Annotated in this window: 54 protein-coding genes, 1 tRNA gene and 2 pseudogenes (1 of these 57 running past the window's edge); 34 read left to right on the forward strand and 23 right to left on the reverse strand. The window is 67.8% G+C overall.

Annotated elements, in window-relative coordinates:
- The 3 genes and pseudogenes from C447_RS18550 to C447_RS09175 form a co-directional block, all read left to right on the forward strand.
- Window positions 1–94, forward strand: a pseudogene (locus C447_RS18550) (universal stress protein); the annotation flags it as partial.
- 186 nt (window positions 95–280) lie between these two features.
- Window positions 281–1,678: a cytochrome ubiquinol oxidase subunit I gene (locus C447_RS09170; protein WP_007693185.1), complete on the forward strand. Its 1,398-nt coding sequence runs from the start codon at window positions 281–283 to the stop codon at window positions 1,676–1,678.
- Complete coding sequence (locus C447_RS09175) at window positions 1,671–2,675, forward strand: cytochrome d ubiquinol oxidase subunit II (protein WP_007693189.1); 1,005 nt, start codon at window positions 1,671–1,673, stop codon at window positions 2,673–2,675. The genes C447_RS09170 and C447_RS09175 overlap by 8 nt, the downstream gene beginning before the upstream one ends.
- An 83-nt stretch (window positions 2,676–2,758) precedes the next feature.
- Here the strand turns inward: C447_RS09175 and C447_RS09180 are convergent, their stop codons facing one another.
- The 6 genes from C447_RS09180 to C447_RS09205 form a co-directional block, all read right to left on the reverse strand.
- Window positions 2,759–3,091 carry an SMR family transporter gene (locus C447_RS09180; protein ID WP_007693196.1) on the reverse strand — a complete coding sequence of 111 codons (333 nt, stop codon included), beginning with the start codon at window positions 3,089–3,091 and terminating at the stop codon, window positions 2,759–2,761.
- A 79-nt stretch (window positions 3,092–3,170) separates the two neighbouring features.
- Window positions 3,171–5,789 (reverse strand): heavy metal translocating P-type ATPase, encoded by a 2,619-nt coding sequence (locus tag C447_RS09185; RefSeq protein WP_007693199.1) that lies wholly within the window; start codon window positions 5,787–5,789, stop codon window positions 3,171–3,173.
- A 159-nt stretch (window positions 5,790–5,948) separates the two neighbouring features.
- Complete coding sequence (locus tag C447_RS09190) at window positions 5,949–6,548, reverse strand: AsnC family transcriptional regulator (protein WP_007693200.1); 600 nt, start codon at window positions 6,546–6,548, stop codon at window positions 5,949–5,951.
- A gap of 171 nt (window positions 6,549–6,719) precedes the next feature.
- Window positions 6,720–7,997: a DUF7405 family protein gene (locus C447_RS09195; protein ID WP_007693202.1), complete on the reverse strand. Its 1,278-nt coding sequence runs from the start codon at window positions 7,995–7,997 to the stop codon at window positions 6,720–6,722.
- Between the two features lie 92 nt (window positions 7,998–8,089).
- On the reverse strand, window positions 8,090–8,818 hold the full coding sequence (locus C447_RS09200; RefSeq protein ID WP_237713463.1) for a hypothetical protein: 729 nt from the start codon (window positions 8,816–8,818) through the stop codon (window positions 8,090–8,092).
- Window positions 8,819–8,882: 64 nt separating this feature from the next.
- Entirely contained in the window at window positions 8,883–10,169 is a 1,287-nt protein-coding gene (locus C447_RS09205) for a hypothetical protein (RefSeq protein WP_007693205.1), read from the reverse strand.
- A 235-nt stretch (window positions 10,170–10,404) separates the two neighbouring features.
- Here C447_RS09205 and C447_RS09210 point away from each other — a divergent pair, with 235 nt between their 5' ends.
- The 12 genes and pseudogenes from C447_RS09210 (at window position 10,405) to C447_RS09265 (ending at window position 21,611) form a co-directional block, all read left to right on the forward strand.
- Entirely contained in the window at window positions 10,405–10,839 is a 435-nt protein-coding gene (locus C447_RS09210; protein ID WP_007693206.1) for a hypothetical protein, read from the forward strand.
- Between the two features lie 31 nt (window positions 10,840–10,870).
- Window positions 10,871–11,092 (forward strand): hypothetical protein, encoded by a 222-nt coding sequence (locus C447_RS09215; protein ID WP_007693207.1) that lies wholly within the window; start codon window positions 10,871–10,873, stop codon window positions 11,090–11,092.
- An 84-nt stretch (window positions 11,093–11,176) separates the two neighbouring features.
- Window positions 11,177–11,929 (forward strand): pirin family protein, encoded by a 753-nt coding sequence (locus C447_RS09220; protein WP_007693208.1) that lies wholly within the window; start codon window positions 11,177–11,179, stop codon window positions 11,927–11,929.
- 129 nt (window positions 11,930–12,058) lie between these two features.
- Window positions 12,059–12,718: a TetR/AcrR family transcriptional regulator gene (locus C447_RS09225; protein ID WP_237713464.1), complete on the forward strand. Its 660-nt coding sequence runs from the start codon at window positions 12,059–12,061 to the stop codon at window positions 12,716–12,718.
- 259 nt (window positions 12,719–12,977) lie between these two features.
- Window positions 12,978–13,865: a fumarylacetoacetate hydrolase family protein gene (locus C447_RS09230; RefSeq protein WP_007693210.1), complete on the forward strand. Its 888-nt coding sequence runs from the start codon at window positions 12,978–12,980 to the stop codon at window positions 13,863–13,865.
- 94 nt (window positions 13,866–13,959) lie between these two features.
- On the forward strand, window positions 13,960–14,907 hold the full coding sequence (locus C447_RS09235) for a VOC family protein (RefSeq protein WP_007693211.1): 948 nt from the start codon (window positions 13,960–13,962) through the stop codon (window positions 14,905–14,907).
- A gap of 106 nt (window positions 14,908–15,013) precedes the next feature.
- A complete protein-coding gene (locus tag C447_RS09240; RefSeq protein ID WP_007693212.1) occupies window positions 15,014–16,015 on the forward strand; it encodes a TatD family hydrolase in 1,002 nt (333 codons plus the stop codon).
- Between the two features lie 162 nt (window positions 16,016–16,177).
- A pseudogene (locus tag C447_RS09245) lies at window positions 16,178–16,711 on the forward strand (FAD-dependent oxidoreductase); the annotation flags it as partial.
- A gap of 411 nt (window positions 16,712–17,122) precedes the next feature.
- Window positions 17,123–17,875, forward strand: coding sequence for an ABC transporter ATP-binding protein (locus tag C447_RS09250; protein ID WP_007693213.1), 753 nt, complete (start codon window positions 17,123–17,125; stop codon window positions 17,873–17,875).
- A complete protein-coding gene (locus C447_RS09255; protein WP_007693214.1) occupies window positions 17,868–19,634 on the forward strand; it encodes a hypothetical protein in 1,767 nt (588 codons plus the stop codon). Before C447_RS09250 ends, C447_RS09255 begins: the two co-directional genes overlap by 8 nt.
- A 233-nt stretch (window positions 19,635–19,867) precedes the next feature.
- On the forward strand, window positions 19,868–21,097 hold the full coding sequence (locus C447_RS09260; RefSeq protein ID WP_007693215.1) for a putative manganese transporter: 1,230 nt from the start codon (window positions 19,868–19,870) through the stop codon (window positions 21,095–21,097).
- 55 nt (window positions 21,098–21,152) lie between these two features.
- The gene (locus C447_RS09265) at window positions 21,153–21,611 is read left to right on the forward strand and encodes a universal stress protein (RefSeq protein ID WP_007693216.1); all 459 of its coding nucleotides are present in this window, start codon (window positions 21,153–21,155) and stop codon (window positions 21,609–21,611) included.
- A gap of 175 nt (window positions 21,612–21,786) precedes the next feature.
- Here the strand turns inward: C447_RS09265 and C447_RS09270 are convergent, their stop codons facing one another.
- The 6 genes from C447_RS09270 to C447_RS09295 form a co-directional block, all read right to left on the reverse strand.
- Window positions 21,787–22,257, reverse strand: coding sequence for a DUF6653 family protein (locus C447_RS09270; protein ID WP_007693217.1), 471 nt, complete (start codon window positions 22,255–22,257; stop codon window positions 21,787–21,789).
- Window positions 22,258–22,326: 69 nt separating this feature from the next.
- Window positions 22,327–22,965 (reverse strand): NAD(P)-dependent oxidoreductase, encoded by a 639-nt coding sequence (locus C447_RS09275; protein WP_029601994.1) that lies wholly within the window; start codon window positions 22,963–22,965, stop codon window positions 22,327–22,329.
- 95 nt (window positions 22,966–23,060) lie between these two features.
- A complete protein-coding gene (locus C447_RS09280) occupies window positions 23,061–24,212 on the reverse strand; it encodes an MBL fold metallo-hydrolase (protein ID WP_007693219.1) in 1,152 nt (383 codons plus the stop codon).
- A 113-nt stretch (window positions 24,213–24,325) separates the two neighbouring features.
- Window positions 24,326–24,763, reverse strand: a complete 438-nt coding sequence (locus C447_RS09285; RefSeq protein WP_007693220.1) for a DUF302 domain-containing protein — start codon at window positions 24,761–24,763, stop codon at window positions 24,326–24,328.
- Between the two features lie 82 nt (window positions 24,764–24,845).
- Window positions 24,846–25,415: a DsrE/DsrF/DrsH-like family protein gene (locus C447_RS09290; RefSeq protein WP_007693221.1), complete on the reverse strand. Its 570-nt coding sequence runs from the start codon at window positions 25,413–25,415 to the stop codon at window positions 24,846–24,848.
- Window positions 25,416–25,476: 61 nt separating this feature from the next.
- On the reverse strand, window positions 25,477–25,722 hold the full coding sequence (locus tag C447_RS09295; RefSeq protein WP_007693222.1) for a sulfurtransferase TusA family protein: 246 nt from the start codon (window positions 25,720–25,722) through the stop codon (window positions 25,477–25,479).
- 205 nt (window positions 25,723–25,927) lie between these two features.
- On the opposite strand from C447_RS09295, the gene C447_RS09300 reads away from it, so the two are divergent.
- The 7 genes from C447_RS09300 (at window position 25,928) to C447_RS09330 (ending at window position 31,134) form a co-directional block, all read left to right on the forward strand.
- Window positions 25,928–27,115 (forward strand): MBL fold metallo-hydrolase, encoded by a 1,188-nt coding sequence (locus tag C447_RS09300; RefSeq protein WP_007693223.1) that lies wholly within the window; start codon window positions 25,928–25,930, stop codon window positions 27,113–27,115.
- Window positions 27,116–27,118: 3 nt separating this feature from the next.
- The gene (locus tag C447_RS09305; RefSeq protein ID WP_007693224.1) at window positions 27,119–27,631 is read left to right on the forward strand and encodes a YeeE/YedE family protein; all 513 of its coding nucleotides are present in this window, start codon (window positions 27,119–27,121) and stop codon (window positions 27,629–27,631) included.
- Window positions 27,628–28,095, forward strand: a complete 468-nt coding sequence (locus C447_RS09310) for a DUF6691 family protein (RefSeq protein WP_007693225.1) — start codon at window positions 27,628–27,630, stop codon at window positions 28,093–28,095. The genes C447_RS09305 and C447_RS09310 overlap by 4 nt, the downstream gene beginning before the upstream one ends.
- An 87-nt stretch (window positions 28,096–28,182) precedes the next feature.
- Window positions 28,183–28,890, forward strand: coding sequence for a DUF2270 domain-containing protein (locus C447_RS09315; protein ID WP_007693226.1), 708 nt, complete (start codon window positions 28,183–28,185; stop codon window positions 28,888–28,890).
- A gap of 98 nt (window positions 28,891–28,988) precedes the next feature.
- Window positions 28,989–29,393: a helix-turn-helix domain-containing protein gene (locus C447_RS09320; protein WP_007693227.1), complete on the forward strand. Its 405-nt coding sequence runs from the start codon at window positions 28,989–28,991 to the stop codon at window positions 29,391–29,393.
- A gap of 58 nt (window positions 29,394–29,451) precedes the next feature.
- The gene (locus C447_RS09325) at window positions 29,452–29,976 is read left to right on the forward strand and encodes a hypothetical protein (protein ID WP_007693228.1); all 525 of its coding nucleotides are present in this window, start codon (window positions 29,452–29,454) and stop codon (window positions 29,974–29,976) included.
- Window positions 29,977–30,162: 186 nt separating this feature from the next.
- A complete protein-coding gene (locus tag C447_RS09330) occupies window positions 30,163–31,134 on the forward strand; it encodes a hydroxyacid dehydrogenase (protein ID WP_007693229.1) in 972 nt (323 codons plus the stop codon).
- 54 nt (window positions 31,135–31,188) lie between these two features.
- Here the strand turns inward: C447_RS09330 and hutH are convergent, their stop codons facing one another.
- Genes hutH through hutU form a run of 4 tightly spaced genes read right to left on the reverse strand, consistent with a single transcriptional unit; the run spans window position 31,189 to window position 36,645 of the window.
- Entirely contained in the window at window positions 31,189–32,769 is a 1,581-nt protein-coding gene (gene hutH / locus C447_RS09335) for a histidine ammonia-lyase (RefSeq protein ID WP_007693230.1), read from the reverse strand.
- Window positions 32,766–33,998, reverse strand: a complete 1,233-nt coding sequence (hutI, locus tag C447_RS09340) for an imidazolonepropionase (protein WP_007693231.1) — start codon at window positions 33,996–33,998, stop codon at window positions 32,766–32,768. The genes hutH and hutI overlap by 4 nt, the downstream gene beginning before the upstream one ends.
- Window positions 33,995–34,915 carry a formimidoylglutamase gene (hutG, locus tag C447_RS09345; RefSeq protein ID WP_007693232.1) on the reverse strand — a complete coding sequence of 307 codons (921 nt, stop codon included), beginning with the start codon at window positions 34,913–34,915 and terminating at the stop codon, window positions 33,995–33,997. Before hutG ends, hutI begins: the two co-directional genes overlap by 4 nt.
- Window positions 34,912–36,645, reverse strand: a complete 1,734-nt coding sequence (hutU, locus tag C447_RS09350; protein ID WP_007693233.1) for a urocanate hydratase — start codon at window positions 36,643–36,645, stop codon at window positions 34,912–34,914. The genes hutG and hutU overlap by 4 nt, the downstream gene beginning before the upstream one ends.
- 111 nt (window positions 36,646–36,756) lie before the next feature.
- On the opposite strand from hutU, the gene C447_RS09355 reads away from it, so the two are divergent.
- The 6 genes from C447_RS09355 to C447_RS09375 all read left to right on the forward strand — a co-directional run bounded on the left by C447_RS09355 (window position 36,757) and on the right by C447_RS09375 (window position 42,343).
- The gene (locus C447_RS09355; RefSeq protein WP_007693235.1) at window positions 36,757–37,410 is read left to right on the forward strand and encodes a helix-turn-helix domain-containing protein; all 654 of its coding nucleotides are present in this window, start codon (window positions 36,757–36,759) and stop codon (window positions 37,408–37,410) included.
- A gap of 222 nt (window positions 37,411–37,632) precedes the next feature.
- A complete protein-coding gene (locus C447_RS09360; RefSeq protein WP_007693237.1) occupies window positions 37,633–37,920 on the forward strand; it encodes a hypothetical protein in 288 nt (95 codons plus the stop codon).
- Window positions 37,921–38,019: 99 nt separating this feature from the next.
- Window positions 38,020–39,393, forward strand: a complete 1,374-nt coding sequence (locus C447_RS09365; protein WP_007693239.1) for a bifunctional metallophosphatase/5'-nucleotidase — start codon at window positions 38,020–38,022, stop codon at window positions 39,391–39,393.
- A gap of 133 nt (window positions 39,394–39,526) precedes the next feature.
- Window positions 39,527–40,822, forward strand: coding sequence for an O-acetylhomoserine aminocarboxypropyltransferase/cysteine synthase family protein (locus C447_RS09370; protein WP_007693241.1), 1,296 nt, complete (start codon window positions 39,527–39,529; stop codon window positions 40,820–40,822).
- 273 nt (window positions 40,823–41,095) lie between these two features.
- Entirely contained in the window at window positions 41,096–41,266 is a 171-nt protein-coding gene (locus C447_RS17930) for a hypothetical protein (protein ID WP_153300721.1), read from the forward strand.
- Window positions 41,267–41,467: 201 nt separating this feature from the next.
- A complete protein-coding gene (locus C447_RS09375) occupies window positions 41,468–42,343 on the forward strand; it encodes a universal stress protein (RefSeq protein ID WP_007693242.1) in 876 nt (291 codons plus the stop codon).
- A gap of 132 nt (window positions 42,344–42,475) precedes the next feature.
- Here the strand turns inward: C447_RS09375 and C447_RS09380 are convergent, their stop codons facing one another.
- Window positions 42,476–42,802: a hypothetical protein gene (locus C447_RS09380; RefSeq protein WP_007693244.1), complete on the reverse strand. Its 327-nt coding sequence runs from the start codon at window positions 42,800–42,802 to the stop codon at window positions 42,476–42,478.
- An 87-nt stretch (window positions 42,803–42,889) separates the two neighbouring features.
- Here C447_RS09380 and C447_RS09385 point away from each other — a divergent pair, with 87 nt between their 5' ends.
- The 3 genes from C447_RS09385 to C447_RS09395 are packed head-to-tail and all read left to right on the forward strand — an operon-like array spanning window position 42,890 to window position 47,336.
- Window positions 42,890–43,465: a metal-dependent hydrolase gene (locus C447_RS09385; RefSeq protein ID WP_007693251.1), complete on the forward strand. Its 576-nt coding sequence runs from the start codon at window positions 42,890–42,892 to the stop codon at window positions 43,463–43,465.
- 54 nt (window positions 43,466–43,519) lie between these two features.
- Window positions 43,520–46,573, forward strand: coding sequence for an FtsX-like permease family protein (locus C447_RS09390; protein ID WP_007693252.1), 3,054 nt, complete (start codon window positions 43,520–43,522; stop codon window positions 46,571–46,573).
- A gap of 55 nt (window positions 46,574–46,628) precedes the next feature.
- A complete protein-coding gene (locus C447_RS09395; RefSeq protein WP_007693255.1) occupies window positions 46,629–47,336 on the forward strand; it encodes an ABC transporter ATP-binding protein in 708 nt (235 codons plus the stop codon).
- Here C447_RS09395 and C447_RS09400 read toward each other — a convergent pair.
- Complete coding sequence (locus C447_RS09400; RefSeq protein WP_007693258.1) at window positions 47,323–48,033, reverse strand: hypothetical protein; 711 nt, start codon at window positions 48,031–48,033, stop codon at window positions 47,323–47,325. The two genes, C447_RS09395 and C447_RS09400, sit on opposite strands and share 14 nt — an antisense overlap.
- 161 nt (window positions 48,034–48,194) lie before the next feature.
- Between C447_RS09400 and C447_RS09405 the strand changes: the two genes are divergently transcribed.
- Window positions 48,195–49,223: a DUF1616 domain-containing protein gene (locus C447_RS09405; RefSeq protein WP_007693259.1), complete on the forward strand. Its 1,029-nt coding sequence runs from the start codon at window positions 48,195–48,197 to the stop codon at window positions 49,221–49,223.
- A 480-nt stretch (window positions 49,224–49,703) separates the two neighbouring features.
- On the opposite strand, the gene C447_RS09410 is transcribed toward C447_RS09405, so the two are convergent.
- From C447_RS09410 to C447_RS09435, 5 genes are all read right to left on the reverse strand, one after another.
- Complete coding sequence (locus C447_RS09410; RefSeq protein WP_029601958.1) at window positions 49,704–50,504, reverse strand: DUF7847 domain-containing protein; 801 nt, start codon at window positions 50,502–50,504, stop codon at window positions 49,704–49,706.
- Window positions 50,505–51,527: 1,023 nt separating this feature from the next.
- A complete protein-coding gene (locus tag C447_RS09420; RefSeq protein ID WP_237713432.1) occupies window positions 51,528–52,226 on the reverse strand; it encodes an FxLYD domain-containing protein in 699 nt (232 codons plus the stop codon).
- Between the two features lie 132 nt (window positions 52,227–52,358).
- Window positions 52,359–52,432 (reverse strand) — tRNA-Thr (locus C447_RS09425).
- Between the two features lie 11 nt (window positions 52,433–52,443).
- On the reverse strand, window positions 52,444–52,929 hold the full coding sequence (locus C447_RS09430; protein WP_007693267.1) for a GNAT family N-acetyltransferase: 486 nt from the start codon (window positions 52,927–52,929) through the stop codon (window positions 52,444–52,446).
- Entirely contained in the window at window positions 52,926–54,122 is a 1,197-nt protein-coding gene (locus C447_RS09435; protein ID WP_007693268.1) for a phosphoglycerate kinase, read from the reverse strand. The genes C447_RS09430 and C447_RS09435 overlap by 4 nt, the downstream gene beginning before the upstream one ends.
- 142 nt (window positions 54,123–54,264) lie before the next feature.
- Between C447_RS09435 and C447_RS09440 the strand changes: the two genes are divergently transcribed.
- Window positions 54,265–55,368 (forward strand): branched-chain amino acid ABC transporter permease, encoded by a 1,104-nt coding sequence (locus tag C447_RS09440; protein WP_007693269.1) that lies wholly within the window; start codon window positions 54,265–54,267, stop codon window positions 55,366–55,368.
- Window positions 55,365–56,690, forward strand: partial view of a branched-chain amino acid ABC transporter permease gene (locus C447_RS09445; RefSeq protein ID WP_007693270.1) — the 5' portion only. It continues 12 nt past the right edge of the window; 1,326 of the gene's 1,338 nt are visible here — the first part of the coding sequence; it begins with the start codon at window positions 55,365–55,367; its stop codon lies beyond the right edge, outside the window. The genes C447_RS09440 and C447_RS09445 overlap by 4 nt, the downstream gene beginning before the upstream one ends.

Raw genomic sequence — 56,690 nt, forward strand, 5'->3', positions numbered from 1 at the left:
CCGCGCGCTCCTCGGCAGCGTCACCGACCGCGTGCTCAGGTTGACGGCTCGACCGGCGCTCGTCATGAAAACCGAGACCGGGAGCGAGCGCTGAGACACGACGCCGCGTTTCGAAGGGCCGTATCGGCGAGCGGAGTGCTGTAACCGGCGATCGGGGGCCTGTAACCGGCGATCGGAGGGCCTACAGTCGACCGACGCTCGTTCGTCCGTTGGGGAACGGATAAAGGACCCCCGATACTGGGGTTCGAAACTCAATCCCGTCCCGGTCGGACGATAGCGTATGGTTGATCCGGTCGTCCTGAGTCGGGCCCAGTTCGCGCTGACGATCATCGTCCACATCGTGTTTCCCGTGTTGAGCATGGGGCTCGCGCCGTTTCTGGTCTACTTCACGTGGAAGGAGATACGGACCCACGAACCGGTGTACGAACAGCTCCGTCGGTTCTGGGCCCGGGTCTTCGCGATCAGTTTCGTGACCGGGACCGTGACCGGGATCGTCCTCGAGTTCGAGTTCGGCACCAACTGGTCGGAGTTCTCACGGGCCGCCGGGGCCGTCATCGCGGGACCGCTCGCCACCGAGGGGATGATGGCGTTCTTCCTCGAAGCCGTCTTCCTCGGGGTGTTCCTGTTCGGTCGCGACCGGGTCTCCGACCGCACCTACTTCGCGTCGGCCTTCCTGACCGGGCTCGGGTCGTGGCTCTCGGCGACGTGGATCCTCATCGTCAACTCGTGGATGCAGCATCCACGGGGGTATCAGCTGGTCACGCGAAACGGCGAGACGGTCATCACGCTCACCGACCCGATCGCCGCGTACGCGAACCCCCGGTTCTTCTGGGAGTTCGTCCACATGCAGAACTCGGCGGTGCTCTCGGTGGCGCTGTTGATCGCGGGGATCGCGGCATACTACGTCTGGACGGGTCGGGCGACGGCGTTCTGGGAGCGCTCGCTGAAGTCCGCGCTCGCGGTGATGGTGGTCTCGGCCCCCTTCCAGGTCATCCACGGCGACGCCTACGCGCGCCACATCGCGAACACCCAGCCCGAGAAGTTCGCCGCGATGGAGGCGGTCTGGGAGACCGCCCGCTACGTCCCGGAGTACATCATCGCGTTCCCGACGACGTTCAGCCAGATCCTCGACCCGCGGGCCAAGGAACTCGTGGGGATCGGGATCCCCGGCATGGCGAGCTGGCTGGCGAGCGGCGGGAACCCGAACGCCCCGATCACCGGACTCAGCGAGTTCGCGAACGTCGGTACGCCACCGATCGCGGTCGTCTTCTGGTCGTTTCGGATCATGGTGGCGCTCGGCTTCTGGTTCATCGTCCTGGCGTTCTGGGGCGGCTACCGCTGGCGGACCGGCGAGCTCCTCGAAGACCGGCTGCTCCACAAGGCGCTGATGGCTTCCTCGGTGCTCGGGTTCGTCGCGGTGGAGTTCGGCTGGATGGTGGCCGAGATCGGCCGCCAGCCGTGGATCATCCAGGGTGTGATGAAGACTTCCGAGGCGGTCTCGCCGGACCTCTCGGGTTCGGACGCCCTCCTCACATTCGCGGGGTTCGCCGTCGGCTACCTCGGACTGCTCGTCCTCGTCGTCTACGTTCTCGTCAGACTCATCCGCCGCGGCCCGCCGACGGTCCGGGACGGGCCCGACCGGAACCCGGGCGACCAGGGGGTGCCGACGGATGATTGAGTCGGTGCTCTCGCTCGATTCGGCCCCGCTGTTCGGCCTCCCGCTCGAAGCGGTCTGGTTCGTCGTCCTCTTCTTCTTCCTCGCGATGTTCCTCTTCCTTGATGGGTTCGATTTCGGTATCGGCGCGCTGTTCGCCACCCGGAACGACGACGAGGACCGGAACCAGTTGCTCGCCGCGGTCGGCCCGTTCTGGGACGGCAACGAGGTCTGGCTGGTGGTGTTCGGCGGGGCGATGTTCGCGGCGTTCCCGGCGGTCTACGCCAACCTGTTCAGCCGCAACTACCTCCTGCTGTTCGCGTTACTGTTCGCGCTGGGGCTCCGGGGACTCGCCCCCGAGTTCTACGAGCAGCGCGAGGACCGCGGGTGGCGACGGGCGTGGGGCTGGGCGTTCGTCGTCGGCAGCGTCGCCGCGCCGTTCACGCTCGGGATGTTCGCCGCGAACTGGCTTCTCGGCTCGACACGGCTGGTGACGATCCCCGGTGTCGTGGTCGGCCTCGCCGTCGTCGCCCTCACCATCGTCGAGGGCAGCGGCTTCCTCGTGCTCAAGACCCGAGGTGAGCTTCGAACGGAGATGCGCCGGTACGGAACGCGTGCCGCCGTCGCGTATCTGGCGCTGGTCGTGGTCACGCTGGGCTGGCTCCTCGTGATGACGCCACGCCTCCGCGATGCCCTGCTCGCCCCGCTCCCGCTCGCGCTGGTGGTGCTCACGGTCCTCCTCGTCGTGGGCGTGATCGCCGCCCATCGACGGGAGGCCGACGTGGCGGCGTTCTGTGCGTCCGGCGGGCTGGCGTTCGGCCTGGTCGCGCTCGTCGCGACCCTCCTCTATCCAACGATCGACCCGGCGGCCGACCTGACCGTCGGGGCGGCGGTCGTCCCGCTCCTCTCGCTCAACCTGATGACGATCATGGCGGGCGTCCTGCTCCCCATCATCCTCGGCTACTTCGTGGTGCTGTACTCGGTCTTCAGCGGCCCGATAGAGCCGGAGGAGACCTACTAGCCGACGACGAACGGTTCACCCGCCGAACGAAACGAGGGCCCACGACGGTTTCGCCCCGCTCGGTGAAACCCAAAGGACCGGCGCTAGTGAACGGCGATGTCGGAGACCACGTTGAGCAGGTAGACGCCCGTGACGATGAGGCCGATACCGACGACACCGGCGAGGTCGAGCCGCTGTCCGAGAAACGCGGTGCCGATGGCCGCGATGAGTACGATCGCACCCGCCGACCACGTCGCGTAGACGAGTCCGATGGGTAGCTGACCGAGAATCAGACTCAGGAGGTAGAACGACGCGAGATAGCCGACGACGACGACGGCGGTCGGGACCGGGTTCGTGAACCCCGCCGAGTACTGGAGCGCGGTCGTCGCGATGACCTCGATGACGATCGCCAGGCCGAGGAGGGGATAGGGGTTCATCGTTCGATCCGCCGAGGGCGATCGTATACTTCGTTCGATATTTCCTCCGGGTCGTCGCGGTCGCACGCGACGATGCTCGTCAGCGGAGGAACCCGAGGAGCTCGTAGTCGTGGTCGGGAGTGTACCGGCGGAACAGCAGGCTGTTCGAGAGCACCGAGACCGACGAGAACGCCATCGCGGCCGCGGCCAGCGCGGGCTGGAGCAGGCCCAGCGAGGCCAGCGGGATCATCGCGGTGTTGTAACCGAGCGCCCAGAAGAGGTTCTGTCGGATCTTCCGGAGCGTGCCGTCGCTGATGCGGATCGCCTTCACCACGTCGAGCGGGTCGTCGCGCAACAGGGTGATGTCGGCGGCCTCGATGGCGACGTCGGTCCCGGAGCCGATCGCGGTCCCGACGACGGCGGTCGCGAGCGCCGGCGCGTCGTTGACCCCGTCGCCGACCATCATCGCCGTCCGCCCGTCCCGCTGGATGTCGTCGATGGCGGCCGATTTGTCCTCGGGGAGGACCCCCGCGCGGACGTTCGCGGGGTCGATGCCGACCGCCTCGGCGACCGCCGCGGCCGTCCGCTCGTTGTCGCCGGTGATCATGTGGACCGAAACATCCCGGTCGTGGAGCGCCGCGACGGCCTCCTCGGCGCTCCCCTTGACCGTATCGGCGGTGGCGACGAGCCCGAGCAACGCGTCCCCCCGTGCGACCAGCATCGCGGTCTTGCCCTCGCCTTCGAGCCGGTCGAGCTCCTCGGCGGCGACCGAGGGATCGATACCGTTGTGGCGTACGAACGTGCGGTTGCCGACGAGTACCGCCTCTCCGCCGACCGTCGCGCGCACGCCTTGCCCCGGCACGTTCTCGAAGTCTTCGGGGTCGGTGAGATGGATACCGCGCTCTTCGGCCCCGTCGACTATCGCCCGCGCGAGCGGGTGTTCGCTCCCGGACTCGGCGCTCGCGGCGGCGTGGAGCACCGTCGCCTCGTCGGTTCGGTTCGTCGTGGCTTCCGTGCCGCCGCTGACCGTTCGCGTACCGCCGTCGGCCGCCGTCTCGGAATCGTCCGTGGCGGAAGTGGCATTGAGGGGAACGACGTCGGTCAGTTCCATCGCGCCCTCGGTGAGCGTCCCCGTCTTGTCGAACACGACCGTGTCGACGTCCTTGGCGCGTTCGAGGACGTCACCGCCCTTGAACAGGATGCCGTTTCCCGCGCCGATCGAGGTGCCGACCATCGTCGCCGCCGGGGTCGCGAGCCCGAGCGCACAGGGACAGGCGATCAGGACGGCCGAGGCGAACACCACGACCGCGAACTCGAAGACCGAGACCGTACCGCCGGCGGCCGCCGGGCCGCCCGCGACGAGGCCCCACAGCGGCAGCCAGCCGACGAAACCGGCCAACGCTTCGGGGAACAGATACCAGACGACCCCCCACAGCAGCGCGTTCGCGATCACGACCGGCACGAAGTACGCCGAGATACGGTCGGCGAGGTTCTGGATGTCCGGCTGGCGCGACTGGGCCTCCTTCACGGTGTGAACGATCTGCTGGAGCGCCGTGTCCGAGCCGACCTTGGTCGCCTCGACCGTGAGGACGCCGTTCTCGTTGATGGTCGAGCCGACCACTTCGTCGCCCGCTTCCTTCTCGACGGGCACCGACTCGCCGGTGACCATCGACTCGTCGACCGCCGACCGCCCGTCGACGACGACGCCGTCGGTCGGGACCCGTTCGCCCGGCCGGACCTTCATCCGGTCGCCGACGGCGACCTCGTCGAGCGGGACCTCCGTTTCGTCGCCGTCCGCATCGACGACGGCCGCGGTGTCGGCCTCCAGTTCGAGGAGGTGCTGGAGCGCCGCGCCGGCCCGCCCCTTCGAACGGGCTTCGAGGTAGTTGCCGAGCGTGATGAACACGAGGATCAGCGCGGCCGTATCGAAGTACATACTCCCCGCGAGCACGCCCAGCAGGACCACCACCGAGTAGAGATAGGCCGTCGAGGAACCGAGGGCTATCAGTACGTCCATGTTGGCGCGGCGGTTCCTCACGACCGCCTTGTAGGCGTTGGCGTAGAACGGCCGCCCGAGCACGACCTGGACCGGCGTCGCGAGCAGGAACTCGACCCAGCCCAACTCCAGCCCGAAGACCGTCTCGGGGAGCGCGCCGCCACCCAGTACCAATTTCTCGACCATGAACGCGATCAGCGGGAGGGACAGCGCCGCGCCGAACAGCGTGAGCCGTCGCTGGCGGCGAATCTCGCCCTCGTGCGCGGTATCGCGGCGCTCCGATTCCGAGCCGTCGCTCCCGTCGTCGCGTACCGGGGAGTAGCCGGCGTCCTCGATCGCCTCGTAGAGGCGTTCGTGGTCGGTCTCGGCGGGGTCGTACTCGACGGTCGCCTCGTCGGTCGCGTAGTTGACCGCCGCCGAAATCACGCCCGGCACGCGTTCGAGCGCCTGCTCGTTCGTCTCGGCGCAGTTCGCACACGTCATGTCCGTGATGGCGATGGAGACCGAGGTGCTCACCGCCTCGTAGCCGGCGTCGTCGACCGCAGCGTAGATGGCCGCCAGCGACGCTTCGTCGGGGTCGTACTCGACGGTCGCCTCGTCGGTCGCGTAGTTGACCGTCGCCTCGCTCACCCCCTCGAGGCCGTGCAACGACGCCGTTATCGACTCGGCGCACGTCGCACAGCTCATGCCCCGGATGTCGAGGTGTACGCTTCGCTTGCTCATCGATAGTACATACGGGGTCCTCGTTCAATGCCTCTCTTCTTCAGATACGTAGGTTCTGAAGGATCCTGGCCTACGATCCGAAGGCGGTCGACGGCTCCGGACCCCGGGTTCCTACGGCATCCCGACTGGGACAGCGAACGGGTCCGTCGTTCGGTCGGGTCAGGCGTCGGCGCTGAACTGTTCGTACCGGGCCTCGAACTGCTCCAGACACGACGGACAGCAGAGGTAGTAGAGGTCGCCGTCGACGCGGAGGGTCTCGCCCTCCTCGCCGACCTCGTTACCGCACTCGGCGCAGGTTATCGCGAGGTCGGTCCCGCCGACCTGTGGCGTCCAGTCGGCATCCGTGAGGACGACGACCTCGTAGTCGGTTATCGTGTCCAGCCCGTCCCCATCGAACGTATCCGAGAGGAACGCCCGGACGTTCGCGTCCGGGAGGCGTGACTGGAAGAAGACCCGCGGGTCGGCGGCCGTGAACACGTGCTCGACCCCGTCCGTGTGCGTGAGCGTCTCACGGACCGCCTCGACCGAGTCCGGTCGTACCGACAGCTCGACCAGGACGGGCGTGCCGCCACGAAGCTTCGAGCGGTCGAGGTCGAGGGTGAACCGGCGGATGACCCCGAGCTCCCCGAGTCGGCTCACGCGGTCGGAGACCGACGGGGAACTGAGGCCGACCGCGTCGGCGATCTCACGATACGGCCGGCGGGCGTCCTCGGTCAGCAGGCGGAGGATCTCCGAGTCGGTCTCGTCCAGGGTTCGCATACTCGACATAGGTATCGGAACTGGAAACCGATTTCGCCTTGGTTTGTAAGGTATATTCCCGACTGGCCTTCCGTCGGTAGCCGACGTGGGGATAGTACCGACCTCCGAATCGACCCGTCCCCCTGGGTCGTCCCTACGTATCGTCCTCGTAACGTGGACGACGAACGAGCGCTACGTCGGCCGTGGCACCGGAAGCGCCCGATGCGGGCGTGGCGGCACGAGGTAGTTCCCGCGGTTGGTGACGCTCATGTACTGGAGGATGCCGTTGTTGTTCTTCTGCCCGAGCGCGGATTCGGACGCGAGGTCGGTGCCGTTCATCGCATCGCGCGTCCGGGTGAAGTCCTCGGTCGTCCGTTGGAGCGAGAGGAAGTGGAGCCCGGCGTCGCCGCCGTCGGTCGAGTCGAAGTCCCGTCTGAGGATGATCGGGCGGTCGTTCTCGCGCGCCGAAACCATCTTCTGGGAGTGACCGACGACGCCCGACTCGCGCGCCGCCGTCTCCGCCGGTGCGCAGTCGTCCATCCCGCTCGCGTTTCCGAGGTTCTCGCCGACGCCCTCCACTGCACCCGACTCCGCGTGTGCGGGACAGAACATCTTGCTGACCCGCTGTGACCGGCTGTCCTGGTCGTACCACTGGTCGAGGTGGAGCTGGATCTTCGAGATCTGCTGTACCGTTCCGTCCACGAACGGGCCCGACTGAATCGTCACGCGGTCCTCGGTCGCCTGGTTCTCGTCGAACCCCGATTTGAACCCCATGTAGAGGGGCGCGTCGTCCGGCACCGGCTCGGAGTCGGGGATCCCGTCCACGTCCTGGTTGTCGGCGGGCAGTCCGTCGCCGACGAACCCCGTCCGGCGGTCGGTCCGTTCGAGCACGCCGTCGAGATCCGCCTCGATGGAAACCCCGTTGAGTTCGTCCTGCTCCCCGAGGAGGGCCCGTTCGGCCCCGAGGACGACGCTGCCGTAGTCGCTCGCGAGGTGGACGACCGCGTCGGGGGTATCGAGCGTCGGCTCCTCGAACGGGGTGAGCGCCTTCGGTTTCGCGAGATCCACCGACTCCGGGAGCGGGTCGCCGAACCGCTCGAAGTACGCCGACGAGTAACTCACCGTGAAGAGCAACCCGTCGTTCGAGCGGGGATACGCGTGTTCGAGCCCCCGAAGCGCCCGTTCGACGGTCCGGCGGTCGGCATCCGTCGGTGTGCCGTCGCCGGCGTAGTCGAGATACAGCAGAACCCGGTGGCGCGGACCGAGGTGGTTGTCGGCGTCGTCCAGGTCGAGAACGTCGTTCCAGGCGTGCTGGCGCGCCGGGAACCCCGAGAGGTCGTCGGGGCCCTGCGGGAGGTCGGGGGTGTCCTCACGCGCCGTACACGCCGCAAGCGCCGACCCGCCGCCGATAGCGACCGCGGCCTTCACGAACGCACGTCGCGAGACGCCACGGTCCGTGCGAGGAAGCATACGATATCGTGGGTCCGGAGTCAAAAGCGCGTTCTGGTTCGTCCATCGAACGCGACGCCGTCCTCCGATATCCACCGGCCGATGGGCCACGTTCAGGAGGGCGGCCGACCCGCCACGACCGACCAGCACTCACGCACGCCGACGGCCAACAGGACGGCCGCAGCGCCCGCCGCGGCGAGGTCCTGAACGAACAGGGGTATCGACCACGCGACCGCGAAGGTGACGCCGGCCGCGACGACGTAGACGGTCTGCATCAGCCCGACCGCGACGACCGCTCCGGAGGTGTCGGCAGCGCTGACGTGGGTTCCCGCCACGACGGCGGTCTCGGCGACGGTGTGGAGCGTCAGCAACACCGCTGCGGTCACCCCGACCACGCCACCCGCGATGTACGCACCGGCGAGCGCCGTGCCCTCGACGAACTGGTGAAGCGTCAACGCACCGGTGGTCGAAAGCGCTACCGCCCTGTCGTCGTCGACACGCGTCCGTCGGGAGAGCCCTATCGCGCCGAGGACGCCCGACGCGCCGGCCAGCAACGCGAGTCCCGGCTTCGATGGGCCGAGCGGGAGCAACACGAGGACACCGACGAGACTCAGTCCGACCCCGAGCGCGCCGGAGAACCCTCTCCCTCCGAACCGACTCGGTGGGCGTCTGACCCGTGCCAGGATCACGCCGACCCCACCGAGCGAGCCAACGAGGGCCGACCCGACCACGAGGACCGGGAAACGAAACCCGACGGTGGCCCCCGTGGAGGGCACGTGCGCCGTGGCGAGGAGCGGTCCCACGCCGAGCGTGACGACCCCGACGAGCAGCGGTGCAGCCACCCGAGCCCCCCATCGATCGGTGTCGACCCCGAGTCCGTTCGGCAGTCTCATGCGATTGGGTGCCTCAATCGCCCGACGCCTTCGCGGACGGTGCGTCGACCCGAACGATGCAAGACCTCGGTTCCTGGCTCATCCGGTCGGCACGAACGAGGTTCCCCGTGAGCGCGAGTACCGTAACCCCGAAGAAGACCATCCCCACCGGGGAGGCGAGGTCGATGAACAGCCAGTAGAGCGGCATCGCGGTGGAGGGGCCGAGGAGGACGACCGCGAACTCCGCGAGCACGGGGCCACAACAACAGCACGCGTTCGGCGCTGTCAGCGCGAGCGCCCCCGTGATGGCGTTCGTCGTCGTGTCGTTCCCCCCGGCGTCGGCTCCGTCGCCCTTCCAGAAGTGGGCGATGGCCGCCCCGTTCAGCCCGACCAGCCCACCGAGCAGCCCGACGAAGAGGACCACACCGGGCGAGAGCGCCGCCCGGAACGGAACGTACGGTGGCGTCGCGAACAGGTCCGGCGGCAGGACGGCTTCGAGGACGGGCGTGACGAACGGAAGTCGGGGAACGAAGAGTTCGAGCGCGGGCCAGGTCGCCAGCGGCGCGAGGATCGGGAACAGCTCCAGGTCGATCCGGGTCCACGAGAGCCCGACGCCGTCGTCGATGGCGAAGCTCAACATTCCCGAGGAGAAGAGGAAGAACACGGCGGCGAGGAGCGCGATCCCGGCACCGAAGCGTCGCGCGAGGCGGTCCCGCCGGAGGTCGGCCAGCAGGTGGCGACAGTCGCGCCAGAGGATGTAGCCCACCGTCACCGGCAGCGCGAGTTCGAGGAGATACCCCATCGGGTTGGTCGGACCGTAGACCCCGAGCGCGTCCATGGCGGCCGAATAGGAGATCCAGAGCCCGAGGACGACCCCGAGGATCGCGTATCGGGGGCGCGAGGGCCATCGAAGCCGGACCACGACGAAGCTCCCGGTCAGCACGAGCGCGCCGACGAGGAGCGTCGCCGGGTAGAACGCCGCCTCCGGGATCGGGGACTGCGAGACCGAGAACGACTGTATCTGTGAGAGCTGTACCAGCCCGACGCCACCGGCCGCGACGAGTACCAGTCCGCAGAACACGCCATAGACGGCGTAGTGTGCGGTCCCCGAGTCGAGCGTCCGGCCGAGGTAGATGCTCGCGGCGACGACGACGAGCCCGATAACGAGCGGGAGCAGCGACGCCCACTGGACGATCCTGACCGTCCCGCCGTGGGCGGACGCGAGCGGGACGAACTGGAGCGCACCGACGAGTATCGCCGCCCGGAGACCGCCACGGGCCAGCAGCCCCAGACCCGCCGACGGTTCGAACCCGCCATTCATCGTGTATCGTGAGACCCTCGAACACTGGTGGAGAAGAGCGTGTCGTATTCGCTACCGGTTCGCCGGGAGTCGTCCCGGGCGGAGAGAGACGAATCCGATCCGGAGTCATCGTCCATCCCTCGGCGGAAGGAGGAGGGTTCGAAATAGTGTTCTGGTGCGCCCATCGAAAGCCGCCTCCCTGGCCCGGAGGAACCGACGGGAGTATCCTTATCGTTCTACGACATAAAGGGGCGATATGAAACGTCGATGGTTCGTGCTAGTTGGCGGCCTCGTCATCGCACTCCCCTCGGCGATCGTCGTCGCCTTCGGGTTCCCGTCACCGGCCGAGCCGGCCACCGCCCTCTTGCTCGGCGGGATGATCCTCGCCGGGGTCTTATTCGTCCTTGGTGGACTCGACCGCCGATTCGGCGGTGTCGAGTGGTACCAGTTCGTCGGGGTCGGCAACGTCCTGGTCGGCGTTTCGCTCGCCCTCGGCCAGTTGATCCCGGTTCTGAACGGGACGACGGCCTACGACGGGAGTGTGCTGCCCGCTCTCGTCCTGTTCACCCTCGTCGGCGGGGGCTCGATAGTGTTCATCGGTGCCGACTGGATCCGCGGGGGACACCACTTCGACCTCTCGGTCTTCGAGTCGGGACCGCTCCTCTCGTCAGGGACCGGGAAACGGGGCTGACGAACGACGACACGGCGCTCGATACTCTCACATGAACACGAAGAAACAGGCTTTGCTCGGACAGGGACTGACTGCCATCGCGATGGTGCTGCTGATCTACGAACGGACTGCGGATCCCGAACCCACAGCACCCCGGCTGTTCGGCGTCGATTGGCTCGTGCTGGTCGCGGTCGTGATACTGCTCGTCAGCCTCGGCATCGTCTTCCGAGTTCTTCGAGCCGAGACCGGCTCCAGCGACGCACGAACCGAGTGACCTTCTCACGGAACCGCTGACGACGCACATCGGGGCTCCGGATTCGAGATGCTTATCACGCCCGCTCGTCCAATTTTTACCGGAATGTCAAACGAGCCAGCGCGGCACGATACCGGTCCCGTCGCCGGCGAGACGGTCCGGCACGGAACCGGTGTGGAGTCGAACCGGGCCTTCCCGACGAACACTTATCCCGACCATCTCGACCCGTTCGTCCTCTTCGAGCGGTTCTTCATCCAGCCCGAGCGGGGCTTTCCGATGCACACCCACGGGGGATTCGAGATCGTCTCGTACATGATCGAGGGCGGGATGGACCACGGGGACTCCCTCGGCGTCACGCACACGGCCACCGAAGGCGACGTCATGCGGATCACCGCCGGGAGCGAGATCCAGCACTCCGAGTTCCCCGCCGACGGGGCCGCGTGTAGCGGACTCCAGCTCTGGGTGAACCTCCCGCGCGAGGCCAAGGAGGTCGAGCCCAGTTACGACGACGCGACCGGCGACGACCTCCCGACGGAGGCGGAGGACGGTGCCACCGTGACCACCGTCGTCGGCGACGGGTCACCGATCGAACTTCGCACGCGAATGGAGTACCTCGACGTCGCGGTCACCGACCGCTGGACGTGGACGATACCGGACGGCTGGTCGGGCTTCCTCTACGGCGTCGACGGCCACGGAACGGTCGACGGGGACCGGTTCGCGGCTGGGGACGTTCTTCCGGTCACGAGCGCCGAAGACCTCGACCTCGAACGCGACGGGGCGGAGGCGTTCCGTGTGGTCGCCGTCGCCGGGTCGCCACACGAGGAGCCGATCCAGCAGCGAGGCCCGTACGTCCGCTGACCGGGCTCCCCCGCCGAACGTTTTCCGGTGGATGTGTCGCGGATCCGTCTCGTAAAACGGTGAGCGGTCGGAACGACGGGAGGTGCAACCACGAATCTAATACGTCGCTCCACCCTATCGGGCGTATCGATGACCCCGGACAGTGAACGAGGATCTTCTACGGACACCGAGCGGGCGATCATGGAGGCGACCTTTCGGGCGCTCAGCAAGCACGGCTACGTCGACCTCCGACTGCGCGACATCGGCGACGAGTTCGAGATGACCCGCCAGTTGATCCACTACTACTACGACGGCAAGCACGACCTCATCTCGGCGTTCCTCGAGTACGTGATCGAACAGTACGAGGGCAGCGTCGCGGTCGACGAGAGCGACGACCTCTGGGCGGAACTGGACGCGAGGATCGACCAGTGTCTCTTCGGCCCGGAGTTCGCCAGCGACTTCGACCACTGGGACCGGATGCGCGTCTACCACGAGCTGTTCTCGCAGGCCCAGAACGACGACCAGCACCGCGAGATATTCAACCGCCACTACACCAAGATCCGCCGCAGCATCACCCGCGTCATCGAACGCGGGATCGAGCAGGGCGTCTTCCGCGACGTCGACCCCGAGAACACGGCGCAGTTCATCACCGACGCGATACACGCCGCACGCGGACGGCGGATCTCGCTCGGCCACGACGAAGCGCCCGAGCAGATACGCCGCGCGCTGGACGAGTTCGTCATCTCCTCGCTCGCCCCGCCGGGCGAGGAACCCGAGTTCAAAAGCGCCCGTTCGACCGCCCGAAACTGACCGTCCACGACGGCTCGACAGCCGCGATCCGATCCCCTTTCCGGGGATCGTTTCCCTCGTTCTGCCTCCGGAGTTCGGTTGTGGGGTCACCCCGATCGGAACCGGAACCGACCGGATGCCGACCGCTCGACTTCGTCCTTCGAATTTTACCAATCGGTAAACTTAATGGAGCGGGTCGACGATACACGAGGAGAGCCATGACCGACTCACGACCGGACGACAGCACCGACCAGCGAGCCGACGAGGGCCCCACGAACCGATGAGGATCGGACGGTTCGGGGCCGACGACGAACCGGCGTGGGTTGGCGTGGTCGACGGCGGGACGACCTACGACGTCCGGGAGGCGGCAGCCGAGATCGGTATCGACCTCCCCAGGGGAACCGTCGACCTCCTCGCGACGTGGGGGTGGCGGGAGAAGGTCGAACTCGCTGTCGAGTACGCCGCGGAGACTGGCGAGGCGACCTACGACGTCGAATCGCTCGACCGATACGCCCCGGTCACCGACCCGGCGAAGGTGGTCTGTGTCGGGCTGAACTACGCCGACCACGCCGACGAGGGCGGGTTCGAGGCACCCGACGCGCCGGTGCTGTTCTCGAAGTTTCCCACGGCGCTCACGGGACCGGAGGCGGCGATCGAGTGGGACCCGGCGCTCACGGAAGCGGTCGACTACGAGGGCGAACTCGTCGCCGTCATCGGGGACCGGGCCCGGAACGTCGCGCCGGAGGACGCGCTCGACCACGTCGCCGGCTACACGGTGGGCAACGACGTCTCCGCGCGTGACCTCCAGTTGGCCGACGAACAGTGGGTTCGCGGTAAGAGCCTCGATACGTTCGGCCCGCTGGGCCCCGACATCGTCACCCCCGAGGAGATCCCCGACCTCGGGGACCTCGACGTCTGGACCGAGGTCAACGGCGAGCGGCTTCAAGAGTCGAACACCCGTCACCTCGTCTTCGGGATCGACGAGCTGGTCTCGTTCTGCTCGCGGGCCTTCACCCTCGAACCCGGCGACGTGATCTACACCGGGACGCCCGACGGCGTCGGCTACTTCAGGGACCCGCAGGTCCTGCTCGAGGACGGCGACTCGGTCACCGTCGGCGTCGAAGGGGTCGGCGAACTCCACAACCCCTGTGCCCATACCGACCGGTAAGGGCCTCCTCTCGGGAGGGCGTTTACCAACCAGTAAAATCGGCCGCTAACCCGAACGGTATATGTTTTTACTGCATGGTAAACGACGGAGTACGATGGGAGAAATAAGCCGACTACACCACGTAACGGCGTTCGCGAGCGACCCGCAGCGGAACCTGGATTTCTTCACGGAGGTGATCGGGCTGCGGTTCATCAAGCGAACGGTCAGGTTCGACATCCCCGAGGAGATCTACCACCTCTACTACGGGGACGAGGCCGGAACCGCCGGCTCGATCGTGACGTACTTCCCGGTCACGGACATGAACGAGGGCCTCGTCGGGAAGGGACAGATCAGCGCCGCCGGCCTCGTCATCCCCGAGGGGTCGGTCGAGTACTGGACCGACCGCTTCGAGGAGCACGACGTCGAGCACACCGTCGAGGAACGGTTCGGCGAGACCGCGATCGGTTTCACCGACCCCGACGGGACCCCGTTCGAACTCGTCACCGGCGAGTCCGACATCGAACCCTGGGACGGCGGCCCGGTCCCGGCGGAACACGGCGTTCGGGGGCTCCACGGCGTCACGATACACTCGAACGACCCGGCGGGGACCTTCCGTGCGCTCGAAACGATGGACTGGAGCCGGGTCGGCCGGGCCGACTACCCGCAGGCCGGCGACCACGTTCGGTACGAAGCGCCAGGCGACCGGCGCGGCGCGAACGTCGTCGACGTTCTCGTTCGTCCGAACGCGCCACAGGGCGTACAGGGGACCGGGACCTTCCTGCACGTCGCCTTCGACACCGGCGAGAAGTGGGAGCAAAAGGAGTGGAGCGAGCGCTTCCGCGAGGCGGGCCTGATAACGACCTCGCGGAAGGACCGGGATTACTTCTGGTCGATGTACTTCACCGAACCCGGCGGCACGACCTTCGAGTTCGCGACCGAGGGCCCGGGCGTGACGCTCGACGAGAGCGTCGAGGCGCTCGGTTCGGAACTCAAGGTGCCGGACTGGCTCGACGTCGACGTGAGCGAGATCGACGAACAGCTCCCGGACCTCACGACGGACTGACCGAGGCGACGGACCCGGGCCGTCTTCGAGTTTCGACCCGACAGCGGCCCACCCGGTCGCCCGCACGAACAGCTACTATGCGACGCCGCTTCGACGGAACACGACGATGGAACCAGAACGAGCCTCCCCGACGAAACGACCCACCGACGCCGACTACACGACCGAACCGGACGACGAGCTTCCCGCCGAGCTGACGACGCTGCCGTGGATAGACGTCCACAACCACGCACACACCCTCTCGTGGAACGACCGGGAACGGTTCGCGCTGAGCGGCTGTCACGAGATGGTCATGATGGCCGCGGCGTACTACTGGACACCGTACAAACCGGTCGCGCCCGAGGACGTTCGCTATCTCTGGGACGACGCGCTCAATCGTCTCGACCCGATCCGCCGGTCACACGTCTTCGATGCGAGTCTCGGCATCGGGATCCACACCGGCGCGCGCGTCGAGAACGTCGAGGAGTTGCTCGACGTGATGCCCGACTACCTCGCACTCGACGCGGTCCAGGCCGTCGGCGAGATCGGCATCACCGGCTCACAGCACGTGAGTCGATGGGAGCTCGACGCACAGCGAACGGTGATGCGCGAACAGTTGGAGCTCGCCGCCGACTACGACCTTCCGGCGGTCGTCCACACGCCGCCGAACCTCGACAACGTGGACGTCCCCTACCGGGAGCGGGGACCGATCCCCGGCTACGAGCTGAACGGCGACCTCCAGCGCGAGTCGGTCATCGAAGCCGCGGACACGAAACGCGCCGCGACGGAGCTGGACGTCGAACTCGCCGAGGAGGCGGGCCTCCCCGACGAACAGCTGGTGCTCTCCCACGCCGACCGCGACATCGCCCCGTTCGTGCTCGAGAACACCGACGCGTACGTGAGCTTCACGATCAGCTATCCCTGGTTGCTCGGGGTCACCGCGCGGGACGTCGCGGCCGTCATCGACGAATACGGCCCGGAGCGCGTTATGATGGAGACCGACAGCGCGGGCATCCTCCGAAGCGACGTCTTCTCCTTTCGACGGGCGATCTTCGACCTCTACCGGCTGGGAATCGAGGTCGAGACGATCCGCGAGGTCGTCTACGAGAACCCCCGCCGCGTACTGAGCTAACGCGGTCGGGGCCGAACTCGATTTTCGGGGGACGGTGAGTTCTCGGGACGGGTCCTCGTCGACTGGTGGACCGAATCGGACGGGTTTCCCACCAGGGACTGAGTCGGACGGTTTCCTCGCCGGATCAGAACGTTTTTACTGATTAGTAAAATAGGAGGTAGTATGGTAGACGTCGCGATCGTCGGTGGCGGTCCCGCCGGCCTCAGCGCAGCACTGTTCGCCCAGAAGAACGGGCTCGAAACCGCCGTCTTCGATACGGACGACACCTGGATGCACAAGGCCCACCTGTTCAACTATCCCGGCGTCGGCTCCATCGACGGGACGGACTACATGGAGGTCCTCCGGACCCAGGTCGACGACTTCGGTGTCGAGCGCCACCAGGGGGCAGAGGTCACCGCCGTCGCGGAGAACGACGACGGCTTCACCGTCTCGACCGAGGACGAGGAGTACGAGGCGAGCTACGTGGTTCTGGCGACGGGCGCGAAGCGCGACCTCGCCGAGGACCTGGGCTGTGCGTTCACCGACGAGGGCGCTGTGGACGTGGACGTCACGACCGAGACGAGCGTCGAGGACGCCTACGCGACGGGCGCGATGGTCCGCGCCGAGGAGTGGCAGGCGGTCATCGCCGCGGGCGACGGTGCCGCGGCGGCGCTCAACATCCTCACGAAGGAGAAAGGCGAGCACTACCACGACTTCNGATGGTCCGCGCCGAGGAGTGGCAGGCGGTCATCGCCGCGGGCGACGGTGCCGCGGCGGCGCTCAACATCCTCACGAAGGAGAAAGGCGAGCACTACCACGACTTCAACGTGCCCGCCGACGCCGAGGAGGTCTTCGGCGCGATGGCCGACGACGACTGAGACGGCGACCGCGGCCACGACGGTGGAACGCTGGCTCACGTGGTTTCGATCGGGATCGAACTTCGAGCCGATTTTCAGCCCCTGAAAATCCGGGAAACCGATTTTACCCGTCCGGGACACGACCCGTTTAGAGCCTCCGACCGCCCGTCGGGGCTCTATCAGGGAGACCCCTCTCCTCTGGCATCACCTTTATTACACTACCACCTTCCATGTTTCTCAACGACTGTCGGCGATTTCATCCAAACCACCAATGACAGCGATCGATACCACCGACCTGACGAAACGCTACGGAAGCACGCTCGCCGTCGACTCCCTCTCGCTCTCGGTGCCGGCGGGAACCGTCTACGGGTTCCTCGGTCCGAACGGAGCGGGCAAGACCACCACGATGCGGATGCTCACGGGGCTCACACGTCCCTCCGGCGGGACTGGGACCATCGCGACCGCCCCGATCACCGACCGCGACCGGCTCCGACCCCACATCGGCTATCTCCCCGAGGAGCCGCCGCTCTACGAGGAGACGACCGCCGAGGAGCAACTCGACTACGCCGCCGGGCTCCACGACCTCCCCACCGACACGGCACACGAACGGATCGACCGCCTCCTCACGGATCTCGGTCTCGCGGCCGACGCCGGCACACGTATCTCGGAGTACTCGAAGGGGATGCGCCAGAAGGTCGCCTACGTCCAGGCCGTCCTCCACGAACCCGACGTGGTCTTCCTCGACGAACCCACGTCGGGGTTGGACCCCCGTGCCGCCCGGACGCTTCGCGGGATGATCGCCGACCTCGCCGACGGCGGGACGACGGTCTTCCTCTCGACGCACATCCTACCGGTCGTCGAGGCGGTCGCCGACACGGTGGGCATCCTCTACGACGGCCGACTCGTCGCCGAGGACGCGCCGGACGCCCTGACGAACCGTGCCGAGGCCGGCGAAACCGGCAGTCTCGAGGACGCTTTCCTCGAAATCACCACCGACGGGAGCCGGGAGGCCACCGATGGCTGAGTCGAGGTGGGCACGCCACGCGCTCGGCATCGGGCTGTTCGAGTTCCGGCGCTCGGTGCGCGCGATCCGGCGCGACAAAGCCCGGCTCGGGATGATGGCCCTCGCCGTGGTGGGGCCGTCGGCGGTGCTGACCGCGCTTCTCGCGGTGTTCGCGAGCGAGATCCGCGGTATCGGGCCGCTTTCCGTACCGAACGCGGTCAGGGGCATGGTCGCACTGTTCTGGCTGTTCGCGGTGTTCATCGTCGGTCAGCGCATGGTCTCGGCGCACGCCCACGTCGAGGCCGAGTCGATGATGCTCACGAGCGTCTCGGCGCGGGCGGTCGCGGGCGGGCTGGTCGTCGCCGAGACGCTCCGCGTGCTCGCCTACGTCGGACTGTACGCCGTCGTGGGGACCGCCGCCGCGGTGTTGCTGTTCGGGTCGCTCGCGAGCCTGGTGCTCGTCCCGACGACGACCGTGCTGTTCGCCGCCACCGCGGTCGTCGCGGCGACCGCGTGTGGGTACGCGGTAGCGTGGCTGATCGCGAGTTCGCCGTTCGTCGCGCGCCACAAGACGGTTCTCGGTATCGTCGCGGCGTTGGCGCTGATGGGCGTGTATCTCCTCTTCATCTACTCCCCGCTCGGTATCGTGAGCCCGACGTCGCTCGCGTGGTTGCCGATGGCGTGGTTCGTCGACCTCGCGACGACCGGATCGCCGTTCGTCGGTTCGCCGATTCGGGCGGCCGGGGCGCTCCTCGGTAGCCTCCTCCTCGTCGTGGTGGGTGGGGCTCTCGTCGAGCGCGAGGCGGTCGCGCTCTGGTTCACCGAACCGGTGAACCCCGATGCGGACGGCGCGACCCGTGAGACGGTGGATTCGGGGGCGGCTCGGTTCTCGCATCGCGGCGCGCTCGCTGCCGCCGTGAGCCCGCTCGTCGTTCCGGACCGCCTCTCGACGCCGACGAGGCGCGTCGCCGAGTGGACGCTGCTCCGCACTCGACGCGACCCGAACCGAACGACGTTCCTGCTGGTTCCGGTCTTCGCTATCGGGAGTTCGCTCGTGAGTTCGGGCTACCAATCGGGGTCGGTCACGGCCGTCGCAGCACCGCTGTGTGCGGTGATGCTGCCGTGGCTCGCCGGCGCGCTGTTCGCCCTGAACCCCCTCGGCGACGAGGGGCGAGTGTTGCCGATGACGCTCACGACGGTCCCAGGTCGGCAGTACGTTCGGGGACTCATGACACCCGGCTTGCTCCTCGGTCTCCCGGCCGTCCTCGTCGTGACGGCCGTCGCGAGCGTGTTCTCGCCCTACACGCTCGTCCGACGGATCGAGACGGTCGTCCTCGGCGGAGCGCTGACCGTGATCGCGGTCGCCATCGCGCCCGCGGTCGGCATGGCGTTCCCGCGGTTCAGTGCCATCAGCGTCGGGCGGAGCGACGACGTGCTCCCGCCGCGAATGACCGCCGTGTTCGTCCACCTGGTGGCGGTCGTCGTCCCCGGCGGGCTGTTGGTGCTGCTCACGGTGGTTCCGGGGCTCACACGGGGACTCCTCGGTGCGTTGTTCGGCTCGTTACCGGCGTTGCTGCTCGGACTGCTTGCGGGGTCCCCCGGTGGACCGGTCTCGATGGCTGCCGGCTGGTTCGACGGGCTGGGGGACGCGATCCGCGCGCTCGACCTCGTCCAGCTTCAGGTCGTCACCAGCGCGGTGCTCCTCGTCGTCGGTTTCGCCGTCGCGCTCTCGCTCTACCGGAACGCCATCTCTCGGTTCGAACGCTTCTCGCCGCCCTGATGCCCTCGTCGGGCGTTTCGGCCCACCGACGAACGGTGCCATACCTCTCCTGCCAACTGCTACTTCTGGATCCTGTGAAGCGGATTAGACGAGGCTAACGATCGAATTGGCTCAAAAGAATTATATCGTTCGCTCTCTCACTTCCACGTAAGTATGAACGACGATCCACGTTCGGGGGGAAGCACCGTCCTCCGCTCCATCCGTCGGGACGGACGTTCGGGACCCACGGACCGATGATCCCCCTGGACCTCACCGCTCAGGGAGCGGTCGACATCTTCCTCGGGTCCGTGCGTGACGGCTTCGTCCAGGTCTCGGCGTTCGTCGCGGTCACCGTCCTGATCTTCGGCTATCTCCAGTACCGAACGGGCGGGCGAGTGGTTCGGTTCCTCGAGAACAACGAACACCTCCAGCCGCTCGCGGGTGGACTGTTGGGACTCACCCCCGGCTGCGGCGGCGCGATCGTCGCGATGCCGCTGTACATCCGCGGGACGATCAGCTTCGGGACGGTCGTGGCGACGCTCGCCGCCACTGCCGGCGACTCGGCGTTCGTGATCCTCGCGCTCGCACCCGAGGCCGCGGTCTACGCGTACGTGATGGCGTTCGTCTCGGGCGTGCTGTTCGGTTACGCGATCGACTTTTGGGGTCTCGGGGTCGGGCGCGTCGACCGCGCCGTCGAGCGGATCAGTCGTCCGATGACCGACGGCGGGTTCGCGACCACGAGCGTCGCTGCTGGCGGGCCGAGCGTCGCCGGGTTCGAGATGGACGACGGCGGACACGACCACGAACGGAACACCTCGGGGTTCATGGCGAAGTTCACCCACGGCGTCCACGTCGTCTGGTGGGCGGTGGCGCTCGCCGGTCTCACCGCCGGCGTGCTGTATCTCGCCCGCGGCGCGCCCGAGGTGCCGTTCGAGTACGGGCCCACGTTCTTCGGGCTGTTCACCGTCGCCGGCCTGGTGGGAACGACCCTCTCCTTTTACCTCCACTTCTTCGGCCGTCGATTCATCGGCGAGGGCGATGCGGGACGCATCCGGGAGACGTACACGGACGCCTACGACACCTTCCAGCACGCCGCGATGGAGACCAGCATGGTCACCGTCTGGGTGATCGGTGCCTACCTCGTCTACGAGTACGGCGTGGCGCTGCTCTCGATCGACATCGCCGCGCTCGCTGCGGCGGCGGGCGTTCTCGCTCCGCTGGCCGGTGCGGCGCTGGGCCTGATCCCCGGCTGCGCACCTCAGATCGTGTTCGCGGGGCTCTACGCCGAGGGCGCGATCCCCTTCTCGGCGCTCGTCGGGAACGCGATCAGCCAGGACGGTGACGCGCTCTTCCCCCTCATGGCGATCGACATGAAGGCCGCGATCATCGCGACGATCTACACCACGATACCGGCCGCCATCGTCGGCGTCGCGGTCCACTACTTCTGGCCGTACGCCCAGTTCGGCTTCGGGGTGATAGGATGACGCCGTTCGCAGCCATCCGACGGAACGCCGGAACGCGAACCAGCGACGGGGAACGATGAATCCCATCTACGAACGCATACTCGTTCCGACGGACGGGCGCGGCCCCTCGACGAACGCGGTCCGACACGCCGTCGGCCTCGCCGAGACGTACGACGCGACCGTCCACGCGGTCTTCGTCATCGACACCTCGACGAGTTGGCTGACGGTCTCCAAATCCGACGTTCACGACACCCTCTGGGCGATCGGTCGGAAGGCCAGCGAGCAGGCGCTTCAGGGGGTCGAGACCGTGGCTGCGGACGCCGATGTCGACCTCGTGACCGAGGTCCTCGAAGGAACGCCCGCGGAAGCCATCCTCGCCTACGCCACGGAGAACGACGTCGACCTCGTCGTCATGGGGACACACGGCCACTCGGCGTTCGAGCGTCGACTCCTCGGCAGCGTGACACAGAAAGTGGCCGGTGGCGCTGACGTGCCGGTGATGACGGTGAGCGACGCCACGGAGCGGTCCGACTGAGCGAGCTCGTTGACAGATCCGTAGAAGTCACGAGCGCTAGCGCGAGATCGAGAACCGTAGCAGCCGGTTCAGCGGAACCTCGACCCCTCTCGGCAGCGATATTGGGACCGACGAATGTCGACCTCCTCTCCACAGGAGACCCCTCGTTCGGCACGAACCCTCACTTCTCCGCCCCCTATCGACGCCGTGAGGTCTCCCAAGTCGGTGGGGAGTCCGGTCGAGGGAGGTCGTCCTCGAAGCGTCGAACGAGGCCGGCGACGAACGCGAACTTGAGCGTCATCGACAGCAGGGTCGCGACGGTCGCCCCGCCGGTGTCCCGCCGGTAGGCGGCGACGAGCGCGTACAGCGTCACCGGCACGTTCACCAGGTTGAGCCACCCGAGGTGGCCGATATCGGCGTCGTGGGTTCGCCAGTACCGCTCGGCGAGCACGACCCTCGTCATCCAGGCCTCGGAGTCGTCGGGTGGGGCGAACAGAACGGGGTTGACGACCGCGAAGACCAGGGTCGCGACGACGAGCCGCCACCGACGCTCGCCGATTCCGTACACCAGGAGGGGGAGGGTGACCGTCCGCGACCAGCCGCTCTTCGGATTGGCGTGGCGATCCCAGAACGAATCGACGAGCGTCTCCCGGGAGATCCTCTCCATGGGTCCGGTTCGTTCTCCCGGAGTAAGTAGTGGTGGTCGTCGCGGACCGACGACCGTTCCGCGGGCGGGTCAGTAACCGACGCCGAGCTGGGTGTGTACCGCGTCGTCGGCTTCGAGCCGGTCGACGAGCGCGACGGCGAAGTCCTCCATGGAGACGTAGCTGTCGCCGTCGTCGTCGACGACCAGCTCGCCTTCGGCCGTCCGGTACTCCCCCGTTCGTTCGCCGGGCTCAATCAGCCCGGCGGGCGCGAGGTAGGTCCAGCGGAGGTCGTCGGCGTCCTCTAAGAGTTCGTAGGCGTCGATCGCGGCCTGCGAGACGGGTTTCCACTCCTCGGGGAACGCCTCGGTCTCGACGAGCCGCGTCTCGGGGTCGACGTGGAGGATCCCCGCGCCGCCGGTCCAGACGAGGCGTTCGACCTCGCCGCGACGCATCCCCTCGACGACCGCACGCAGCATCTCCGAGAGGATGCCCGGCGATTCGTCGCCGCTCGGTCCGAGCGTGGAGACGACCGCGTCGTGACCCGCCGCGAGCCGTGCGACCGCCTCCGGGTCCGTCGCGTCGCCCTCGACGACGGTGAGGGCCTCGCTCTCGACGTCGCTCACCTCCCCGCTTCGGGAAACGCCGGTGACCCTGTGCCCCCGGTCCAGCAGCTCGCTCGCCGTTCGATGCCCGATCCGTCCGCTTGCTCCGAGCAGTAGTACGTTCATGGTGTCCCGTCCTACACTCCAGTTGTCGTCGGCTCGCTGTATACCTTTCTGTAGTGACACTGGAGAACTGAACGAAACCGAACGGGTCGTGGCGTTCAGGCCGCGCAGTTGTTCGCCCCCGTTTCGAGCATCGTGGCGTCGCGGTCGCGCTCGACGTCCTCCCGCCCGAGGTTGAGGTCGATGATCGCCTCGTAGTTGTCGGGTTTCTCGGGCACGTCCTCGACCAGCCGGTCCACGAAGGCGTCCTCGTCGAGCTCCACGAGGTCGAGCCGGGATCCGACCTCAGCCAGCGACGCGCCGACGAGCGTTCCCGGCGCGGCGTTCCCGTAGGTGCCGTCGTCGTTCACCGTGACGTGGCCCGGCAGCACCAGCGACTCGTCCGGGAGCGCCAGCAGCGTCCCGTGAAGCGTCTCGTACTGCAGCCTCGCGCCGTGTTCGGCTCCCTCGTCACCGAACTCGAGCTCCGTTCGTCCGACCGAATCGAGGAAGAGACCGTCCCCGGTGAGGACGGCTTCGTCGGCCACCCGATAGGCCAGCATCTCCGTCGTGTGTCCGGGCGCGGGCAGGGCTTCGACATCGATCCCACCGACGGCTATCGTCTCCCCGTCGGCCAGCGGCTCGAACTCGTACTCGACGTCGCGTTCGGTGGCGCGCTCGCTCAGGTGGTAGGGAACGTCGAGTTTCGTCGCGAGGTCGCGCCCGCCGGAGATGTGGTCGGCGTGGACGTGAGTGTCGAGGACGCGTGTGATCGTGAGCCCCTCCGCGGCGGCGGTCGTGATGTACTGGTCGACGTGTCGGGTCGGGTCGACGACGACGGCCGTTCCGTCGGTCTTCGACCCGACGAGGTAGCCAAGACAGCCCTTCGCTCGGCGCTGGAACTGGACGAGTACGAGGTCGTCCCGCGTCGTCTCGACGGGGACCGACTCGTAGAGGGCGTTCCACGAACGCATCCCGCCGCCGACGACCGCCACGTCGTCGAACCCGTTCGCGTCCAGCTCGGTGGCGAGTCTCGTCGACGTGGCCCCCTTCCCACAGATGACGAGGATCTCACGACCATCGGCGAGACCCTCGATCGTGGCCCGCTGTTCCCGGCTCAGCCTCTCCGCCGGGCCGAACGAAACGTTCTCGGCTCCCTCGACGCGCCATGCCTCGTAGCTCTCCCGGGGACGGGTGTCGATCAGCACGTAATCGTCCCGGCTAGCGTCCTGCCGGTCGGCGAGCTCCCTGGCGCTGATCGTCTCGAACATGGAGACGTGTACGGTATTGGGCTGGTTAAACATTTCCACCATCGTCCGACGGTACCGGTGTGCAACGCGATGCTCCCCGCCTCCCGTCCACCCACGACGGGCGATACAATCGATTAAAGGTTCGAGAAGGCTTCGTCGGCGAGTTCGCCGGTGTCCTCGATGATGCCGGCCATCGCCTCGTCGTCCGGGGCCATCCCGACCAGCCGGGCGATCCGCATGATGCTCACGTGATAGACCGTCTGAACCCCCGGCTCCTCCTCCCAGACGACCACGTTGCAGGGGAACAGCCCCCCGAGTCGGTTTTCCGAGGCGTCAAGCGCGCGGTCGGCGACGGCCGGGTTGCAGGCCCCGAGAACGTAGTAGGGGTCGCGGTCGGCGTCGACCTTCTCGTTGAGCAGCTCCGACGGCGAGAACTCGACGGGGATACCGAACCCGGCGTCGGTGAAGACGGCTCGAACGTGCTCGATGGCTTCCTCGTGGTCCATCTCGAGGGTCGTTCGTTTCGTGCCGATGGCCGCGGGGTCGACCTGCGAGGGATCGATCGGTAACACTGTAGTGTAGAGTATTGTGATGATAGCGAAAAGCGTTCGGATCCCCGCCCACGAGGGCGGGTTCGGCGGAAGACCGGTCGGCTCAGACCAGCAACTGGATCTCGGAGTTGGCCATGCGCTGGAAGGCGCTCGCCGCACCGACGCCGGTCTCGACCCCCTCGTAGAAGTCGTCCTCGTCGTAGTCGAGGAGATCGACCGTCATCTGGCAGGCCTGCAGGTCGACCCCACTCTCGAGGGCGGTTCGAACGAGTTCCTCGACGCTCGCGACGTCGTTGTCGGCGATACGTCTGGCCAGCAGCATCGAGGTCGCCCGGTCCATGCCGGGGAGGGCGGCCACCGCGTTCGGGATGGGCATGTTCGGGTTCCCGACCGAACTCAACTGGAGCTCCTTCGAGTGGTCCTCGTGGAGGATCTCGAGCCCCCAGAACGTGTGAAAGACCGTCACGTCCCAGCCGAACGCCGCGGCCGTCGAGGCGAGTATCAGCGGTGGATACGCCATGTCGAGGGTGCCCTTCGTGGCGACGATGACCATCCGCCGGTCGTCCGCCGTCGCCCGATCCCCGGCGAGTTCGGCTTCGAGCTCATCGATGCGGGCTTCGAGCGCCGCGACGTCCTCGCGGGTCCCGTCGGCCGACGGGGATCCCGTACTCATCCCTGCCTCCGTTCGCCCGGTCGGAAGCGCTGGACGGACCGGCCCGCCGCGAGCGGGGCCGTCATTCGGTCTTCCGGACGTAGTGTCTGTAGACGTCCGGCTCCTCGACCTGGTCGACCAGTTCCACGTCGGCGGTCGAACCGGCCCATCCCCTGATATCGCTCATGCTGCCGGAGTCCGTCGCGAGCACTTCGAGGACCTCGTCCGTCCCCAGCCCGTCGATGGCCTGCTTGGTCTTGATGACCGGCATGGGGCAGTTCTCTCCCTGTACGTCGAGCGTTTCGGTGACGTCGCGTTCTGCGCTCATGTGTTGTCTTGCCTCTACACCACAACACTGCACCCTCACTCAAAAGTCTTGTGAGAGGGACAAACAACCTCCCTCTCGTTTCGAATGACATCGTACGACAGCGGTCGTGTAGTCCCGTCTCCCCACGATATCGGCACTACTGTATTGTATAGTAGGTACTATTCTATACGAAGTCTTATGTGGTCGAGTCGAGTAGGTCGGGACGATGAGCGAGAACGGGATCTCCGAACCCGATGCCGAGGTCGAGTCGATCGAGCCGGACGAACTGAAGGACCGGATCGACCGCGGCGAGGAGGTGGTCCTCCTCGATACGCGTGCGTCCGACGCGTTCGAGGCGTGGCACATCGACGGACCGAACGTCACGACCTACAACGTCCCCTACTTCGAATTCCTGTTCGACGACGTCCCCGAGGCGCGCCTCGACGGGATCCCCGACGACCGTCCGGTGACGGTGCTCTGTGCGAAGGGTGATTCGAGCGAGTACGTCGCCGGGGCGCTCCAGGAACGCGGCTACGAGGTCACCCACCTCGCCCGCGGCATGAACGGCTGGGCGGAGCTCTACGAGTACCACGAACTCGACGTCGGGGCCGACGTGACGGTCGCCCAGTACCAGCGTCCCTCCAGCGGCTGTCTCGCCTATCTCGTCGTCAGCGGCGACGAGGCAGCCGTGATCGACCCGCTCCGGGCGTTCACCGACACGTACCGACAGGACGCGCGTGCGCTCGGTGCCGAGGTCGCCTACGCGCTCGACACCCACGTCCACGCCGACCACGTGAGCGGCGTTCGTCGGGTTGCAAGGGAGAACGACGCCGACGCCATCGTCCCTCAGCCCGCCGCCGAGCGTGGCATCGACTTCGAGACGCCCTACACGACGATCGAGGACGGGGAAGCCGTCCCCGTCGGCGAAACCGAGATCGAGGCCATCCACGCACCGGGACACACGACGGGGACGACCGCCTACCGCGTCGGTGACGTCCTCTTCACCGGCGACAGCCTGTTCACCGAGAGCGTCGCCCGTCCCGACCTCGAAGCGGGTGCCGAGGGAGCGGCCGAGGCCGCGGCCGACCTCCACGGGACGCTGCAGAACACGATCCTCCCGCTCCCCGAGGACACCGTCGTCGCGCCGGGGCACTTCGGCGAGCACGCCGAGACCGTCGATGGGACCTACGTCGCGCGACTCGGCGACCTCGAAGCCCGGATGGAGGCGCTTCGAATGGACCGCGAGTCGTTCGTGGCGTTCGTCCGGTCGGATATGCCGCCGCGGCCGAACAACCACGAGAGGATCGTCGCGATCAACCTCGGCGAGCGCGACGCGGACGACCGGGAGGCGTTCGAGCTCGAACAGGGGCCGAACAACTGTGCGGCGAGCCAGAACACACTGACGAGCGACTAAGCGATGAACGGACCGCTCACCGCCGTCGCGCTCCTCGCCGAGGTGTCGTTCACGGGGCTCTTCCCGCGCGGTATCGCTCAGTACGCCACTGGCGGCGTGCTGATCGGGCTGGGGGTCTCGACCATCTATCTCGGAACGGCGATCACGCCGGGCGCGAGCACGTTCTTCGAGTCGACGCTGTCGTACGTCTCGGCGCTCCCCCGGTTCAACCGGGCGACGTATCTCGCCTCGCGTGACTGGCGGGTCGTCTTCACGCTGAGCATGGTCGCCGGCGCGGCCGTCTACGCGCTCCTCCTCGGTGAAGGCGGGTGGACGACCGACGTTCGGGCGTGGCGGCTGCTGGTCGGCGGCGTCCTCGTCGGGGTCGGCACCCGGATCGGGAAGGGCTGTACGTCCGGGCACGGCATCAACGGGCTCGCGTCGCTCTCGAAGACCTCGTTCGCGAGCGTCGCGACGTTCGTGTCCGTCGCGATAGGCGTCGCGCTGACGATGCAAGCCCTCGGGGTGACGCCGTGACCGGATCCGTGGACCGGCATCCGCTGTTCGTGCCGCTGGTCGTCGTCGGTGGGCTGCTCTTCGGGTTCGGGCTCGCCTACAGCGAGATGGCTCGCCCGGAGGTCGTGCTCGACTTCCTGCAACTGCAGGACCTCGGACTCGTGTTCGTGATGGGCGGGGCGGCGGGCGTCACGGCGGTCACGATCGCGTTCGCGACGCGGTTCCTCGACCGCGCGCCGGTCACCGACGCGCCGTACGGGAAGCGACGGAAGCCCTTCGACCGGAGCGTCCCCGTCGGCGGTGCCGTCTTCGGCGTCGGATGGGGGCTCTCTGGTCTCTGTCCCGGCTCGGCCTACGCGAGCCTCGGGATCGGGAACTACCCGATCTTGCTCGGGCTCGTCGGGATGTTCGTCGGCGCGTACGCGCAGGGCTACTGGCGGGCGTATCGGGCGGGCTCCGACCGAACCGCCGCACCGAGCGACTGACTTCGACCCATTCGAACCACGTATGAACACGAACACGACGGACGAACGACACGCCGGCAGTGCGCAGCTTTCGATGGAGGAGGACGGATGAGCGAGGACGACGTCTTCGACCCGTGCGGTGAGGTCGAGCGCGACATCGGCCGCGGCATGTTCGAGGAGGAGATGGGGCCCGGGTCGTCGATGGCCCACCTCTATCGCGGCGAGATCCACCGGATGAAGTTCTGGCGCGAGCGTCTCGACCGAACCACCAACTGGGCGGTCACGATACTCGCCGCGATCTCGACGTGGGCGTTCACTGGCGATACCCCCCACTTCGTCGTCCTCATCGGGATGGTGATGCTCACGGTGTTCCTCGTGATCGAGGCCCGGCGTTATCGCGGCTACGACCTCTGGCGCTCGCGCGTCCGAATGCTCCAGGAGAACGTCTTCGCGAACGCGCTCGATCCGACCACCGGCATCGAGGACCCCGCCTGGCGACGGGAACTGAGCGAGGACTACCGTCGACCGAAGATCAAGATCACCTTCGAGGAGGCGCTCGCCCATCGGCTCCGGCGGGTCTACCTCCCGCTCTTGACCGTGCTCCTGGTCGCGTGGCTCGTCCGGATCACGGCGTTCGACGGTGCGACTCACTGGCCGGCGAGCGCCGCGGTCGGGGCCGTCCCCGGGGTCGTGGTGAGCGGCGTCGTCGCCGCGTTCTTCGTCGGCGTGACGGCGGTCGCCTGCCGGCCACGAACGTGGAAGGCCAACGGTGAACTCAGGCTCACGGACGTCGACGTCTGGAGCGACGCCGAGTGACACGACCCCGACGAAACCCGGTTCACGGAGCCGGCCGTACAGTCGTGCGATGTATGCACAACGCCTATACCCGCTCTTCCGGTAGGGAACGTAGACCAATGCCAGACTCGATGGCCGAGTACCTCCGGGCGGATATGGACTGTGAGGGGCTCCTCGAATGTATCTACGGGCTCACCGAACTCGACCGCGACTGCTTCGAGGTCGTGATCGAAGGCGAGGCACCGCTGACCATCGACGAGATCGCCGAGGCGGTCGACCGGGAGCGCTCGACGGCGTACCGGTCGCTCCAGCGGCTTCGAAAGGCCGGGTTCGTCCAGAAGGAGCAGGTCAACTACGACCAGGGCGGCTACTACCACGTCTTTCGACCCGCCGACCCCGACGTCGCGGCCGACGAAATGCAGCGGATGTTGAACGACTGGTACGCGAAGATGGGCCAGCTCATCGGTGAGTTCCGGACGAAGTACGAGACCACCGACCGACCGACGGCGGCGGCCGAGAGCTGACCGAGTCCGACCCGTTCGCCCGGTATACTTATATTCAGCGTATGAGGAATTTCACGTTATGAGTTCGCCGCCGAAAGCCGTCGACGACCCGGAGACCCGCAGCGACCGGCGATGGACGTGGGGGCTGCACGGCCCGCAGATGACCGAGAAGAACGCCTACGGGCGGTTCCTCGACGACGTGGTCGCGGCGTTCGCCGAGGTCTCCATTCCGGGGCTGCCGGCGCTGTGGTTCCTCATGTACCAGGGCCAGCCGTTCGGTATCACCGACCTCAAACTCGCGGCGCTCGCGACGTGGACGGCGATGGTGCTGGGTGTGGCGGCGTTCCGCAGCGGTCTGTTCCCGACGCCCGGCGTCGGTTACGACGGGTGGCTGGCAGCCACGCCGTCGCTCCTCCTGTTCCGCGTTCCGTACTACAGCCTGACGATCGTGGTGGGTGGGTTCCTCGCCGGGGCCGTGGGCACCGTCCTCGACCAGCCAGCACTGGCCGTCGTCGCGGCGCTCCTGGTCGCCGGCGGTGGGCTCGCAGCCTTCCCACGAGTCACGGAGTACTTCGAGGGCTGGCTCGCCGAGTGGAACCCGTAGGAGGTCGGAAGCCGAGTCTTCGAACGCCCGCCACGCGAGCACGCACGGGACGACCGTCACCGGGCCGAGAACCCTCGGTTCAGTGCGGAGCCCCACCGTGCTCGTCGAACCGAGGACGTCGGCCCGGCGCTGGGATCCGTTCACGAACGAAAGCCGATAAGCCCTCGAAGAGCGGTACTCCATCACATGACCACGCGTTCCGCCTTCGTCGACCGAGACGTCCAGCCCGTCGACCGACTGGTCGCCGACCTCGACGGCGAGTTCGAGCTCACGGTGGGCGAACCCGCGGACGAGGACGCGCTGATCGAGGCGCTCTCGGGGATGGACGCCGTCTTCACCACCTCACGACTCACGCTCTCGGAACGGGTGCTCGAAGCCACGTCGCTCGACGTGGTCGCGAAGATCGGCACCGGCATCGACAACGTCGACCTCGCGGCGGCCGAGCGGCTCGGGATCCCGGTCACGCACACCCCGGGGCTGAACGCGCTCTCGGTCGCCGAACACACCGTCGCGCTCTTGCTCGCGGTCGCCCGCCGGATCGGCCAGACCCAGGACCTCCTCCGGGCGGGTGGCTGGCGCGACGACGCCCCCTTCGGGACACAGCTCTCGGGGAAGACCGTGGGGCTGGTGGGCTTCGGCAACGTGGGTCGCCGCGTCGCGACGCTCCTCTCGGGGTTTCGACCCACGCTGCTCGCCTACGACCCCTACGTCCGCCCGATCGACGGCGAGCTCGTCGGGGCCGAACTCACCTCGCTCGACCGCGTGCTCACCGAGAGCGACGCCGTCTGTGTGACCGCCGAGCTCACCGACGAAACGCGTGGGTGTATCGACGGGGCGGCGTTGGGTTCGATGAAATCGTCGGCGTTCCTCGTCAACACCGGCCGCGGACCGCTCGTGGAGACCGACGCGCTCGTCGAGGCCATCCGCGAGGGCAACCTCGCCGGGGCCGGGCTCGACGTCTTCGAAGAGGAGCCGCTCCCCGCCGACTCGCCGCTCCACGGGCTCGACAACGTCGTCACGACCCCACACGTCGCGGCGATGACCACCGAGTACCGTCGCGACGGGATCGATACCCTCACCGAGAACACGATGGCACTCCTGAACGGCGAAACGGTCGATCCGGCCTACATGGCCGTCGACCCGGCACGTAGCGAGTAACCGCCCGTCGGGTGTGAGTCGTACGTGTCGACCGAAAGCCGGCTGCGCTGCCGGTCAGACGACCCGTCGGTCCGTCTCCGCCTCGATATCGCCTTCGAGTTTCCCGGTGGCTATCAACGCCGACGCGGTCTCGATCTCGGCGTGAAGCGGTCTATCGTCGTCCAGCGGTGCTATCTCGTCGCGAACCGTCTCGTAGGCGACGCCAGTACCCTCGCCGGGCGCGAGCCCGTCGTCGACGAACTCCATCGCCTGTGCACCACAGAGCAGTTCGATCCCGACGACGGTGAGCGCGTTCTCGACGGCGGTGCGGGCGTTGAACGCGCTCTGGGCGCTCATGCTCACGTGGTCCTCCTGCCCACCGCTCACGGGTGTGTTGTCCGTCGACGGCGAACCCAGCGAGCGGTTCTCGTTGACGAGCGCGGCGGCGCTGTACTGGGCGATCATGTAGCCCGAGCGCACGCCGCTGTCCGGCGTCAGAAACGGTGGCAGGTGCTCCTCCTGGAGGTTCGGATTGAGCAGCCGGTCGACGCGGCGCTCGGCGACGCTCGCGAGGTCGGTGAGGGCGTTCGTGACGTAATCGAGCCGGAGCGCGAGCGGCGCGCCGTGGAAGTTTCCACCCGAGAGCACGTTCACGTTCTCGGTCCCGCTCGCTCGGTCGTCGACGGCTCCGCCGGCGAAGACCAGCGGGTTGTCGGTCGCGCTGTTGAGTTCGATTTCGACCGCTTCGCGCAGGTGCGCGACCGCGTCGCGGGCCGCCCCGTGGACCTGCGGGAGACAGCGGATCGAGTAGGCGTCCTGCACGCGGTCGCAGTTGCGGTGGGACTCGACGATCGCCGACCCGGCGGTGAGGGTCCGGACGTTGCGCGCGCTCGTCGCCTGGCCCGAATGTGGGCGCACGTTCTGGATCGCCGGGTCGCAGGCGGCGGTCGTCCCCATCGTGACCTCGGTCGTGAGCGCGCCGGCGACGTCCGCACCCCTGAGCGCGCGCTCGGCGTCGACGACACAGAGCGCGCCCAGTCCGACGGAGAGCTGGGTGCCGTTGATGAGCGCCAGCCCTTCCTTCGCCACGAGCGAGAGGGGTTCGAGACCGGCCCGCGCGAGCGCCGCCACCCCGTCGAGTCGGTCGCCGTCCACCTCCGCTTCGCCCTCGCCGAGCAACACGAGCGCCTGGTGGGCCAGCGGCGCGAGGTCGCCGCTCGCACCGAGGCTGCCGCGGGACCTGACGACCGGGTGAACGCCCCGGTTGAGCATCGCCACGAAGTGGTCGACGACGACCTCGCGGATCCCCGAGTAGCCCTTCACGAGCGCGTTGATCCGGGTGAGCATCATCGCGCGCACCTCCTCCCGTTCCAGCTCGCGACCGACGCCCGAGGCGTGGCTCCTGACGAGGTTGGTCTGGAGCCGTTCGCGTTCGTTCTCGGGGATGCGTTCGGTCACGAGCTGACCGAACCCGGTGTTCAGCCCGTAGACCGCCTCGCCGCTGTCGAGCACTTCCTCGACGCGCTCTCTGGACTCCCTGACCGCCTCACGTGCGGGGTCGGCGATGGCCACCGTCCGACCACGACGGGCGACCGCGGCCACGTCCTCGGGCGTGAGCGACTCGCCGTCGAGGACGACGGGTTCCGTCCCGGTCATCGCCGGCCTCCGTCGACGGGCTCGCCGGATTTGAACACCGTCTCGACGGTGTTCACGCCGAAGTTGTACGGCACGTGGACGTGTGAGGGGCCGTCGACGACCGCGAGGTCCGCGGGCGATCCCTCGCGGAGCGTCCCCGTCTCACCCGCCCGATCGAGGGCGTGGGCCCCGCCGTGCGTACCGGCGATCAGCGCCTCGGCCGGCGTCATTTCCATTCCGACACAGGCGAGCGCGATGGCGAAGCCCATACTCTGTGAGTGACAGTTCGGGTTGAAGTCGGTCGCCACCGCGACCGAGCCGCCGTCGTCGAGAAAGCCCCGCGCGTTCGCGTACTCCGTACCGAGCGAGAAAGCGGTTCCGGGGAGGAGCACGGGCGTGACACCCGCCTCGGCGAGTGCCGCGCGGTCGTCGCCGTTCGCGTGGAGGAGGTGGTCGGCGCTCGCCGCACCCAGCTCGGCCGCGAGCCGTGCGCCGCCGAGCCGGACGAACTCCTCGGCGTGGACTTTCGGCGTGAGCCCGTGTTCCATCCCGGCTTCGAGCACTCGGCGGGACTGGGGGACCGAGAAGACGTCCTCCTCGCAGAAGACGTCGCAGAACTCGGCGACCCCCTGGTCGGCGACCGCGGGAAGCTGCTCGTCGACCACCCTGCCGGTGTACGTCTCGGCGTCGGTCTCCGTCGGGACGGCGTGGGCACCCATGAACGTCGGCACGACGTCGATCGGGTGCCGTTCGTCGGCCCGACGGATCACATCGAGCATCCGGAGTTCGGTCTCGGTGTCGAGGCCGTAACCGGATTTGACCTCGACTGTGGTGGTGCCGTGGGCGAGCATCGTATCGAGGTGGGAAGACAGGTTCGAGCGGAGTTCGTCGTCGCTCGCCTCGCGGACGGCACGGACGGTCCGGAGGATGCCACCACCCTCGGCGAGGATCGTCTGATACCGCTCGCCACCGAGTTTCGCCGCGAACTCGTCCGAGCGGTCGCCCGCAAACAGGGCGTGGGTGTGGGAGTCGACGAATCCCGGGATCACGCTCTTCCCAGTAGCGTCGACAGCGTGGCTGGCGTTCTCCGGCGGATACTCGTCGGTGATCGCCTCGCTCGGCCCGACCGCGGCCACCCGACCGTCGACGACGGCGATGGCGGCGTTCTCGTACCGTTCGAGCGGCGCGTCCGTGCCGGGCCCGACGACGACCTCGCTCGCGTCGTGGACCACCGTCGTGAGTTCGGTCACGACGGATCTCCGTTGCCGCCGCTGAGAAAGTGTGCGATCGCTCGTGCGCCCGCGGCGGCGGTTCGGCCGTCGGTGTCGAGCCGCGGTGCACACTCGACGACCTCGAAGCCCGCCACACGGTCGTCGGCCGCGACCGCTCGAAGCAGTCCGAACAGTTCGCGTGACGTGACCCCGCCGGGAGTGGGTGCGCTCACGCCCGGCGCGGCCGTCGCATCGAGCACGTCGAGGTCGACGCTGACGTAGACCGCCTCCACGGACCCCATCGCGTCGAGCGCCCGTTCGGCGGCCCCTCCGGGATCGACGCCGACCGCCTCGCTCGTGACGACCGTCCCACCCTGCTCGGCGACGTACTCGGCGTACGCCGTCGAGGTCTCGAAGTGCCGTGCGCCGACGCAGGCGTAGGCGTCGAGCCCCGCCTCGTAGAGCTGCCGATAGGGCGTCCCGCTCGTCGGCCCTCCCCGTGGCTCGCGGCAGTCGAGATGGGCGTCGAAGTTGATGACGCCGAGCGACCCCGTGAGGAGCGGGGCGGCGTTCGGATATGTGATGGAATTGTCGCCACCGAGGAAGACCGGTAGCGCGTCGCTGGCGTGTATCTCACGCGTTCGTTCGAGAACCGCCTCCTGTACCCGACCGACGTCGCCGTCCGGAACGTCGATATCGCCACAGTCGCCGATCGAACCGACGGGTCCCGCACCGAAGCGATGGGTCTTGACCCCGGCGAGCGCGTCACGGAGCGCCGCCGGTCCCTCGCGTGCGCCACGACGACCGATCACTGCGCCGTCGTACGGTTCGCCGACGAGGACGGCGTCGAACCCGTCGGCATCGTCGAGGGATATCGGCTCGACGACGTCCCCGAACTGCTCGTCGTTCGGGTCGCCGGAGGGCCCGTTCCACACCGGTGGGTCGCGCGGGCTCATCCTCGGTCCCGCATCGGCACGGCCACGTCGGACCGGTCGGCCTCGTCGAGCGCGTCCTCGTAGCCCGCGTCGGCGTGGCGGACCACGCCCATGCCGGGGTCGGTCGTGAAGACGCGACGGGCTTTCTCGGCGGCGAGTTCGGTGCCGTCGAGCACGACGTGGTTGTTCGTGTGGAGCGCGTTGCCGATGCCGACGCCGCCACCGTCGTGGACGCTCACGATGTCCGCGCCCGCGGCGCAGTTGAGCAGGGCGTTGAGGATGGGCCAGTCGGCGACCGCGTCGGTTCCGTCGCGCATCGCCTCGGTTTCGCGGTGGGGGCTGGCGACGCTGCCCGCGTCGAGGTGGTCGCGCGTGACGACGACCGGGGCCGTGATCTCGCCCTCGGCGACCAGTTCGTTGATTCGAAGCGCGAACCGTGCCCGTTCGGTGACGCCGTTCTCGGTCTCGTACCCGAGCCAACAGACCCGCGAGGGGAGTCCCTGAAACGAGACGTGCTCCTGTGCGAGCTCGATCCAGCGGGTGAGCGAGTCGTTCTCGGGGAACAGTTCCGTGACCGCCTCGTCCGTGCGGTGGATGTCGGCGGGGTCGCCCGACAGCGCCGCCCAGCGAAACGGCCCACGGCCGCGACAGAACATCGGGCGGATGTACGCCGGAACGAATCCGGGGAAGTCGAACGCGTTCTCGTGGTCGCAGTGTTCCTCGACCTGGCCACGGAGGTTGTTGCCGTACTCGAACGCGACCGCGCCCCGCTCCTGGAGTTCGAGAACGGCATCGACGTGGCGCTCCATCGTTTCGAGGCTCGCTTCGCGGTAGCGTTCCGGGTCCGACGCCCGGAGCTCGTCGGCCTCGTCGACCGTGTAGCCGCTCGGATAGTAGCCTTCGAGTTCGTCGTGGGCGCTCGTCTGGTCGGTCACGACGTCGGGGACGAAATCGCGCTCGACCATCGTTTCGAGCATATCCGCGACGTTCGTCTCGACGGCGACGCTGTAGGGTTCGGCCGCTTCGGCCGCCGCCGTCGCGGCATCGAGCGCCTCGTCGAGGCTCTCCGCACGTTCCATCAGGTAGTCCGTTTCGAGCCGGCGCTCGATACGACGGGCATCGACCTCGGCGACGATACAGACACCCCGATTCATCGTCACCGCGAGGGGCTGTGCCCCGCTCATCCCACCGAGACCGCCGGTGACGACGATCCTTCCTTCGAGGTCGCCCTCGTACTCCTGGCGACCGAGTTCGGCGAGGGTCTCGTAGGTGCCCTGCACGATCCCCTGCGTGCCGATGTACGCCCACGAGCCGGCGGTCATCTGGCCGTACATGATCTTGCCCTCGGCTTCGAGTTCGTGGAACCGTTCCCAGTTGTCCCACTTCCCCACCAGATTCGAGTTCGCGATGAGGACGCGAGGCGCGCGCTCGTGGGTCGGGAACCGACCGACGGGCTTGCCCGACTGCACGAGCAGGGTCTCCTCGTCACCCAGCTCGCGGAGTTCGTCGAGGATGGCGTCGTAGGCCTCCCAGCTTCGGGCCGCACGGCCGGTCCCCCCGTAGACCACGAGGGCCTCCGGTTTCTCGGCCACGTCGGGGTCGAGGTTGTTGTTGAGCATTCGAAGGGCGGCTTCCTGACGCCATCCCTCACACTCGATATCGGTGCCGGTGGGCGCGCCCTGGTACACACGCCACTGCTCGGACGGTTCGCCGACGCCACCGTCGGTCGATGCGGATCCGTGTCGGCTCATCGACTACCGATACGTGAACGAGCCACGAGACGATGACCCCTCCGTGTGGAGGACCGTTTATCCCTTCTACCGCGCGGTAGACGTTTATGCGACGTGGGCGCTTCGTGCGGTATGCACGAGGCGACCTTCCGTATCGAGGGGGATGGAGCGTACGCCGCCGCGACCGCCGGCACGGATGCGCGCGTCGAGCTCTGGTGCAACGACCACTGCGACCTCCTCCACGTCACCGGCAGCGCGAGCGACGAGATACTCGCCCACGTCCGCGAGGAGGTCGGCGTGCAAGAGCGCCTCCAGCGACCGGACGAACTGGTGGTGATCACCGGCGACTGCCTGCAACGCCACGAGGGGGACCTCATCGAGACCTACCTCGCCCGCCACGACTGCCTGCTCTTGCCACCTCTGCGCTACGCCCGCGGCGCGAAGTCCTGTCGCGTGCTCGCGCTCGACCCGGCCAACCTCACGGCGTGCTATCGCGACCTCGTCACGGCGGGGTTCTCGGTCTCGGTCGAGCGAACGCGCGAGATCGAGGCGGTCACCCACGACGCGCCGTTGCTCACCCTCGACGGCATCCTCCCCGACCTCTCGACACGCCAGCGCGAGACCCTCGCGATCGCCCACGAGTTCGGGTACTACGAGATCCCGCGGGAGACCACGACGGCCGCCATCGCCAGTGAAGTCGGTGTCGAACGACGGACCGCCGAGGAACACCTCCGGCGTGCGGAGAACAAGTTGGTCGCGGCGATGATCGAGTACGTGTGCGCCTAGAGCACGCCGAGCGCATCGAGGAGGTGGGTCATGCCGGCGACGAGCGGAACGAGGATCACCGTTCCTCGGCTTCGCGACCCTGCCGAGTACGAACCGAGCACCCGGCGGGTCGTCGGCGTGGAAATCGCGGCATTTTTGGGCTCTATTCGGTGCTCTCGATCCTTCCCCCCGGGCAGACGTTAGTCATCGGGGTTCTTGTGGGATGCCGACCGAACGACCGGTATGGCCGAGACGATCGACCGGCTGCCGATATCACGGCTCTCCCTCCAATCGGGCATGATGGTGGTCGGCGGCCTTCTCGTAGCTCTGATCGGCGTGCTCCTTCTGAGGGATGGACAGAACGGCTGGTGGGCACTCCTCGCTGTCGGCGCGATCAACGTCTTCAGTGGAGCCGTGACCTTCTATCAGCACGACCCCGCCGAATATTCGGTCGGGAACGGCTGGCTCGCGCTCGGGTTCGTCGCTCTCGTGTTCGAACTCGCTCTGCTCGTCTTCGTGGCGCTCCAGTGAGTGTGCGGACGGCCGCGCTCTCCCGAGGCAAGCGGTCTCCATCGCGTCCGTATCGCGATCCGGGCAGTACATACCACCCCGTTGGAGAGTACACATCGTATGGCCGACCCGCTCACCGTGATCGGATATTCGGACCTCGAAGGGATCTACGACGAGCCGGAATCCATCGCCCGACTCGGGAGCTTCCTTCTGTCACGACGGGACGACGACACGCTGCTGGTCGGAGCCGGCGACAACACGGCCCTCGGGGTCGCATCGACCGTCTCGCACAACAAACAGGGTGTCGAGCTTCCGACACGTCCCGGGCGTGCGATCGCGGCACCGTTCTACCGAGCGGTCGAGCCGGACGTCGAGACGTTCGGCAACCACGACCTCGACCACGGACCCGCGAGCGCGAGGACGCTCGTTCGCGAGCTTCCGACCGGCTGGACGTGTGGGAACCTCCACACCGACGACGGACCGTTCGGCGCGGAAGCAGGCGTCCGACCGACGCGTACCTTCGAGACGGCGGCCGGTCGTGTCGGTGTCTTCGGCGTGACGACCACCCAGCTCCCGGCGATCACGCCGAACGCGTCCAGCCTCCGGGTGACGAACCCGGTCGACGCCGCACGGACGGCTGCCGCCGACCTCCGCGAGCGGGTCGACTACGTGGTCGGGGTCTCCCACTGCGGTCGCGACGACCCGGCGGTGGCAACCGCCGCCGATGCCGACCTCGTGGTCGGGGGCCACCTCCACGAGCGGTACGCCGGAACCCACGACGGCACACTGCTCGTCCGAACGGGCGGGACCGGCGTCGTGGAAGCGACGACTGACGGCGAGTACACGTTCCACGACTCGATAGGGGCGGCCCCCGACCAGGCTCTGCTCGACACCTACACTCGGGTTCGGGAAGCGCTCGAACTCGATACGATCGTCGCGCAGGTCGACGAACCGGTCGTCCGCGACAGGGAGACGCTCACCGCCGGCGAGTCACGGCTGGGAAACTTCGTCGCCGATGCGTACCGGGTGGCGACCGACGCCGACGTCGGGGTCATGCACGCCAGCTCCCTTCGGACGGGACCGCCGCTCGCCGGCGACGTCTCCGCGGGGGACGTGATCGCCGTCTCGCCGTTCGGCAATCGGTTGACGACGCTCTCCGTATCGGGAACCGCGCTCCGGAAGGCGCTCGCGGTCGCCTGTCCCTCCGCCGAGACCGAGCGCTGGCTGCTCTCGGTCTCGGGTGCGTCGGTCGTCTGGGACGATACGACCGACACGTTCGAGGCGGTCCGCATCGACGGCGACCCGCTCGCCGCGGACCGCGAATACACGGTCGCGATTCAGGAGTACTTCGTCGTCACCGAGACGATGCCCACGTTGACCGGGGAGGACGTCCGCTCGTATCACGGGTTGCAGTACGACCACCTCGTCGCGCACGCGGCGAACGGCGGCCTCGCGGTCGGTACCGGGGACCGTATCGCCAGACCGGAGCAGTGAGGAACTCGAACGAACCGAACCAAACCGGATAATTCTCACGGGGAGACACGGTCCATCGACCGACCGGTCCGGTCGCTGTTCGACCCGGCGGAAAATTCGGTCGTTTAATAGGTGGTCCTCGTGATCGACCGGTATGAGCGACGATCCCACAGACCAGTCGACCGCGACCGACGCGCTCCACGCGGGACAGGAACCGGACCCGGCGACCGGCGCACGCGCCCCGCCGCTCTACCAGACCACCTCCTACGTCTTCGAGGACGCCGAGGACGCCGCCGCCCAGTTCGCGCTCGAAAAACCCGGCTACATCTACTCCCGGCTGATGAACCCGACGGTGGAGACCCTCCAGGAGCGCATGGCGACGCTCGAAGGCGGCGTCGGGGCGGCCGCCACCGGCTCTGGAATGGCCGCGCTGGACCTCACGACGTTCCTGCTCGCGTCGGCCGGCGACAACATCGTCTCGGCGTCCTCGCTCTACGGCGGGACCTACACCTACCTCACCCACTCGGTCGAGCGCCGGGGGGTCTCGACGCGGTTCGTCGACACCCTCGACTACGACGCCTACGAGGAGGCCATCGACGACGAGACGGCGTACGTCCACCTCGAAACGATCGGGAACCCGGCGCTCGACACCCCCGACATCCGGCGGGTGGCGGACATCGCCCACGACAACGGTGCCCCGCTGTTCGTCGACAACACCTTCGCGACGCCCGCGCTCTGTCGGCCGCTCGACCACGGTGCCGACCTCGTCTGGAACTCGACGACCAAGTGGCTCCACGGCTCCGGCACGACCGTCGGCGGCGTCGTCGTCGACGGTGGCTCGTTCCCCTGGGCCGACTATCCCGAGAAGTACCCCGAGATCGCGACGGACAACCCGGCCTACCACGGCGTGAACTTCGTCGAGGCCTTCGGGGACGCGGCGTTCACCTACGCCGCGATCGCTCGCGGGCTCCGCGACCTCGGCAATCAGCAGTCACCGTTCGACGCCTGGCAGACCCTCCAGGGGCTGGAGACGCTCCCGCTCCGGATGGACCGCCACTGCGAGAACGCGATGGCCGTCGCGGAGTACCTCCAGGACCACGAGGCGGTCGCCTGGGTCACGTACCCCGGACTCGACTCCCATCCGACCCACGAGACCGCGAGCGAGTACCTCGACGGTGGCTACGGCGGCATGATCACCTTCGGATTGGCGGGCGGCTACGAGGCCGCCCGGAAGACCGTCGAGTCGACCGAGCTCGCGAGCCTGCTCGCCAACGTCGGCGACGCGAAGACGCTCATCATCCACCCCGCGAGCACCACCCACCAGCAGCTGAGCGACGCCGAGAAGGAATCCTCCGGCGTTACCGACGACCTGGTCCGTCTGTCGGTGGGAATCGAGGACCCGGCGCACATCGTCGCGGACCTGGACCGGGCCATCGAATCGACGCAGTGACCTCGACGTTCGGGAGCCGACAGCCGGTCTCGACGGGACGACGACCGCTCGTCTCGCGTAACCAGCGGGGTCGTACACCCATCCCGCTCGAAGACCGGCGCGTATCCGACCGGATCGCCACCCCTGCGACGATCGAGCCTCACACGATCGACCCTTGCATGACCGATCCCGGAGCCACACCGTCACGATGAGGCCGGCACCCAGGAAGTTCGGCATCGCCGACCGCGTCGGAGATCGAGGGATATCTTTGTCCTCGATTCGAGGGGTGACACGATGAGCGACGCCGACACCTCCGGAGCGTGTGACCACGAAGACCTGTGGAAAGAGGGCGTGATAGACGACGGCGGCAACACGGTGCGGGTGTGGAGCTGTCGGGACTGCGATGCGTGGTTCAAGGAACGACTCCCGGGGGAGACGTTCGGCGGCTGGATCGACGTGGAGTGACCGGTCCGACGGCCGTCCGGTCGGAGGGACTGACAGCGATCGATCCCCCAACGTCCGAAGCGGGATCCGTGACCGTCCGCCCGGGGGATCCGATGAGACGACCGTTCCCTATATAAATCACGTCCCCACTCCTTCCGGATTGGATAGGGGAGCGGTTTTTACCGCGATCCGGGACGAACTCCCGGACGAGCGTGTCACTCGATGTACGATACCATCCTCATCCCGACCGACGGCAGCGAGGGCGCACTGGCCGCCGCCCGCCACGGACTGGCCCTCGCGACGGCCTTCGAGAGTCGGATTCACCTCCTGAGCGTCGTCGACGAACGCACGTACAGCAGTTCGATCGCGGACGTGGATTCCACGGTCCGAGAACAGCGCGACGCGTTCGAACGGGAGGCGACCGAAGCGGTTCGAATCCTCGAAGAACTCGCCGACGAGACGTCCGTCGCGTGCCACACGGCGGTGGAACACGGCGTCCCCCACGCGGTGATCGCCTCGTACCTCGACCGACACGACATCGACCTGGTCTCGATGGGAACCCACGGACGGACCGGCCTGGACCGGCTGCTCGTGGGGAGCGTGACCGAGCGCATCGTGCGGACGAGCGACGTTCCCGTTCTCACCACCCGACCCGACGCCGACGAGCGCGGGAGCTACGAGCGGGTTCTGATCCCGACGGACGGGAGCGAGGCTGCAGCCGCCGCGGTCGGACACGGTCTCGCGGTTGCGGACCGGTACGACGCACGGGTTCACGCGCTTTCGGTCGTCGACGTGAGCGGGCTGATGGGCGCTCCCGATGTCGGAATGAACCCCGACGTGCTCGATACCTGGACCGAGTACGGCGAGCGTGCGGTCTCGGAAGTCGCCGGGAGAGCCGAGGACCGCGGGCTCGACGTCACCACGGCGGTCGAACAGGGGCTCCCCTACCGCGCCATTCGGGACTACACTCGTCAGGAGGACATCGACCTCGTCACGATGGGAACACACGGTAGAACCGGGCTCGAACGGTACTTGCTCGGAAGCGTGACCGAGCGCGTCGTCCGAACGATCGACGTTCCGGTGCTCACCGTTCGATAGCTGCGGACACCGAGATCTCGATATCGTCGTCGCGGCACAGGGTCGGTCGTGTCCGATCGGTCCGACGGGTACGTCGCCGAAGACTCGTGCGGACCCATTTCAACACCGGTCTCTCGCTCGCTCCCGCTCGGCCTATCGTCGGTTTCTGTCGATCTCCTCGGCCTCCGTCCGGACCTTCTCGACCGCCTCGGACTGTTCGCTCCGCGTCAACCCGCCAGCCTCGACGAACCGGCCGTCGTACTGCCAGTCCGGGATCGCTCCCCAGAATCCCTCACCTCCGTCGTCACGCCGTTCCGTTCGGTGGCGCTTTCTCGCGATGCTCGCGACCAGCACGCCGCTCAGGACGACCCCGGAGACGACCAAAATCCGACTTCTCCCGATGGCGGGTATCAACGGTGTGACGACCGGGAGGACGAACAGGAGGCCGACGAATACGAGGGCGATCCGTGATCGCCGCATACCGCCCCTTGTCGCGCGCTGCCCTTAAGTGTCGGTGGCGACCGGGAGCGCAAGGTTATCGGCCCGCTGTCGCGTTCGTCGGACCGTATGCTACCCTGGGGGCACCTCGCGTTCGGCTACGTCTGCTACTCCGGTCTCGTCCGGTGGTTCTCCCGACGACGCCCGGACGGCTACGGCTTCGCGTTCGTCGCGCTCGGCACCCAGCTTCCCGACCTCGTCGACAAGCCGCTCGCGTGGACGGTCGATCTGCTCCCGAGCGGGCGGTCGCTCGCCCACTCGGCGTTCACCGCGACGCTCGCCAGCACGGCCGTCTGGACCGTCTGTCGCCGACGCGGCCGTCCGGATCTCGGGGCCGCGTTCGCCGTCGGCTACGCCTCCCACCTCGTCGGCGACGGCTACCGGGCGCTCCTCGCCGGGCGGTACGCCGCTCTCTCGTCGTTCGGTTGGCCCTTCCTCCCGCCCCCGCGGTTCGACCACGGGGGCGGGATCGTCGACCACTTCCGAGGTCTCTCGTTCACGCCCACCTTCGCGTTCGATCTCGTTCTCGTCGTTCTCGCCGTCGTCGTCTGGGTCGTGGACGGCGCACCGGGGTGGTCGGCGGTCGGGGAACGGCTCGCGAGGCTCGTCGACCGAACCCGCGAACGGGAGAGCGCTATCCGATAGAGGTATGGAGGCGGGCCGGAAGCATCGAACAACCATGGAGGCGGCCGACCGACCGTGAGCTACCGACGGGCGCTGCTCACCCGCTGGTCGCGCCGCGACCGGCTCACGGTGCTCGTGGTGGCGGTCACGACGGCGTTCCTCGTCGGGACGACCCTCCTGCTGGCGGCCGCCGGCGCACAGACCGCGACGCTCGCTGGCGACCTCAACACCACCGCGACCGCCACCTACGAGGACTCGTTCAGCGCCGCGACGGCCGACGCGGACCCGGGCGACCTCGTCTTTCCCACCGCCGTGCTCCGGGCGGCCGACGGCTCCAGCCATCGGTTTATCGGAGTTCCGAACGGGACGCCGACCGAGATCGCCGATTCGTCGGTGGACTGGCGGCGCGCGACGATCCCCTCGCCGGGCGGTGGCGTCACGGGCCCCGTAGCGAGTTCGACCCAGCGCCGGTTCCGGACCGCGAGCGGTTCCACGACGCTCACGATAGACCCACAGACCGACTCCGACTCGCTGTTTCCCGCCGCGTGGTACGTGGCGAACGCCTCGACCGTCCGGTCGCTCGGCGGCGGCGACGTCGACGCGCTCGTGATCCACCCCGACGAACGCCTCACGGGGTTGCTGTCGGTGCCGACGGTCGGGTCGCCGCTCGTCGCCGCCCTCGTCTTCCTGTTCGCCGGGATGCGCCAGCTACTGACCGCGCTGCTCGCCGCGACGGTCGGGAGCGCGCTGCTCGTGCTCGTCGTGGTCTACAACGTCCTCCGGATGACCGTTCGGGACCGGATCCGCGCGATCCGGGTCATCCGCTCGACCGGCGGCACCCCCCGCCGGGTGCGCTGGCTGTTCGGGCTCCGGGCCGGGCTGATCGTCGGCCTCGGCGTCGCGCTCGGCTACGCGGTCGGGTTCGTTCTCACGAACGCCGTGGTCAACGTCGCGGTGTTCGCGGGGCTCCCGATCTCGCTCACGCCCTCGCTCACGCCGCTCGCGCTCGGGACGCTCGCGGTCGTGCTCCCGACGCTGGTGCTCGCGGGCGTGCTGGCGGGCGTGCTCGCGGCCCGGACCGCGACGCGCCGCCCCCCGACCCGCCTCGGCGACACCCCTCGACGCGCTGGCACGCGGGACGGCTCGACGTTCGGGCGGCTTCGCTCGCGGCTAACGCCGACGTTACTCGACCCGCGGGCGGTGGTGCCGACGACGCTCACGCTCGCGGTGTTCGCGGTCGTGGTCGTGCTCATCGTCTCGCTCACGGGCGCGGTCGCGCCGCTCTCGACCCAGGACGAGGGGACCATCGCGGAGGCCGGCTCGGCCAACGTACTCAACAGCCGGATCGACGCCGACTACGCCACGGTGCTCCGCTCGCGCGGGGTCGACGCCAGCCCGGAGATCATCCTCGCCCAGGCCGTCGACGGCGAGCCGTTCCTGGGGCTCGGCGCGAACTACACCGCCTTCGCGTCCGTCACGAACGCCAGCCTCGAACGGGGCCACGCACCACGAACCCCCTCGCAGGCGGTCATCGGGGCGGACCTCGCGCGAACGCTCGACGTCGGGGTCGGCGATCCGTTGACCCTCGGCGGGAGCTTCTCGCCGGCGGTCACCAGGGTCACCGTGGTGGGCGTGTTCAGCGCCGCCGGCGTCGACGACGACCAGGTCGTCGTCCCGCTCCCGATGGCCCACCACCTCGCGATCCGGGAGGGGTTCGTCCAGTACATCCGTACCAGCGGCGCGGACCTCGACGGGATGGACGGGACGGCCGCCCGCGCCAACGACACCATCACCACGACGATCGCCTCCGCGCCGAACGTGACGGCGGCGAACCGCACCGTCTCGGTGACAGTGCGCGCCGAGAACCCGGGTGACGCCGCCGCGACGCGCGAGGTCCCGGTCTCGATCGGGAACGTCACCCGAACCCGGTCGGTGAGCCTCGGCGCGGGCGAGTCGACGCAGTTCTCGGTGTCGCTGCGCGCGCCCGCACCGGGTGAACGGACGCTTCGCGTCGGGTCGCGGAGCCAGCCGATCCGCGTGCTCGCCGCGAACGCGCTCTGGTTCCCCACCGAACTCCCCGGGACCGGGCCGCCGAACGCGACGCTGTTCGTTCCCGTCGTGACCCCCGACGAGGAGCCGATCCCGAACGCGACCGTCGCCGTCGGCGGACGAACGACGAACACGGGCTCGAACGGCATCGCGCAGGTCACCCTCCCCGCCGAGCCCGGGAGCTACGTCCTCCGGGCGAGCAAGGCCGGCCGGCCGCGCGCGACCCACAACCTCACGGTCGCGACCGGGAGTCGCCGCGAGCCCTCGGCACGGCTGCAGGTCACGCCCCGGAGCGGGAGCGTGCTCGAACGCCCGACGGCGAACGTCACGGTCGCGAACCCCTGGAACGCCCGGCTGTCCCGCGAGCTCACGCTGAGCTCGGCGATAACCAACCGAAACCGGACCGTGACCCTCGACCCGGGCGAGGTCGCCTCGCTCAACGTGAGCGTCTTCGCCGGGGCCGACGGGCGCGCCTCGCCGGGCACCTACCCCGTCCGGCTGCTCTCGAACGGTACCCCGATCGCTCAGGCAGAGTACACCGTCGAGGGCGACCAACGGCTGTTCTCGGCGCTCGCGAGCAACGGGCAGTACTCCGGGAACGCGGGCATCGGTCAGGCGATCCAGAGCGTCTTCGGCAACGTCCAGCTCCTGTTCGTGGTGATGGTGCTGCTCGCGGGGCTCACGACGGTCGGGACCACCGCCGCGACGTTCGCCCAGACCGTCCACGCCCGGCGGCGCGCCATCGGGGTCCACCGCGCGACCGGCGCGACCCCGCGGGACGTGCTCCGGACGGTGCTCGCGGACGTCTGCCTGATATCGGTTCCCGCGGCCATCGTCGCGCTCTGCCTCGCGGTCGGCAGCCTTCGCGTTCTCGGGCAGGCCGGGGTGCTCACGCTGTTCGGGATCCGGCTCTCGGTCGCCACGCCGGCGTGGGTACTTCTCGGAACCGCCGTCGGCGCGTTCGCGCTCTCGGTGCTCGGTGCCGTGCTCGCGACGGTCCCGTTTCTCACTCGGCCGCCGACCGGCCTCCTCGGCGAGACGACCGCCGAACCCACCCACCGGGACCAGGAGCGTCGATAACCGGGCCCCGACCGGCCGAGGAGGGTTTATCCCGATTCGGGGGGAAGGGCCGTCGATGACGACGCCCGTTCTCGACGCCGACCACCTCGGCGTCACCCGCGGCGACACGGCGATCCTCACCGACGTCTCGATGACGGTCGCGCCCGACGCGCGGACGCTGGTCCAGGGGCCGAGCGGGGCGGGGAAGACCACGCTGTTCAACGTGCTCGGGCTGCTCGACCGGCCGTCGAGCGGCACCCTCCGGATCGAGGGGCGGGTCGCGGATTCGCTTGCGGAGCGCGAACGCGCCCGGCTACGCCGCGAGACGATCGGCTTCATCTTTCAGGAGTTCCAGCTCATCGCGGACCTCACCGCGTGGGAGAACGCGAGGCTTCCCCAGGAACACGCCGGCGGTGGCGATACGGCGTGGGTCGACACCCTCTTCGACGCCCTCGGGATCGACCACCTCCGCGAGCAGTACCCCGCGACGCTCAGCGGCGGCGAGAAACAGCGGGTCGCGATCGCCCGCGCGCTCGCAAACCGGCCGGCGATCGTCCTCGCCGACGAGCCAACGGGTCAGCTCGACCCCGAGACCGCCGACGGCGTTCTCGACCTCCTGTTCGACATGCAGGACACCGCCGGCACCGCGCTGCTCACCATCAGCCACGACCGGCGGCTCCGCTCGCGCTTCGAGGACGTCGTCCGACTCGAAGACGGCACGACGAAACCGGTACCCCGGACGGATTCCGACGCGTCGGAGGAGCCGGCCGCTACGAACTCGTGATGGTGTAGTCGTCGGTCTGTGCCGTGGCGTTGTCGACCGCGAGGCCGAAGGTGTAGCTGCCGGCGCTCCCGGTCTCGACGCCGCCCTCGAGGACCGCGACGATCTCGTCGCCGGGTTCGACGCTCGTGTTGCCGTCGAGCGCGATCCTGAGTCGACGACCGTCGTCGGCCACCTGCACGTCGCGTTCGACGCTGGAGGCGAGGCTCTCGTCGGTCCGGTCACGAACGAGGCTGCCGTTCTCGTCGATCCCGGCGGTGTCGACGTTCGCGACCGAGACGTTCGTCAGGTCGAGCCCGCCGCCGGTCTCGATGGTGATGGTCTCGATGCCCTCGCTCGCCGTGGCGTCGGTCATGGTCGCGTGAGCGATCAGGTTCACGTCGGTGGTGTTCTCGGTCGTGGGATCGACCGTCACTTCGAGCCCCGAGGCGTTGGTGGAGACGTTTGCGGGGACCGTCGAGGTGCCGGCCGTCGACGGGCTCGTGCTCGATGTCCCAGCCGTCTCCATCGTCGGTGGCGCGCTGGTCGCCGTCTCCTCGACGGGTGCCTCGGTGTTGGCGACCGTGGTGCCACCGTCGTCGGTGTTGCCCCCACAGCCAGCGAGCAGCACCAGACAGACGAGCACACCGGTCAGCAGCAATCGCGTTCGCGTCGGTCCCGTCGAATCGCTGTCCTGGGACCGGAGTCGCTTCGGGTTCATCGATCGAGAGACGCCCGGCGAGCGATAATAATCCTACTGGTCCAGACGGAGAAATCGAGGTTCGACGAGCGGAAACGAAGCCGCTGTGCCGTGAATACCGGCGGAACTCCCAACTTTGATATAGCCGTCGGCAGTTGTCTCCATCGATACCACCGACGACCATGAGCAGCGAATCCGACGCGTGGCTGTTGGTCCCGCGGCCCCTCCGCCGTCTGCCGGCGGACCTCGCTGTCGTCGCGTTGCTGGTCGTCCTGACCGCGGTCTCGGCGCTCGTCCCGCCCGTCAGCGGGACGCCGGTCCGGATCGTGCTCGGTCTGCCGTTCGTGCTCTTCCTGCCGGGCTACGCGTTCGTCGCCGCGCTCTTTCCGGAGGCCGGCCGGACGGCGGGTCCGACGGAGGACGACGGGTCGGACGGACGGGTCGAACGCGCTCGTGAGGACGGCATCGACGGAATCGAGCGCGTCGCCCTCTCGTTCGGGCTCAGTATCGCGGTCTCGCCGCTCCTCGGGCTGGCGCTCAACTTCACGCCGTTCGGGATCCGGCTCGTCCCCATCGTGGTCACCATCGGCGGGTTCACCCTCGTCGCGGTCGCCGTGGCCGCCGCCCGGCGGCTGGCGCTCCCGGCCGCGGACCGGTTCCGGGTGCCGTTCGGCCGGTGGTACGCCGCCACCCGCACGGAGCTGTTCGAGCCCGAAACCCGGACGGACCAGGTGCTGAACGTCGTGCTAGTGGTGAGCCTCCTGCTCGCGGTGAGTTCGGTCGCCTACGCGGTCGCGACCCCGACCGCCGGCGAGTCGTTCAGCGAGTTCTACCTCCTGACCGAGAACGAGACGGGCGCGCTCACCGCCGAGAACTACCCCGCGAACTTCACCGAGGGCGCGGGCCAACCGCTCGTGGTCGGGGTCTCGAACCACGAACACCGACCGACGAACTACACCGTCGTCGCCCAGCTCCAGCGCGTCCGGGTGGCGAACGACTCCACGACGGTACTGGAACGGAGTCCGATGCAGCGGTTCACTCCGCGACTGGAGGACAACGAAACCTGGACCCGCCGACACACCGTCACGCCGACGATGACCGGCGAACGGCTTCGGTTGGTCTACCTGCTCTATCGAGGACCCGCCCCGGCGAACCCGACGACGGGGAACGCCTACCGCGAGACCCACCTCTGGGTGAACGTGACGTCGTAACGACGAAGGGTCATTCGGGAGTTTCGTGGTCCGGTTTTTTGAGCCCACTCGTGTCGAGACGGCCGCGGGCTGAACGACTTCGGAGAACGACCGTATCGGGAGCGACGGCTCCGCTCCATTCGAGGGGAACGTACTTGCAGTTCGGACACTCGACCATGTCCCGATCCCATCCCGTCGTCGACCGGTCGGTGATAGGAGACGGTTCTGTCGCACCGTTCGCGGGCCGTCTTTGGCACCGACTCCCCGTACGGGTGAGTCGATGAAGTGCCACCTGGTTGCAGTAACGGTCGACAGCACCCGACGATTCGAAACGAGGTGCCGGTTCGAGCGTTCGGTGTGGAGTGGCGGGAGTCGGTTCGGCGTTGGCGTTCGAACCGCTCTACCGCGACAGGGGATCGACCGCCATCACCGGAACTTTCGGACTGTCTTCGAGTGGATCCACGCGTTCGGAGCCGTCGTCGGGATCGAACGGGGTCGTGGCTATGCAGTCGGTTGCTCCTTCGGAGCGCGGATCTGCTCGTAGAAGGCGACGCTGTACGCGGCCGTGAACGCACCGATGATACCGGTCACTATCGCGAGGCCGACCGAGAGAACGGCGGCGATAACGAGGAGATCGTTCACGTCGTACAGCGTCGGGAGCGTGCCGATGATCCCGCCAACGGTCCCGAACACCGCCGAGAACACGACGATGATGGCCATGTAGCCGAGCGTGCTGAGTTTGTTCCCCCAGACGACGCGGATGCTCTTTTTGAACCCGCCAACGGCACCTTTTCCGTCGAGGACGATCGCCTGGCCGAAGAACTGGACGAAAAAGGAGAAGGCGAACAACAACACGAACAGCAGCAGTACGATACCCACGAGCGCGAGCAGCGAGCCCGCACCCGCACCACCGCTCTGCCCGATCCCCACGGCGAAGAACCCGCCGACTCCGCCGACGACGGCGATAGCGACGAAGTAGACGACCATCGCGACTCCCAGCAGCAGGTATGCCCCGAATATCGAGACGTAGTTGGCCCGTCCTTCCCGAAGGAACGTCCGGAGACTCGTCTTTCCGTCGAGCGCTTCGGCGACCATTCCGACGATTCCCCCGAAGTAAAACGGCAGGACGAACACCAACACGAGCGAGAAGAGCCCCGACACGACCAGTCCGATATCCGTGGTGAGAGACGACGAGAGCAACTGCGGGATCTGGAGGAGCCCGAACAGGAGCGTGACGAGGATGATGACCGGGTTTCGTCTGACGGCGTCCACTGCCTCTCCGATCGCTGCTATCGCACCCATAACTCAACGGGAAGTAGTCCCCCAATAAACGTTGTGTTCGCGTATCAGGTGATGTGGTTCCGGGACCAATCGTCCGTCGAAAGCCCCATCGTCCTGTGGGAGGCCACACATCGTCGAAGCACGGACTCGCGAAGGGTTGGGAGTAACGTTCGGTTAAACGGTCCTCGCACGCGTCCCGTGCGAACCCTCATGGTTCTGTCTCCCGTAGTCCTCGGATGTCTAAGATCACGTGTCCGAAGTGTGGCACCGAGTCCGCCTACGAAAAGCCGGCCGGGTCGCGGGACGACGGCGCTCTCACGTGCTGGAAGTGTGGGCACATCCTCCTCCTTCCGTAGCATATCTCGTCCGGCCATCTCGTCGGCACTCCTCACACTCAGAAATTGCACGCGACCGACGGCCGGAGGAAGCCATCGTTCGCCTCAGAGCGTGAACGGCGGCAACAGAGCATCCCGCACCAAGGCGTGGCCGCATCTATCGCACTCCCACGCTATCCGTTCGCCACCGTCGACCTCCGAAATGGTGTACATCTCGTGTCCGAAGAGGGCGCATTTGTATTGCACTACTATGCTCTACTCACAAGCAACGAAAACAAATGTGTGTCGGCTTTCCCCCGGTCGGATCTCGGGACCGAGGTCGTGATTCGACGGTGGTCGGAAGCCGAGACGTTTCGGCCGATACCACGCGCTCGTGCCGACCAGACCGAAGCCACGATTCGGCGGCGGTCGGGGGATACACAGCCCGAAACGATTATACTCGACGAGCCGAGCAACGCAGACATGGCGATGAGTTCGAACGAATCGCCGGTCGAGACGTGTGCTGAGTGTGGGGAAAGCGTGCTGGCAGCGTATCTCGACGACGACATTTGTCCAGCGTGCCGCAACGAGTGAGGACACGGTTTCGCAGCGCCAGTAGTTGTTCCACGTCTCGGATTCGTCTACTCTGTGACGGAATTCTCGTTGCGGAACACCGCGTTTTCGCTGTGAATCGGGAAAGAGTGGGCGGTGCTTGTCTAAATCGTCTCAGCTACATCGCATCCGGCGAAATCTGGATGTTGTAACTCGCGACCGCCGAAGGATCACTGGGAGCCATGATGCAGTCGAAAGTGAGCGACTCGCCGCTGGAGACACCCTCGGAGCTATCGCTCCCTTCGCCGATGCGGGTACCCTCTGAATCGTAGATCTGGGCGTTGATGAAGAGGAAATCAAAGTCCTGCTCCGCAGTGAGTTGCCCACGCACGCCGGTCGAGATCCCGCTATCCTCGTTGTACCATTCGCTCTCGTCGAGCGTTACGCCGTCCACAATATCTTGCTCGTCGAGCTCGATATCTCCGGAGGAACCGTCACTGTCGCCGCTAGAACCCTCGCTTTCGCTCGTTGCAGTCGAGTCGGAATCTTGCCCACTATCCGAATCTTCGCTTTCGCTGGTCGCGGTGGAGTCGTCCTCGGAGTCCTCCTCATTCGAGGTCGACTCGCTGTCCTCGCCCTCACTGGTCGACATGGATGTCGACTCGCCGTCCTCACCGGAGGTGGACATCTCGGTCTCCTCGCTTCCACCCGAAGCCTCCGTGCTCTCACTGCCGCCGCTGGCTTCGGTGCTTTCGCTCCCGCCATTGGAACCATTCCCACCGCTGCTACTGTTGTTGCCGCCCGTCTCACCGCTACATCCTGCGAGTCCAGCTCCTACTGCAATTCCAACCGCTGATATGTACTTACGTCGGTGCATCAGGAATAAATATAGATTTAGTCGGGATAGTTCTTTGTTTTCCGACAACGTGAAACTCCGAGAAACTGACGAGGAGTTTCTACGCCCGAGCGATCCGGCGCTGCGCGTAGTGGCTCTGATATGTCGTGAGGAAGCCAGGGGTGGGATTTGAACCCACGAATTCTCGATTACAAATCGAGTGCTTGCACCGCCCAAGCTCCCCTGGCGCGGCCGGGAGTTACCACCCTGTGGATTTGTGGCTATCGCTTTCGAGGCGTTTCTCGAGGTCGAGCCGCTGTGGCGTGTAGCCGTGCCGTTCGTAGAATCGCCGTGCGCCGTCGTTGTCGGCGAGCACCGAGAGCGAGACGACGTCGAATCCCTCGGCTCGAAGGGCGTTCTCGGCCGCGTCGAGGAGCGCACCGCCGATCCCCTCGTCGCGGCGCTCGGGCCGGACCACGAGGTTTCGCACGATACCCCGCGAGACGTCCTGGGCGTACTGTTCGGACTCCGGCCCGAACATCACGAAGCCAGCGAGGTCGCCCGCCTCGTCGCGCGCGACCAACAGCCCGTCGGTGATGATGTCCCGAACGACCGCCTCGCGGATGGTCCGCCTGTTCTCCTCGGCGTGGAGATGCGAGCCGTGGGCGCGCTGTCCCCGCGCCAGTTCGACCCACATATCGGCGATGGCGTCGGCGGCTTCCGTGCTCGGGGACTCGATGTTCACGCCCGCAGCGCCTCGACCGCCGGGAGCGAATCACCCGCGAGCAGCGTCAGCGACGCGCCGCCGCCCGTGCTCACGTGCGAGAAGCCCTCGATCCCCAGCTGCCGGATCGCCGCCGCGGTGTCGCCGCCGCCGACGATGCTGTACTCGGCCCCGGCGGCCGCGGTGTAGAGGTCGCGGGTGCCGTGGGCGAACGTCTCCTCCTCGAAGACGCCCGCCGGCCCGTTGAGGATCACCGTTCCCGCCGACTCGATCACCTCGGCGTAGGCCGACACGGTTCGACCCCCGACGTCCATCGCCGGCGAGTCGGCCGCCGGCGGGAACTCGTCCACGGCGACCTCGTGGCGCTCGCCGTCACGCTCGACCGCGACGTCCCGCGGCACCTCGATCTCGTCGTAGGTGTCGAGGAGGTCGCCCGCACGGTCGATCTCGTCCCAGTAACCGTGGTCGTAGACGAACTCCGAGGTCGCGGGGCCGAGCTCCGCGCCGCCCGCGAGCAGACAGACGTTGCCCACGACGCCCGCGGTGAGGACCGTATCGGCCAGCCCGCGTTCGAGCACGCTTCGAGCGACGCCGACCGAGTCGCCGACCTTCGCGCCGCCGAGGAGGTAGACCCGCGGCGTCGGGGTCTCCTCGATCGCCCCCAGTACGTCGAGTTCGCGCTCCATCACCCGGCCGGCGTAGCCAGGGAGCCGTTCGGGAAAGCCAACCAGGGAGGGCTGGGAGCGGTGGGCGGCCGCGAACGCGTCGTTGACGTAGACGTCGAGCACGGGGGCCAACCCCTCGACGAGATGGGTGTTCGCGGCGTCGGCCGCCTCGAACTCCATGTACTCCTCGGCGTAGAAGCGAGTGTTCTCGAGCACCACGAGGTCCCCCGGGTCGAGCCCCGCGACCGCCTCGCGCGCCGCCGCCGAGAACGTGGCGTCGCAGTAGCCGACGGGGGCATCGAGTAGCTCGTCGAGGCGGTCGGCGTGGGCGGCGAGGGTGGAGAAGTCGTCGTCGCCGGGCCGGCCCTGGTGGGCGAGCACCGCGACTCGCGCGCCCCGTTCGGCGAGCTCCGAGAGGGTCTCGACGTGGGCGCGCAGTCGGGCGTCGTCGGCCAGCCCGTCGTTCCCGTTAGCGAGCGGGCTGTTGATGTCGATGCGGACCCCGACGGCGACGCCCTCCAGGTCGAGGTCGTCGAGGGTTTGGAGCATTGCTATCCCTATTTCGGGCACCCGGCAAATCCCTTTCCCTCCGGGCGGACCTCCCTGGCCTCGGTTCGAGGCTGCGCGTCGTTTGGGGCGGTGAGCAAAGCTTATTAGCACATCCCTACCGCGATTCATGTGGAACACTATCATGGCTATCGCTGAGACCTACTCTCGCGGCCGAAACTACCTCGCCGAGCAGCCGCTCGGTTTGCTCGTCGCGGTCGTCTGCGTGATCTTATTGCTCGACCTCGTTCGCAAGCTGCTCGACGGCTCGCTCTCGGCGCTCAGCCTCGGTATCTTCGTGAAGGAGGGGCTGATCCTCGGGCTCGAACTCGGCCTCGCCGGCGTGGGGCTCTCGATGACCTACTCGATCCTCGGATTCGCGAACTTCGCACACGGCGATTACATCTCGACGGGCGCGTTCGCTGGCTGGGCGACGACCTACGTCGTCGCGGGCTTCGGCGCGCTCCCGCTCGGCGACCTCGTCCTCGTCGGTGTGAGCGGCGACGCCACGGCGGGCGACGTCGGCGTCAGCGTGGTCTCGACTCCGCTCGCCGTCGTCGCGGGTCTCGTCGTCGCGGTGGGCGTCGCGATCGTTCTCTCGCTGGTCCTCGACCGCGTGGCCTACAAGCCCATGCGCAACCAGGAGGGGATCGCGCTCCTCATCGCGAGCATCGGGGTCGCGCTCGCGCTCCGCTACCTCCTCGCGTTCGTCTTCGGCACCAGCGCACCGGGCGTCACCGGCGGGGAGGTTCCGGGGGTCACCGTTCCCGGCATCGGGATCCAGATAAACGCCCACGAGGCCACGCTCGCGGTCTGCACCGTCGTTCTACTCGCCGGCGTTCACGTCCTGCTCCAGTACACCAAGCTCGGCACCGCGATGCGTGCGATGGCCGACAACCGTGACCTCGCGCGCGTCACGGGCATCCCGACCGAGCGCGTCGTCCGCATGACCTGGATCATCGGCGGGGGGCTCACCGGCGCGGCGGGCTACCTCGTCACGCTCGAAACCGGAACCATCAGCTTCGACTTCGGCTGGACGCTGCTCCTCCTGATCTTCGCGGCAGTGATCCTCGGCGGGATCGGGTCGGTCTACGGCGCGATGTTCGGCGGCCTCGTGATCGGGTTGGCCAGCCAGGTCTCGCTCGTCTGGATCCCCTCCGACTTCACGACCGCCGTGGCGTTCGCCGTGATGATCGTCGTTCTCGTCGTGAAGCCCTCGGGGCTGTTCAGCGGGGTGACGACCACATGAGCGCCGTCGAGGGACTGCGCCGGCGGCTCTCCGGGACGGACACGACCCTCGTGCTCGGGGTCGTGTTCGGCCTCTACGCGCTCTACATCGTCTTCGGCTGGATGCTCGGGCTCAGCGTCGGCGGGATCGTGAGCACCCTCCAGCAGGTCACGTTCCTCGCGGCGGTCTACGCGCTCGTGGCGCTCGCGTTGAACCTCCAGTGGGGGTACGCCGGCCTGTTCAACATCGGCGTCGCCGGCTTCATGGCGGTCGGGGCCTACACCATGGCGATGCTGACCGCGCCCGTGAACCCCGAGGTCGGTGGGATCCCGGGGCTCGGCCTGCCGCTCTGGGTCGGCATCGTCGGCGGGATGCTCGCGGCGGCGCTGGTCGGTGCGGTGGCGGCGCTCCCGGCACTCCGGCTTCGGGCCGACTACCTCGCCATCGTCACGCTCGCGCTCTCGGAGATCATCCGACTGATCTACAACTCCACCCCCGTTCAGACCTTCTCGCTCGGCGGGGTCGAGCTCGGTACCGGCGGCGCACGCGGGATCCAGGCTCCAACCAACCCGGTCGGTGCGCTCTACTACACCGACCCCGCGAGCCCGGGGGCTGGAACCACGGCCCTCGGCGACGCGGTCTTCGGGTTCTTCTCCGGGCTCGGGATCGGCGACACCACGGTCGTGGATTCGACATACACCCTGGTGCTCGTGCTGTTCGTCGTCGCCTTCTACCTCCTGCTCTCGCGGGTCGGCAACTCGCCGTTCGGTCGGGTGCTGAAGGCCATTCGGGAGGACGAACTCGTGGCGAACGCGCTGGGGAAGAACACCCGTCGGTTCAAGGTCAAGACCTTCATGCTCGGCTGCGCGCTGATGGGGCTCGCGGGGATCCTCTGGCAGGGCAGCCAGGGCCGGATCACGCCCGCGCAGTTCCTGCCGATCGTCACCTTCTACGTCTTCACCGCGGTGATCATCGGCGGCTCGGGATCGAACACCGGGAGCGTCATCGGCGGCGCGCTGTTCGCGGGCCTCCTGTTCCTCGGTCCGACCTACGTCGGCCGGATCGTCGGCAACTTCTTCGACCTCGGAAGCGGGCCGAACACGTTCACGGCCGCCGTCGGCGCGCTTGGGACACTGGATCCGGAGCCGGTAGTGGCGTACGCGCTCAGCGACATCGCCAGCCTCCGGTTCGTCCTTCTCGGGGTCGTGTTGGTCTACCTGATGCAGAACCGTCCCGACGGGCTGCTCGGCCATCGGACGGAACCCGCGGCGGCGGTCTCGCTCGCACGACCCAGCTCTGACGAGTCCACGGCCGCCCGCGCCGACGGCGGACCACGAACGGAG

This window comes from Halococcus hamelinensis 100A6 (genome assembly GCF_000336675.1).
Lineage (GTDB): Archaea > Halobacteriota > Halobacteria > Halobacteriales > Halococcaceae > Halococcus > Halococcus hamelinensis.

Coding starts and splice junctions, on each gene's coding strand:
- C447_RS09290 (WP_007693221.1), bottom strand. CDS start 25,415: ATGAGTACGGGATCCCCGTCGGCCGACGGGACCCGCGAGGACGTCGCG.
- hutU (WP_007693233.1), bottom strand. CDS start 36,645: ATGAGCCGACACGGATCCGCATCGACCGACGGTGGCGTCGGCGAACCG.
- C447_RS09385 (WP_007693251.1), top strand. CDS start 42,890: ATGCTACCCTGGGGGCACCTCGCGTTCGGCTACGTCTGCTACTCCGGT.
- C447_RS09195 (WP_007693202.1), bottom strand. CDS start 7,997: ATGCTTCCTCGCACGGACCGTGGCGTCTCGCGACGTGCGTTCGTGAAG.
- C447_RS09355 (WP_007693235.1), top strand. CDS start 36,757: ATGCACGAGGCGACCTTCCGTATCGAGGGGGATGGAGCGTACGCCGCC.
- C447_RS09230 (WP_007693210.1), top strand. CDS start 12,978: ATGAGGATCGGACGGTTCGGGGCCGACGACGAACCGGCGTGGGTTGGC.
- C447_RS09220 (WP_007693208.1), top strand. CDS start 11,177: ATGTCAAACGAGCCAGCGCGGCACGATACCGGTCCCGTCGCCGGCGAG.
- C447_RS09360 (WP_007693237.1), top strand. CDS start 37,633: ATGGCCGAGACGATCGACCGGCTGCCGATATCACGGCTCTCCCTCCAA.
- C447_RS09405 (WP_007693259.1), top strand. CDS start 48,195: ATGAGCAGCGAATCCGACGCGTGGCTGTTGGTCCCGCGGCCCCTCCGC.
- C447_RS09380 (WP_007693244.1), bottom strand. CDS start 42,802: ATGCGGCGATCACGGATCGCCCTCGTATTCGTCGGCCTCCTGTTCGTC.
- C447_RS09255 (WP_007693214.1), top strand. CDS start 17,868: ATGGCTGAGTCGAGGTGGGCACGCCACGCGCTCGGCATCGGGCTGTTC.
- C447_RS09325 (WP_007693228.1), top strand. CDS start 29,452: ATGAGTTCGCCGCCGAAAGCCGTCGACGACCCGGAGACCCGCAGCGAC.
- C447_RS09400 (WP_007693258.1), bottom strand. CDS start 48,033: ATGAACCCGAAGCGACTCCGGTCCCAGGACAGCGATTCGACGGGACCG.
- C447_RS09235 (WP_007693211.1), top strand. CDS start 13,960: ATGGGAGAAATAAGCCGACTACACCACGTAACGGCGTTCGCGAGCGAC.
- C447_RS09260 (WP_007693215.1), top strand. CDS start 19,868: ATGATCCCCCTGGACCTCACCGCTCAGGGAGCGGTCGACATCTTCCTC.
- C447_RS09170 (WP_007693185.1), top strand. CDS start 281: ATGGTTGATCCGGTCGTCCTGAGTCGGGCCCAGTTCGCGCTGACGATC.
- C447_RS09440 (WP_007693269.1), top strand. CDS start 54,265: ATGGCTATCGCTGAGACCTACTCTCGCGGCCGAAACTACCTCGCCGAG.
- C447_RS09320 (WP_007693227.1), top strand. CDS start 28,989: ATGCCAGACTCGATGGCCGAGTACCTCCGGGCGGATATGGACTGTGAG.
- C447_RS09270 (WP_007693217.1), bottom strand. CDS start 22,257: ATGGAGAGGATCTCCCGGGAGACGCTCGTCGATTCGTTCTGGGATCGC.
- C447_RS09420 (WP_237713432.1), bottom strand. CDS start 52,226: ATGCACCGACGTAAGTACATATCAGCGGTTGGAATTGCAGTAGGAGCT.
- C447_RS09375 (WP_007693242.1), top strand. CDS start 41,468: ATGTACGATACCATCCTCATCCCGACCGACGGCAGCGAGGGCGCACTG.
- C447_RS09225 (WP_237713464.1), top strand. CDS start 12,059: ATGACCCCGGACAGTGAACGAGGATCTTCTACGGACACCGAGCGGGCG.
- C447_RS09395 (WP_007693255.1), top strand. CDS start 46,629: ATGACGACGCCCGTTCTCGACGCCGACCACCTCGGCGTCACCCGCGGC.
- C447_RS09315 (WP_007693226.1), top strand. CDS start 28,183: ATGAGCGAGGACGACGTCTTCGACCCGTGCGGTGAGGTCGAGCGCGAC.
- hutG (WP_007693232.1), bottom strand. CDS start 34,915: ATGAGCCCGCGCGACCCACCGGTGTGGAACGGGCCCTCCGGCGACCCG.
- C447_RS09370 (WP_007693241.1), top strand. CDS start 39,527: ATGAGCGACGATCCCACAGACCAGTCGACCGCGACCGACGCGCTCCAC.
- C447_RS09190 (WP_007693200.1), bottom strand. CDS start 6,548: ATGCGAACCCTGGACGAGACCGACTCGGAGATCCTCCGCCTGCTGACC.
- C447_RS09295 (WP_007693222.1), bottom strand. CDS start 25,722: ATGAGCGCAGAACGCGACGTCACCGAAACGCTCGACGTACAGGGAGAG.
- C447_RS09305 (WP_007693224.1), top strand. CDS start 27,119: ATGAACGGACCGCTCACCGCCGTCGCGCTCCTCGCCGAGGTGTCGTTC.
- C447_RS09435 (WP_007693268.1), bottom strand. CDS start 54,122: ATGCTCCAAACCCTCGACGACCTCGACCTGGAGGGCGTCGCCGTCGGG.
- C447_RS17930 (WP_153300721.1), top strand. CDS start 41,096: ATGAGCGACGCCGACACCTCCGGAGCGTGTGACCACGAAGACCTGTGG.
- C447_RS09215 (WP_007693207.1), top strand. CDS start 10,871: ATGAACACGAAGAAACAGGCTTTGCTCGGACAGGGACTGACTGCCATC.
- C447_RS09410 (WP_029601958.1), bottom strand. CDS start 50,504: ATGGGTGCGATAGCAGCGATCGGAGAGGCAGTGGACGCCGTCAGACGA.
- C447_RS09300 (WP_007693223.1), top strand. CDS start 25,928: ATGAGCGAGAACGGGATCTCCGAACCCGATGCCGAGGTCGAGTCGATC.
- C447_RS09265 (WP_007693216.1), top strand. CDS start 21,153: ATGAATCCCATCTACGAACGCATACTCGTTCCGACGGACGGGCGCGGC.
- C447_RS09330 (WP_007693229.1), top strand. CDS start 30,163: ATGACCACGCGTTCCGCCTTCGTCGACCGAGACGTCCAGCCCGTCGAC.
- C447_RS09210 (WP_007693206.1), top strand. CDS start 10,405: ATGAAACGTCGATGGTTCGTGCTAGTTGGCGGCCTCGTCATCGCACTC.
- hutH (WP_007693230.1), bottom strand. CDS start 32,769: ATGACCGGGACGGAACCCGTCGTCCTCGACGGCGAGTCGCTCACGCCC.
- C447_RS09180 (WP_007693196.1), bottom strand. CDS start 3,091: ATGAACCCCTATCCCCTCCTCGGCCTGGCGATCGTCATCGAGGTCATC.
- C447_RS09240 (WP_007693212.1), top strand. CDS start 15,014: ATGGAACCAGAACGAGCCTCCCCGACGAAACGACCCACCGACGCCGAC.
- C447_RS09185 (WP_007693199.1), bottom strand. CDS start 5,789: ATGAGCAAGCGAAGCGTACACCTCGACATCCGGGGCATGAGCTGTGCG.
- C447_RS09205 (WP_007693205.1), bottom strand. CDS start 10,169: ATGAATGGCGGGTTCGAACCGTCGGCGGGTCTGGGGCTGCTGGCCCGT.
- C447_RS09280 (WP_007693219.1), bottom strand. CDS start 24,212: ATGTTCGAGACGATCAGCGCCAGGGAGCTCGCCGACCGGCAGGACGCT.
- C447_RS09365 (WP_007693239.1), top strand. CDS start 38,020: ATGGCCGACCCGCTCACCGTGATCGGATATTCGGACCTCGAAGGGATC.
- C447_RS09175 (WP_007693189.1), top strand. CDS start 1,671: ATGATTGAGTCGGTGCTCTCGCTCGATTCGGCCCCGCTGTTCGGCCTC.
- C447_RS09275 (WP_029601994.1), bottom strand. CDS start 22,965: ATGAACGTACTACTGCTCGGAGCAAGCGGACGGATCGGGCATCGAACG.
- C447_RS09250 (WP_007693213.1), top strand. CDS start 17,123: ATGACAGCGATCGATACCACCGACCTGACGAAACGCTACGGAAGCACG.